Here is a 57671-nt window from a genome sequence, read left to right on the forward strand (position 1 = left end):
TGCAGCGCTAAATCCCCGTCACAAAACTTAATTACGAACGCGAGTGCGTGCCGGAGGCTCTATTACGAATTACGAATTACGAATTATTTAATTCCCATCACTCTCAGCATGAATCCTGATGCGAATACGCCTACTTGTAGCTTTAGGACTTACGCAGTGTACAAATGCATCATGATATGCGCTAGCTAAAATAGGAAGTTTTCAGGCTTTTATTAATTATCCTGTGATCGTAAATAGACCATGCTGTAGGGGCACAGCAATGCTCATTGGTGTCAACTTAAGCCAAAATCCTTTTCAAACCTCGTTTCCAGCCTCTTGCTGGAAATGCAGATCAAAAGCGGCTCTGCCGCTAGTCTTGAGGCGGAGCCTCTAATAGGCATTCCCAGTCTCCGACTGGGAACGAGACAACGAACGAGACAACGAGACAATCTCTAAAAGCTGCTTATAGACTGGCTTTCAGCTTAAGTTGACACCTATGAGCAATGCTGTACCCCTACGAAAGATGTGGTTTTTAACCTTATGCATATTTGGTATTTCTTGTCAATGCGTAAGTCCTAAACTTCTCTAAATCAACGTGAGCTGGACAAGCCTTATTTGACCTCTCAAGAGCAGCCCCTCTCCGACACCCAGAGGGGAGCAAAAAGCTGAACTTTCGTTGCTCCTCCCTTTCCGCTTGCCTAACGGCAGGCTGATGCCAAGGTCGAGGGAGGCTGTCCGGGAGAGGTTCATCGAACTCACGTTAAATCATCTTTCAGATACAAGATCCCCGATTTCTCAAAAAAATCGGGGATCTAAGTTTTTACGAATGATTTAGGACTGCTGTATAGGTGTGGATAACACCTAATAGATTAGCGGACAGTAATCAAAATAACTTGACTTGTAATATATTTTTAGGGATTTAGCCTGATACAGGTAGGGAAAACACGTATATATAAGCAGTATGAGCAGGTTTATTTCATCCTCCCCTAGTCCGCCAGGGAATAAATTCCCCATCTCATGGCTAAAGTCGGTTTTAACCGACTATCAATAAGCTTTTGAGTCCGTTAAAACGGACTTGGACTATAAGAAAAGGAAATAAATTTCCGGGCGGGTTATGCCAAGAATGAAATAGCCCTGACAGTATGAGTACTACTGAACTCAAGCAATTGAGCATGAGTACTTGCTAAAAGAGGAAATTGGCAAGGAGTTAAGACCATTGCAGCACATTTTGAAACTAGGAGATCAAAAATGTTTAGAGTAACCCGTTTTTTCAGCGTGGGAGACTATTGTAGCTACATGAATATATGCAGCGATCGCCCGTGAAACAGCTAATACCTTCATCCTACTAAAACCCCTGCTAGTAACACGAAATTCCAAATTCCTCATTTCCATGCTTTTGTGTTTGGTGAGATGGTATGTTTATTTCTGTCTGTAAAACGTCAACTTGGTCTGCGATCGCGCAAACGCCCAGAGAAAGAAGCTTATATCGTAGCCTGCTGCGGATTTTCCTTCTTTTCTAGCAACAAACTATCTACGCAATTCAAGTCTCTAAAATATATAAAACAGCGAGGTGAAAACATACTTGAAAGTAGCCAAAGAATTAGTTAAATCATGAAATATTAAAATTATTTCATGAAAAAAATATAAACTCATTGAGAAAAAATCTCTCACTAATCATCAGATTAAATCCAATCTCTTTTATCATATCTATGGCTAGTAACTAATCTTGAGGTTATTTATTGGCACGATTAACAAAGCCTGATAGCTATGCGATTAATTCAGACTAAATCCTAGCTTTCTGTGTCAAATCATCAACACAAAAAATAAATAAGACTTGGTTTTAGGAGGAAAGATAAAAATATCATCAAACCTTGATTTAACCAGAATATAGATTATTTGAATACGCCTTGTTTGGAAAATTTAAAATACATAAAGTTTTCCCAAATTCTAAAAACAATGATATGATACAAAATAATATTTGAAGAAACAACAGGTATTTTGAAATTGGAATTATTTGCTCTACTTGATGTCTCCTATCTTTCCTTAAGCCAACGGCTGATACTGCCGAGACAGCACTGGAGGTTGTCAACGGGATGATAGTTCACAAAGACAACCTCTAAATGTGGCTACACCTGGCAAGCGATTTATTTTTAGACCACTCCCAATTATTTCTACTCACCTGTGTGCTACAAATAATTTGCCAAAGCTGAGAAAAACCATCTTTTTCGAGTAACAGATATCCTAGATAAACCGCGCAAACTAGTTATTACTCCGAGTCGGTATAATGCCACAAATAGGTGTAAGCAGCTTGGCGTTGTTGCTCTTGAAAGATGAGAAAAACCTCAGATATCTAAAATACTTTGTAGATTAATTGCAACATAGTTGACTTTTGAAACCTAAAGCGCCTTCAAACTAGAATTGGTGATGTCTGTAATTTTCTGGTTAGATGTAGAGACAGTTATAGTCACAATACTAAATCTGCTCATGTACCAGAAAAGATGCGAAAATGGTAGTTTGTGCTACCGCCGATCTCATAGTTATCGCATACTAATATAGTTTGGAGTGAAAACATTGCCTTAGTCCAGGTGTATACTACCAATTCTCACTTGATTAAAAACTCTGTAAACGTGCTATTCAATTGTCTGTAATATGAGTAACGACATAGATCTGATCAAACGTCTTGACCCCAGTGCGATGGATCAGATCATGCTTTATCTGGCTTTTAGTGCCATGCGGACGAGTGGGCACAGGCATGGGGCATTTTTAGACGCAGCCGCAACAGCAGCAAAGTGTGCAATTTACATGACGTATTTGGAGCAGGGACAAAACCTGCGGATGACAGGGCATTTGCACCACCTGGAACCGAAACGCGTAAAAATTATTGTAGAAGAAGTCAGACAGGCGCTAACAGAAGGCAAACTGTTAAAAATGCTGGGTTCTCAGGAACCGCGCTATCTGATTCAATTGCCTTATGTGTGGTTAGAAAAGTATCCTTGGCAACCGGGGCGATCGCGCGTTCCTGGTAGCAATCTGACTAGTGAAGAAAAAAGACAAATTGAGCAGAAACTGCCAAGTAATCTACCTGATGCCCAGTTAGTTAGCTCTTTTGAGTTTCTGGATTTGATCGAGTTTTTGCACAAGCGATCGCAAGAAGACTTGCCACCCGAACACCAAATGCCTTTGAGTGAAGCCTTGGGTGAGCATATCAAGCGCCGTCTACTCTACTCAGGCACGGTAACACGTATTGATTCTCCTTGGGGAATGCCCTTCTACGCTCTTACCCGTCCTTTTTATGCCCCAGCAGACGATCAAGAACGCACTTACATCATGGTGGAAGATACCGCTCGGTATTTCCGCATGATGAAAAATTGGGCAGAACGGCGACGAAATGCCATGCGCTTGCTGGAAGAACTTGATATCCTCCCAGAAAAAATGGAGCAGGCTATGGAAGAACTGGATGAAGTTATCCGTGCCTGGGCAGATAAATATCACAAAGACGGTGGTATTCCAGTGATTTTACAGACGGTTTTTGGCCAAAGAGAAGACTAGCGCCATTACGCTAAATTCAAAATTAAAAAAGCTGATAAAGTAAGCTTTTTACGAGTTGTGATGCGTAAAGCCCCCGTCATTCATGCGGGGGATATAAGCCGCTAGCTGAATAAATTTCAGCCGTTGAATTGTAATAGTCTACTAGTAGTACAAAAGTCACAAAATTGCTTGTGACTTTTGTATTGTGAAGTATTTAGTTTGCATAATTTGCAAGCAGAGGGGAATTATAGCGGATTTTATATAAATATTGTCGCTCTTCAGAATGCTTGCATTGAGCGCAGTCGAAATGCTGTCCTCCTCTGGGACGGGGGAGGCTAACGCCAGTGGAGAGGATGTAAGACCAGTTCGCGGAGGCAAATCCAAGATGCGGCAATCCTCCGTGAAACTGGAAGCCCACACTGACCTGACGGTACAGTGTGGGTAGTTCACCCTGTATTTTCAGTCAATTACAAAGCACTGTACTTTAATTAGTGCCGGGTTGCGTTGGAACAAGGGGTTGCGTTGGAACAACCGGCTGCGCGGGAATAAGCGGTTGCGGCGTTGGAATTGGGGTAATCTCGAGACTTGGACTTGATCCAGTAGGAATTATATTCTGCGGTGTAGACGAAGATGAAGCCCCGATAACACTGTCACTAGCATCGATACAAGTTTCCAATACCTGGGCAGGAGGAAGGTCGATTTTACTACGTAAGCCAACCACACACTGACCAAAGCGCACGGGCAGCAAACTGCGACCACAGTAATCTAAAGCTTCTGGATTAACTGCTTCCTGAGTACTAGAACTGACACCGACTACACAGGTAGATAACTCCTCAGGACGCCTAGCTCTCCCACAAGAAGAAAGCGCATCTGTCGCGGCAATTTGGGTCTGCTTCTCAATTTTAGCGACGCAAGCAGCCAAATCCTTTGGACGCAGTGCTTTTGCACAACCTTGTGATGCTGCTTCTGCCGTAACACCGACCCTCAGAAGGCGAGCCGCACAGACACTATAATCATTGCTGTAAGAGGCAGCAACAGCCACATTAGGCAAGATCGTTGTCAACCATCCAGCTATAGCCAAAACTGGTACTATTAAAATCCTGGAGGTCGAACTGCCTTGTTTGTTCTTACCTCTGCTAACCACTTTTTTGCTCATTGATATTGCCATTCTCCAAACACCCAAGGCTATGCTAACTCAAATATTATTTGAAAAATCCTCTGCAATCAAAGAATTTCGGCGGGACTAAAGTATATACATAATTAATTATCTCGAAAATTGTGCTAATATAACTGTTTGAAAGATAAGTAGGCAACGTAAAAAGTATTTCAAAGTAAGAATACTGCGTAAACCAATCTGATGATTGAGTAGCCTACGAAACTAAATAAACACAAAAAACTTATTGGCAGGAGTACGGCGGGACACGCCGGAATTCAGGCTTGCAAGTCAGGGGTCGGCTCTACCGACTTAAAACAACTGGCGCGCATTGGATGCCTCTACATTGGTAGGATACGTCATACCAAGGCAAGCAGCCTCAAAAAATCAAGAATCCCCTGATTTCTGATCGGGGGAATGTCAAAATAGAATGTTTGGGTAAAGTTTAAACAGGATTAGATTAAGGAAACTCATGTCCCGATATAGAGGACCACGCCTCAGAATTGTCCGTCGCTTAGGCGACTTACCAGGATTGACTCGTAAAAGCGCCAGACGCGCTTACCCACCTGGTATGCATGGTCAGAACCGCAAGAAGCGCTCTGAGTATGCTATCCGTCTAGAAGAAAAGCAAAAGCTCCGCTTCAACTACGGTTTGACTGAAAAGCAATTGCTCCGCTATGTGCGGAAAGCCAGACGTGTTACTGGTTCAACCGGACAAGTGCTGCTGCAATTGCTAGAAATGCGCTTGGATAATACCGTTTTCCGCTTGGGTATTGCCCCAACTATTCCAGCAGCTCGTCAACTGGTTAATCACAGTCACATCACTGTTAACGGTCGTGTGGTAAATATTGCCAGCTACCAATGCCGTCCTGGTGAAGTGATTGCGGTCAGGGATCGGGTACAATCACGCAAAATGGTGGAAACTAACTTACAATATCCCGGTTTGGCTAACCTCCCCAGTCATTTGGAGTTTGATAAAACTAAGTTGGTTGGTAAAGTTAACAGCGTTATTGAGCGCGAATGGGTGGCATTACAAGTTAATGAACTACTTGTGGTGGAATACTACTCACGACAAGCGTAATAGTCATTTGTCTTTGAAGTTCTGAGCGGAGGAAACCTTCGCTCAGACTTCTTTGTTAGTCATTTGTCCCTAGTCATTTGCAAATGACCAATGACTAATTACTAACCGCCAATTTGAGACATGGTGCGGGTATATGTACCTAAAATGCCAGAATCACGCTCTTTAAAGTTAATTTCTGGCTTGATTCCTAATAAATGCCTGACTTGCTCTTGTAATTGAGTGGTGCTGATACCAGAACGCAGAGCGGTTTTTAAATCTATTTGACCAGTTTCATTCAATAAACAGGGACGCAGCCAGCCATCGGCACTCAGGCGCATCCGGTTACAACGATCGCAAAAACATTCTGACATCTGACTAATAAATCCTAGTGTCCCCTTCGCACCGGGAATTTGAAAGACATCAGCAGGGCCAGCACCACGAACTTGGGATTCTGTCAAGCCCCAGCGATCGCAAATGCGTTGTCGTAACTCGGCTGAAGATACCCAACCGCGATCGCCAAACAAATGCACATTACCAATAGGCATAAACTCAATAAATCGAACGTGCCACTGTTTGTCAATTGTCAGGGCGGCTAAATCGAGAACTTCGTGGTCATTGACACCAGGAATCACCACCACATTTAACTTTAGCGGGTCGAATCCAACACTATGGGCAGCTTGAATCCCCTGCCAAACTTGTTGCCAACGAGAACGACCCTGATTACCGATAATTTGGTCAAAAATGTCGGGATCAAGAGAGTCCAGACTAATATTAATTCGTCGCAGACCAGCATTGTAGAGGTTTTGCGCCATCGGAGCCAGCAAAAAACCGTTGGTGGTCATTGAGATATCTTGAGTTTGGGGGAGAGTTGCGATCGCACTGACTAAATCCACTACACGGGGACGTAATAAGGGTTCACCCCCAGTCAAGCGAAACCGATTAAAACCGACTGGAATAAATACCTCTTGAATTAAGGTAAGTAATTCCTCATCAGTCAAAAGCTGTTGCTTGAGAATATAGTCCAGTTCTACTCCCTCTGGCATACAGTATTGACAACGAAAATTACAGCGATCAATTAAGCTAATGCGGAGGTAATCTACCGGGTTCATCGTTTTATTTTTATTCTCTCTGATCAATTAAAGACTTCGCTAGGTGGTTTACCCCTTCCTACCATTTTGCTGTAATTCAAGATACCGCACCACCTCTTAGGTTAGAATCTACAGATTGTGGCATAATAAGCCGATCGCATCCACTAGTTAGTGATCAATCGTGCAAGATACCGACTCCATCAACGACCTTGCTGCTGCTTTACTACAGCCAGAAGATATCAGCTTTGAACTGCCCGATCCAGAAGATGAACAGATTCTAGAGTCAGATTTTCAACAGCAGCTAGAAATAGCTTGGCAGGTATGCGATCGCTTTGATTTGCAAACTGAAATCTGGCGGGGGCGAATTTTACGGGCGATCCGCGACAGAGAGAAAATTGGTGGTGATGGACGCGGTACTGGCTTTCTGCGATGGCTAAAAGAGCGGGAAATCAGCAAAAGTCAAGCTTATGCCTGGATTCAACTGGCCAATAGTGCTGATACTCTCATCGAAGACGGGAAACTTGACCCCGGATCTGTGAACAACTTTAGCAAACGGGCATTTATCGAAACCTCCAAAGCATCCCCCCAAGTGCAACAGATGGTGAGTGAAGCTGCCCAAAAAGGCGATCGCATTACCAGGCGCGAAGTGCGTCAACTTAGCGATGAATGGACAGCCATGTCCTCAGATTTATTACCCGAAGCAGTCAAGGAAAAAGCCGCAGATAACACCCTTCCTCCGCGCTACATCGCCCCACTGGTGAAGGAAATGGAAAAACTGCCAGAATCGCACCAAAAGTTTATTCAAAAGGAAATTGCTGCTAATCCCGATGTGGATACTCTCAAACAAGTAACTACCGAAGCGCGTAACTTGGCGAAATATCTCAAAGGGGCGGCTCAAGTTCAGGCGCTAACCCAAGAAGATATTGATATTGAAACAGCCTTAGAAGAAGCGCAAAGAGTCGGCTGTTTAAGCATTGCTGCTGATTTAGTAAATCAAGCATCGCAGATGGAACAAACGATCGCTAAACTTTACATGACTTGGAAACGGATCAGTAATTTAGCAGATAGATTGTATGTAGATACTGGCGCAAGTACACCCAATTTGCGATCACTCCTTACTTGCTTGGAACCTCTGGGTGGTGAAATCATGGAATTGCAACTTAGTGGTGCGACTGAACACACTATTCGTTTGCAAATTCAGGAGACGAATTAGGGAGTGGGGAGTGGGGAGTGGGGAATCAATTATTCTCCACCTGTTACCGTCGCTGTTGTAGCTTCTGTTGCAGTTGGTGGAAAGCTGTTTCACCATCAACAACCTCACCTCCTTCGGAAGCTTTAACACCAATTAATTTCTTTAATTTCAGTGCGTTTCAACGTACTTTAGCTATTAGCCCGCAATTTATTGCAGGGCGGGAAAGCAACGCTCTCACTGAGGTTTTAGGGATGGGGAGTTTAACACCAGCCATGTTAAAATCACCATGTCTCAAATTCTAATTACCAGCGCAAGATGTAGCGACAAGTGAGGAGTTATGGGGCGACGCAGTGGGTACTTGAGCAACCAGAACTACGTTCCCATTGGCATCCATTACCCATCCTTGGGCTTCCACAATTTCAGTAGGTTCATTGACAGAATTAACTTTGTGTGAGTTTTCTTCTGTGTTTCTCTGCTTCGGAACAACCAGTCTTTTGTGAATACCGCCAGCACGATTCTTACTTTCTGGCTCCAGTGTAATCCAATCTGCCAGCACCGCATTATCAGCTATCAATGGCTCTGTGGGATCGGGTGCTAGTCCTCCACGCCCAGTAGCAATAAATGAACTCCTGGCTATTTTTCCACCAGAATTACAACCAGCAACAATTTGCTGCGAGGCATCAACAAGATTTGCAGGTAATTGCACTAATCCTTTACTGGGGTCTGCATCTGGTGAGTTGATTTGGACTGTCCCACTTAATGAGGGGTTTTGTTGAGAAAACGCGGTGATGTCACTTGTTGGCACGTTATTCGGGTTGATTTCCTTTAAATCAAGCCTCTCTACCTCTGCACGAGTGCGGGGCACAAATCCAAAGATGTTCTTAGCAGTGATTCCGATTTTACCACCAGAGCCAGAGAAGGCGTTGGCGGTGATATCGCTATTTTCTAAGGGGGTAGCGACGATGAAGCCATTAGGTGCTTTGATGGTGATATTACCGCCATCTCCACTAAGTCCTGTTGTACCTGCATTAGTGGTTATTTTACTGTCGCGGCGCATCAGTAATAAGTCCCGCACCTGTAGCGTAATATTCCCGCCTCCACCGGACTCACTATTAGATGTGAGTGTTCCTTTGTCCAGGAGTATGGAGCGAGTGGTTATATTTAAATCGCCTGCCTTCCCTAAGTTATTTGGATCTCCTTCATAGATGACATTTTTTCGAGCTTGGCTGCTCACAGATATTGCAGCCCCATCCTCGATCATCAATCGCCCTGTCGTTAGCGTCAAATTGCCGCCATCTCCAGGCCCTTCAGTTCCAGAAAACAAGCCACTGATCCTAGAACCATTTGGTGAGGTTCCTATTAGTTCTACAGACTCAGAGGCGTTCACCATCAAATTTCCTGCTTTTCCTGTAGCTGGTATAATTTCGTTAGAAAAATAACCATATATGCTCTCAGAGGTTGTTGATATTTTTGCCCCTCCTTGGATACGCAAGTTTCTAGTGTTAATTGTGATGTTGCCAGCGTTTTTATCGCCATAAGTTGCACTAAATAATCCACTGGATATTAAATCACTACCATCTTGCTGAAAAACGGAGGTGCCGCCGATTAGTTCCACGGAATCTGAGGCGTTTATGGTCAATTGCCCTTGCAATTGTCCTCCATCTCTAACCACCAACTTTTTAGTAGTGATATTTATGTTTCCAGAGCCTCCGGTGGAGAAACTCTGAGTAAACAGTTGTGCATCTTGCTCAACTACTACAGAGTCTGAGGCGTTCAGTGTCACATTCCCCCCTGACTGATCTTGCAAGGGATAAACTAGAATTAGGTAACTGCCAGCTATCCGTATATTCCTGCCTTGCATCTGGATCTTGCCGCCACTGTCTCCATGAGTATCGATGGTGGATGAGATTTGGCTCGATTTGATTAATTCGATGTTTTGGAAATTTGGAACACCTTCATATCCAAATGCCCAACCTTGGTTCGTTGGACTCAAACTGACCAGACTATTATCAGCGACACTTCCTAACTCAACGCTTCCGTCCTTTGCTGTGATATTTCCCCCATCTAGCGTGATATCACCGCCTATAAGTGCCAAGGTTTTGCCTTGCGGTATCTGTAGACCAACGCCTTGTCCAAAGATATTAACTGCGCCATCTGGTTGTGCTTGGGATTGATTGCGGATGGGAGCCGCAGTTGTTCCGAATTGTAAACCAATGGGAACACTTACTGTCAGCAGGGGTGTAGTTTGAGGAGATGTAGCACTAAATTTTGTCCCATCAGCAAAGTTCAAGCTACTCGCCGTACTGCCCACAAATGAACCGCCGATATTTAAAGAAGCATTTGACCCAAAAACAATGCCGTTAGGATTAATCAGAAACAGGTTGGCTGCGCTGTTAGCCCTCAGAATGCCATCTATATTAGAAATAGAATTGCCTGTTACCCGACTGATGATGTTTTGAATATCTCTTGCATTATTAAAGTAGGCTGTCCTTCCCGCAGAGACAGAAAACTGTTCAAAGCTGTGGAATAAGTTTGTACCACGAACTGCCCCACCATCAATCTGGTCTGTAGGCTGACCATCGATTAGCTTTGGTGTAATGACTGAACTTTCAGATCCAAGTGTGCTATCTTTTTGTATTTGGGCTAAGGCAAAACTCTCAAAGAAAGTCAGCACTCCAGCGATCGCTAAGGTACTCACGATCCCTAACTCCCAGCACCAACTGCTTCGGTATTGAGACATGACTAACTTGCACCCAAAAAATAAGAGTATATTTAAATACTGCTCCTTGCTAATTAGGTATAGTGATACTTGAGATTATCTCTGTAGCCTAACTAGTAAATGCAAAGTTCAGCATTTTTATACTCACTAGAATAAACTCTTTAGAGGTCATTTATAAAGTAAAAATAAAATTACTCTTGGGGAGCCAGTGCGTTGCTGTAGTCAAAAGAGTTGTAGCAACTGGTGAACCAGCCCACCCAAGTTGGTTTCCTTAGATTTACTTTATCAAAGAGTTGGGTTTAAAACCCCGTCCTTCTAGGACGGCTTTATATTTGGTTTTGGTAGTTTAGCAATGTATTTTCTAACTAGATCAGACATTGAACAACCTTGTTTTTCAGATTCTTGCTGCAACTGGGCAAACTCATACTCAGACACCCGAATATCTAACTTTTTAGTTCTTGACATATACCGCCATTTGTCTGCACAATATTGACTATAGAGTACAGGCAGAAAAACCGCTAGCACGCGACAATGAAAACTCTGGGGAGACCCCAAGCGACTGGCTAGAAAGTAGTAATGCTCGGTGGGTAGGGAAAGTCCACCTTAAAAACCTAGTCGCTATTTAATCAATGGTGCGTGAACCTAGAAAAAAACAACAATTGATTTCAATGTACGGCGGGGCACGCCGGAACATAGGGAAAAGAGAGGAACAGATTTTAAGGCACTCTTGATACAGTACCTAAAAGCTTGGGGACAGATGCCCTCTAGGTCTTTCATGAATTGGCTCGGCATTTTGTACAGTAGTAGTGGATGTTTGGTCAAGTATTGCTCGTGTGCTAGTCGGCGACTAGTGTGTGGGACTTGAAGGTTTACGGCTTGCTGGATGAACCAAGAATCTCCGACCTCAAAGGTCGGAGAGTGTCAATTAGCAGTTACAGCCAAGAGGGTTGTGATTTGAAGGGCAAGGGATACACCAGGAATTTTTCATTAGCACAATTCCCTGTTCTGTGTCTTTTGGGGTTGCTGACAATAATTCATTAGGTTGCTGTTTATTAACTGCATCACCAGATTTGATTTTATTTAGGTCAAGATTACACTGCCACTGAACTATCAAAGCTCGATCTTCTAATACTCCGTACTTCTCAAGCACTGTGTATAAGTTAGCGTTATTAACGCTTTCAAGCAGTTTCTGTTGAATCTCGTCTTGTAACTGTTGTAATGTTTCAGGGTTCATAACTGTTTCCATTTCCTACAGAATGTGTACAATTATGGATTCAGCTTGGCTAGGAAGAATTTCGCATAGTTTCACAAAATTCAATGCTGAGATTTCAATCTCAGGCTGGCTTTGACTCACCGCCAGCCTCCCGGCTAATTCTTAATCCCCGTGGTGGCAATACCCTGAATAAACTGACGCTGACCGATGAGAAATAATACCATCACTGGAACTGTCGCGATCGCCACTGCTGCCATCATCAACGGCCAATTATTCGTAAATTGCTCTTGAAACTCTGCCAACGCCAGCTGCACCGTCCTTAATTCTGGTCGTGTCGTAAATACCAGAGGCTTAAACAAATCATTCCATTCGCCGATGAAGGTGAACAAAAACAACGTCACCAAGGCCGGACGGGCTAAAGGTAACATCACCCGCCATAAAATTTGCAGTCGGTTTGCCCCGTCTATAGCTGCGGCTTCCTCTAACTCGACGGGAATTGTCTGGAAATACTGACGTAATAAGAAAATTCCAAAGCCGTTGACAGCAGTAGGTAAAATCAGTGCCCAGTATGTATTTATCAGGTGTCCCCACTTCAAAACCAAAAAGATGGGAATCACCAATAACTGAAAGGGAATCACCAAAGTTGCTAAAACGACTAATAGCAGTGCTTGGCGTCCCCGAAACTTCAGCCGTGCGAGGGCGTAACCCGCTAAAGCAGAAGTGACAATCTGAAACGCCGTCACAGCGATCGCTACCAAGGTAGAATTAGCAAACGCCAGCAAAAATTTTCCCTGTTGCCATGCAACGCGGTAATTAGCTAAAGACCAGTTATTTTTGGACAAATTTTCTGGGCTGGCGGCGGTTGGTGCAAAGGAGGTGAGAAAGACCACAAACAGTGGTAATAGAACGATCAATGCCCCTAGCAGTAACACTACTAGGCTGAAAAAATCGCCAGATTTCAGATTCGGGTTTGGTTTGGACATAACTTTAGGTGCAAAGCATTTGTTTCGCTAGTACTAGAGCATCGCCCTCAGCAACAGTTAATCTATAAACATAGTTACTTGTTAAGTTAAATTAAACCGCAGTGATTATTACCCTCAGTTCATAGGGTAAATTAAATTTTGGTGTCAAATAATTCAGGTTTACAGGAATCAACATACCATGCAGCAGCTTGCAGACCAATTTAAAGAATTAGATTTCAAGAGCGAAACATACAAAGATGCTTATAGCCGGATTAATGCGATCGTGATTGAAGGGGAACAAGAAGCCCATGAGAATTACATCACACTAGCCCAACTGCTGCCGGAATCTCATGATGACTTGATTCGCCTATCCAAGATGGAAAGCCGCCACAAAAAAGGATTTGAAGCTTGTGGGCGGAATTTGCATGTTACCCCAGATTTGCAATTTGCCAAGGAGTTTTTCTCTGGACTACACCAAAATTTTCAAACGGCGGCCTCGGAAGGGAAGGTCGTTACCTGCTTGTTGATTCAGTCTTTAATTATTGAATGTTTTGCGATCGCAGCATATAACATTTACATCCCCGTCGCCGATGATTTTGCCCGTAAAATCACCGAGGGAGTAGTAAAAGAAGAATATAGCCACCTCAACTTTGGAGAAGTTTGGTTGAAAGAACATTTTACAGAATCCAAAGCGGAACTTGAACTTGCAAATCGGCATAACCTGCCCATTGTCTGGAAAATGCTCAACCAAGTAGAGGGTGATGCCCACACAATGGCAATGGAAAAAGATGCTTTAGTAGAAGACTTTATGATTCAATACGGTGAAGCATTAAGTAACATAGGTTTTACGACCCGCGATATTATGCGCTTGTCAGCCTACGGACTCACAGCCGCTTAAAAAAGCTAGGAGTGAGGAATGATCAGTGAGAAATTATCAGTCGTACTCCTAACTCCCAACTCCTCACTCTACTAAATTCCACGCGCTCAAGACAGCATAAGCTTAATAATCACTACATGTTTGGTCTAATTGGACATCTCGCTAGTTTAGAACACGCTCAAGCGGTAGCTCAAGAATTGGGATACCCAGAATATGCCGATCAAGGGCTAGACTTTTGGTGCAGCGCCCCGCCGCAAATTGTCGATAGCATTATTGTCACCAGTATAACTGGGCAAAAAATTGAAGGACGGTATGTAGAATCTTGCTTTTTGCCGGAGATGCTAGCGAGTCGTCGCATCAAAGCCGCAACACGAAAAGTCCTCAACGCTATGGCCCATGCACAGAAGCATGGTATTAACATCACAGCTTTAGGCGGATTTTCCTCAATTATTTTTGAAAATTTTAAGTTAGAGCAGTTTAGCCAAGTCCGCAACATTAAACTAGATTTTGAACGCTTCACCACAGGAAACACGCATACTGCCTACATTCTTTGTAAGCAGGTGGAAGAAGCGTCAAAACAACTGGGAATTGATCTATCAAACGCAACTGTTGCGATATGTGGGGCAACTGGGGATATTGGTAGTGCAGTTACACGCTGGCTAGATGCGAAAACAGATGTCAAAGAACTTTTGTTGATAGCCCGTGACCAAGAACGTCTCAAAGAGTTGCAAGGCGAACTGGGGCGAGGAAAAATTATGAGTTTGACAGAAGCACTGCCCCTAGCTGATGTTGTCGTTTGGGTTGCCAGTATGCCCAAAGGTGTGGAAATTGACGCTACCACTTTGAAACAACCCTGTTTGTTGATTGATGGTGGCTATCCTAAAAACTTAGCGACGAAAATTCAGCATCCTGGTGTATACGTGTTAAATGGTGGAATTGTAGAGCATTCCCTGGATATTGACTGGAAGATTATGAAAATCGTCAATATGGACGTGCCAGCCCGCCAGTTGTTTGCTTGTTTTGCCGAATCAATGCTGCTGGAATTTGAGAAGTTATACACGAACTTTTCGTGGGGACGGAATCAGATTACCGTAGACAAAATGGAGCAGATTGGTCGGGTATCAGTAAAACATGGATTTAGACCATTGCTGGTTTAGTCATTGGTCATTAGTCATTGGTCATTAGTCATTAGTCATTTGCAAATAACAAATGACTAAGGACAACTGACAAAGGACAAAGGACAAAGGATAGATAACTTATAACTCGTAATTGATAACCCCTACGATGGCAACTACCGAGCGTAAACCGCTACTGTTAGATTTTGAAAAACCCCTAGCAGAACTCGCAACCCGAATTGATCAAATTCGGCAACTTGCAGAAGAAAATGGCGTCGATGTTTCTGGTCAAATTCGTCAACTAGAAGCACGCGCCATGCAGCTACGTGAGGAAATTTTCACTAGTCTATCCCCGTCCCAGCGATTGCAAGTCGCTCGTCATCCGCGTCGCCCCAGTACTCTCGATTACATTCAGGCTATCAGTGATGAATGGATGGAATTGCATGGCGATCGCACTGGTGGTGACGATCCGGCTTTAGTTGGTGGTGTCGGTCGTCTGAGTGGGCAACCTGTGGTGATGTTGGGTCATCAAAAAGGTCGTGATACTAAAGACAATATTGCCCGTAACTTTGGAATGCCTTACCCTGGCGGCTACCGCAAGGCGATGCGGTTGATGGAACACGCCAACAAGTTTAGTATGCCGATATTAACTTTTATCGACACGCCAGGAGCTTGGTCTGGGGTAGAAGCAGAACACCAAGGTCAAGGAGAAGCGATCGCTTACAACTTGCGAGAAATGTTCTGCTTAGATGTGCCAATTATCTGCACAGTCATTGGTGAAGGTGGTTCCGGTGGCGCACTCGGTATTGGCGTAGGCGATCGCCTACTCATGTTTGAACACTCCGTTTATACTGTCGCTACTCCCGAAGCCTGCGCCGCCATTTTGTGGAAAGATGCTGCTAAGGCTCCCCAAGCCGCCGTTGCTCTGAAAATTATTTCCCACGACCTGAAAAAGTTGGGAATTATCGACCAAATACTACCTGAACCCACTGGTGGCGCTCATTCTGACCCATTAAAAGCCGCCACCACTCTCAAGCAAGTGCTGCTAGAAAATTTGGACGAACTCAATCGTTTAACCGCTCCAGAACGCCGCCAACTGCGCTATGAAAAATTCCGCAAAATTGGTGTTTTTACAGAAGTTGCCCACTAACAGCACTTCATTGAAATCGGCGGTAAACTCAATTCCCTTGAGTGGGTGGTCGAGGTTGCTCCCCCCAACCCTTGGGGCATTGGGAAGAAAGCAACTTCTTTGCCATGCCCCATACCCGATTCGCCATACCCAAAAACTCCACCCACAAGGGGATGGAGTTTTTTATAATGATTGATTAGCAAAGCAGCAATGCTATAATTGCCTATGTGCTTAAAGATTTTTAACAATCTAGCCATAGGCATTTGCATGTTCGGCAAATCTACTCAATTTGATTGAGTGGGTTTTGTATTTTTAAGTAATTTAATTTGAGTGTGCGGCGTGGTTTTCCAGGCGATAATTTGTTGTCTTTACTGGATAAAACCCACAATACGCCAACTGTTGCACTGAATTATAGCAGTTGCTTAATGCAAATCATCAGATTTTTAGATTCCTTTAATCTATCCAAACCGATAAGTGTGAATAATTGGATGGTAATAGGCTTTGGGAACATGCCAAAAAATTGGGAGACACCATGAGTGTTGAGCAAAAACGACGCGCCCTGATTACTGGGGCAAGTAGTGGAATCGGGAAAGCAACGGCTTTAGCCTTTGCGAAAGCGGGAATAGATGTCGCCTTAGTCAGCCGTTCTGGGGATAAGTTGGAGGCGGTAAAACAAGCAGTCGAGCATACTGGGGTGGAAGCGAAAGCTTACGCTGTAGATTTAGCACGGATATCCGAAGTAAAAGAAAAGATCCAAGCGATCGCCCTTGACTTTGGTGATATAGATATTCTGGTAAACAATGCTGGCATAGCCTATACAGCTACTTTGAGCGAAACTCCCCTAGAGGACTGGCAGCAGGTAATTGACTTGAATCTTACCAGTGTGTTTCAGTGCATTGGGGGGATTTTACCTTCAATGCGCGATCGGGGCACAGGCACAATTATCAACGTCGCCTCAATTGCCGCCAAGCAACCCTTTCCCGGTTGGGGAGCATACAGCGTCAGCAAAGCTGGTTTGATTGCCCTCTCTCAAACCCTGGCACAAGAAGAACGCACACACGGCATTCGTGTCACAGCTATCTGCCCGGGCGCAGTCAATACCGAACTTTGGGACACAGAAACAGTACATGCCGACTTAGACCGTTCCAAAATGTTAACCCCGGAAATTGTGGCTCAGTCAATTCTCTACACAGTTCTGTTACCACAACAGGCAGTTATTGATGAATTGACCATAATGCCCAGTGCTGGCGCACTCTAATCGCAAAGTTAGGAGTTAGGAATTAAAAGTTATGAGTTAGAATTTTTAACTCATAACTCATAACTCATAACTAAATTCAAACCATAACCAAGACTGAATCATGACTATCGCTAGTTCAAACGGTTCCAATTGCTCTCAATCGCCTCTGATTCCCGACTTGGCAGAAGCCATAACTCCTAGACCCGATCGCAATACTCATAACGGGCGACAAGTGGATGTGTTCCCGCCAACAGAGGAACAGATGGAGGAAATGAAGGATGCCGTGCGGACACTAATATTGGGAGTTGGCGAAGACCCCGAACGCGAAGGACTCCTCAAAACACCCAAGCGAGTGGCCGAGGCAATGCGGTTTCTTACCAGTGGCTACAACCAATCCCTTGAAGAACTCGTTAACGATGCCATCTTTGATGAAGGGCATAACGAGATGGTACTAGTTAGAGATATTAATTTCTTTAGTCTGTGCGAACACCATATGCTGCCATTTATGGGTAGAGCGCACGTTGCTTATATCCCCAACCAAAAAGTTGTGGGACTGAGTAAGTTAGCCCGCATTGTTGAGATGTATTCCCGTCGTTTGCAAGTGCAGGAGAGGTTAACCCGTCAAATTGCCGAAGCAATTCAGACCATTCTGGAACCTCAAGGTGTTGCAGTAGTGATGGAAGCTAGCCATATGTGCATGGTGATGCGAGGTGTGCAGAAACCAGGTTCTTGGACTGTCACTAGCGCAATGGTTGGTGTGTTCCAAGAGGATCATAAAACCCGCGAAGAATTTTTTAACTTGATTCGCCACCAACCAGCATTTTTTTAAGAAATGGGGGGATGGGGGGATGAGGGGGATGAGGGGGAATAATAATTAATTATTTGTTTGCTGTCCCTTCCTCATCTTCCCCTACTCCCCACTCCCCACTCCCTACTCCCCAATTTCTTAAACAACTTGGCTACTTTATCTAAATCCTTATCTCCAGGTGAATGTTCCACACCACTAGATAAATCAACGCCGCTAGGATTAACCTGACTTAAAGCTTCTAGAATATTATCTGCTGTTAATCCCCCAGCTAAAAACCAAGAGCAATTGGGGTTAAATTGCTCTAGCATTCTCCAATCTAAGGTTTTGCCTGTACCACCAAGTTGTTGGGGATGGTAGGCATCAAGTAGTAAAGTATCTATGTATTTAATATAATCGATCGCTGTGTCAAGATGCTCAAGACTACGAATTCTCAGTGCTTTAATAATTTCGACATTAGGTAAAACTTGACGTAACTGGTAGCAAAAATCTGGTGATTCTTCTCCGTGTAACTGGACGCCAGTCAATCCAGAATCAACAACTATCTGACTGATTTCGGGAATACTCGCGTTGGCAAAAACACCAATTGTGTCAATATTTGCCGGGAGTTCTGCCACTGCTGCCCGAATTTGGGATGTAGTTACGTAGCGAGGTGAGGTTGGCACACAAATAAATCCTAGTGCCGTTGCGCCCAGAGAGGCGATCGCTATAGACTGCTGTGGTTGAGTGATGCCGCAAATCTTAACGCGCATGAAAATCTCACAAATTTAAAATAATCATCACAAAAGTCTAAACTATCTAAAAAACTTTTGCGGCCTTGTAATTTTATAATTTTGTAGGTCTAGATTAACTTTTCCATTTAGGAGACAAAAGCTTGATTTCCTCTATTTTACTAGCAGCTGCTGCATCTGTTCCCGCAACACCTGCGTGGAATCCCACAGTGGCGATCATCATCAGCGTCAGCAGCTTAGTAGTGGTTTTGCTAAGTACTAAGATTGAAAAACCCCTAGTTGGCCCCAAGTTCCCGATTCTGCCGATTAGTATTCCAACATTCGTGGCTGCGATGGCTTTTGGTCATATTATTGGCATTGGCATCGTTTTAGGACTGACTAACATCGGTCGTCTGTAGTTTTGCGATGAGAGAGGCGTTGGTTGTAACGCCACGATCAAGACAAAACTCCTAAAAACGATTTTGGGCATTGGGAATAAATAACTTATGCCCAATGCCCAATGCCCAATGCCCAATGCCCCACTCCAGAGTTTTGCTTACAGGCATTAATTGTCTATCTTAGAAATAAGAGCATTTCCTAACTTGTCACTACCGAATTGATGCTCAGAAATATATGCTTAAGTATATACGCAATTATTCCAGTATAAAAACTACTGATGATATCTAGTTTTAGGACAATGCAATGCAAACAAATTGGAAAATTGGGTCTTTATTTGGAATTCCCCTGTTTTTAGACCCGTTGTGGTTTGTAATTTTAGGGTTGGCAACTCTCAACTTTGGGGTAGCTTATCAAGAATGGGGGACTGTTATAGCTTGGAGTGCTGGAATAGTTATGGCACTGCTGCTATTTGGTTCGGTATTGTTACATGAGTTGGGTCATAGCTTGGTAGCCCGATCGCAAGGCATTAAAGTTAATTCAATAACCCTATTTCTGTTTGGCGGGATTGCTGCTATTGAAGAAGAATCTAAAACTCCTTTCAAAGCCTTTCAAGTAGCGATCGCTGGGCCTTTGGTCAGTATCATACTATTTTTCCTGCTCCGGCTAGTAGCTATTGTGATACCTGAGACTAATCCTCTCAGTGTAATGGTTGGAGATTTGGCGAGAATTAACCTAGTTGTGGCTCTATTTAACCTGATTCCCGGCTTACCTCTAGATGGAGGTCAAGTGTTAAAAGCAGCACTATGGCAAATAACAGGTAATCGCTTTAAAGCTGTACACTGGGCTGCAAAGGCGGGACAAATTTTGGGTTATGGTGCGATCGCTTCAGGATTTGTTGTAGATTTCTTGACCAGAGAGTTAGTAGTTGGTTTGTGGATGGCGCTGTTAGGTTGGTTTGCTGTCCGCAACGCCAACAGCTATGACAGCATGACTACATTGCAAGAAAGTCTACTCAAGGTAACGGCGGCTGATGCAATGACGCGTGACTTTCGGGTAATTGATGCTGACCAGACATTACGCTCTTTTGCCGATTTATACCTGTTGGAAACCGCTCCCTCGCAGGTTTATTTTGCTGCTTCTGATGGACGTTATCGGGGTCTAGTTTCCATTGACGATTTTCGTTTAACCCAAAGGAATCAATGGGAAACCGAAACTTTACACAGCATTGTGCATCCCCTGACAGAAATACCTACCGTTGCGGAATCAACATTGATAGCTGAGGTAATTAACAAGCTAGAAAATGAGCAGTTACCTCGAATTACCGTACTTTCTCCGGCTGGCGCTGTAGCTGGTGTAATTGATCGGGGAGATATTGTGCGATCGCTAGCACAAAAGTTAAATTTGCGAATAACGGATGCCGAAATTAAGCGGATCAAAGAAGAAGGTAGCTATCCGCCTGGGTTGCAACTGGCAGGAATAGCGAAATCAATTACAAATTAAACTAGAATTCAGGAGTCAGGATTCAGAAGTCAGAATCAATGAGTGGGGGATTTAGACCCACACTTCGACTCAACTCTTAGAAACGCTGAGCGTAGCTTGCTTCCCCGTAGGGGTACGACAAGCTGAGGGCAGGTGTTGCGCCATTCGTGAGAAGTTAAGATAAAGTGCCTTTTGTCAATCAGCTAAAATACTCAAAATAACCTGAATAAAAATTTTGACAGATCCCTTGCTGGTTCTAAAATGAAATTGGACTCCATCGCTGACACGTCCTAGCTTATGCAAGACTTTAGACAAGAAATAAATGCCAGAGCTTCTATAGATTTGGAACAGCGAAAGACTTGGTATTCTCCCGTTGCTGATGTTTATTACAACGCAAGAGCGAACTATCCAAAGGAACTAATTGATCGGTCTGTCGCTTTAGCCCAACTTGACTCAGATGCATCGATTCTTGAAGTTGGTTGTGGTCCAGGAAATGCGACGGTGGCTTTTGCTCAATTTGGTTTTTCAATGACGTGTATTGAGCCAAACCAGGATTTTTGTCGTTTGGCACAACACAACTGCGATCGATATCCAAAAGTTACAATTTGCAATACTTCATTTGAGGAGTGGGAACTAGAAGCAAAACAGTTCAATGCCGTTCTATCTGCTAATGCCTTTCACTGGATACCGCCAGAGATTAGATATACCAAGGCAGCATCGGCAATGTGCGATAACGGTTTTCTTATCCTGCTATGGAATCTGACCCCAGAACCGAAATACGAAGTTTACCAAGTTCTAGAGGAAGTGTATCAAGCTTATGCGCCCTCCTTTGCCCGATATGACGGTGCGGAAGTTCAAGCGGAGATTTTGAGGGGTTTTGAACAAGAGATTTTAGACTCCAATTGTTTTAAAGAGTTGGTTGTTGAGCAAACTGCGTGCGAAGTCACCTATAGCATTGATAACTACCTCAAGCTTTTGAGTACCTTTCGGAGACTAGAGCCACCAGCGAAAGAGTTACTATTTGCAGGATTGCGCCAGAAGCTAGAAAAATTTGGAGATAGCGTACAACTTGAGTTTCTTTCTGCTGTTCATGTTGCCCGCAAAGCACCCGTGAGAGGTTAAGAGAATTGCACAAATGTCTGCGAGGGTGCGAACCACACCTGCTACGATTATCATTTTTATTTAAAAATTTTTGAGTATTTTAGTTGATTGACAAAATGTACTTTTTCTTAACCTCTCACAGATGATGTTCCCCTGAGCCTGCCGTACCCTTCGGGAAGCAAGCTACGCGTAGCGTCTCGTAGAGAAGGACAAGCTCTGTTACCACCACTCGATTGTTGCGCCACCAAATTTTGAATTTGGTGCTCTTGTCTTAAACCTGTTTATTCAGACGCTCACGGACAAGGCTGACTGCGCTATCCGCTTTTTCGGTCAGAATACCTTTCCTGTATTCTGAGGACTGACGCCTTTATTCTGTTTTCTTGAACGTCATACACTCGTCATAGTTTTGCAATAGACACGTCAAAAGCTTGTGCGATATTTAATTTGGTATTTGGTTACAAAATGCTTTTTTTGGGTAAAAGGTAGGAAATCCTACCTTTTTTATTTTTAAAAGTATAGCGATCGCCGAACAGACCTTGGTAGACATCGCCTCAGATGATTGGGAAAATATTAAAACTTCAAGTTTAAAGTGAGTAAAATGTAAGTACATGATATACTACGTCTCTCACTTACCCTGGTTTTATGGCACTGCCAATTGTTGCAATTATCGGACGCCCAAATGTGGGCAAATCCACCCTGGTTAATCGACTCGCCGGGGAACAAACGGCGATTGTCCATGATGAACCGGGAGTGACACGCGATCGCACTTATCTACCAGCTTTCTGGAATGGTCGTGAATTTTTAGTGGTAGACACTGGTGGTTTAGTCTTTAATGATGATACCGAATTTTTACCACTGATTCGCCAACAGGCAATGACAGCGCTTACAGAAGCATGTGCCGCTCTTTTTGTAGTCGATGGTCAAACAGGCCCCACATCGGCTGACCAAGAAATTGCCGAATGGTTGCGCCAACAACCCGTACCTGTGCTACTAACTGTAAATAAATGTGAATCCCCAGAACAAGGCTTAATGCAAGCTGCCGAATTTTGGGGATTGGGATTGGGTGAACCTTACGCCATCTCCGCGATTCATGGCAGTGGGACAGGAGAGTTACTCGACGAGTTAATTAATCACATCCCCAATGTTGAAGACATCCCAGAAACTAATGAAATCAAAGTAGCGATCGTGGGACGCCCAAATGTGGGCAAATCGAGCTTACTCAATTCTTTTGTCGGGGAAGAGAGGGCAATTGTCAGCCCAATTTCCGGCACAACCCGCGATGCTATTGATACCATCATTGAGCGAGACGGACAAACCTATCGCTTGATTGACACCGCCGGTATTCGCAAAAAGAAACACATAGAATACGGCACGGAATTCTTTAGTATTAACCGTGCTTTCAAAGCGATTCGCCGCGCTGATGTGGTTTTATTAGTAATAGATGCCGTAGATGGAGTCACTGAGCAAGACCAAAAATTAGCTGGGCGGATTATCGAAGAAGGTCGAGCTTGCATTATCGTCGTTAATAAGTGGGATGCCGTCGAAAAAGACTCTTATACAATCTACGACTACGAAAAAACTCTGCAATCACGGTTACATTTTACCGAATGGGCAGAAACAATTTTTGTGAGTGCCTTGTCAGGACAACGGGTAGAAAAAATTCTAGAATTGGTGAAAACGGCGGCTGAATCACACAAACGCCGTGTCAGCACATCAGTTATTAACGAAGTCTTAACAGATGCTGTGAGTTGGCATTCACCGCCAGCATCTCGTGGTGGGCGTCAGGGCAAGATTTATTATGGTACACAAGTAAGTAGCCAACCACCAACCATCGCCCTATTTGTGAATGATTCCAAACGCTTCAACGACAACTACCGCCGCTACATTGAACGGCAATTCCGGCAACAGCTAGGATTTAAAGGCACGCCGATTATTTTACTGTGGCGGAGTAAAAAAGTCCGTGATGCCGAAAGTGGTAATGTTAATAGAGCAACTCGCGTCAAATTAAGTTAGGAGACGCGATGAATCGCGTCTGTACAAGAGAGATGCGATTAATTGCGTCTGTACAAGAGTTATGAGTTAAAGTCAAAACTCCTAACTCCTCATTACTCACTCCTAACTCTAAAATGGATTTATTGCGATCGCTGCCACTTGGTCTTTATTTAGAACAACCCCAAACTTGGCTACATAAAATCGATCCGCGAGTCAAGTTCGCTTGGTTGATGAGCTTTTTAACAAGCTATATTTTAGCTAACAACTTTTGGCGGGTGCTGCTGGTGGTATTGTTGATTATTGCCACCTTGATTGCGAGAATTCCCCGACGAGTATGGCGGCAGCAAATGGGTTGGCTATTAATGCTATCATTTTTTGTCTTAGCGATCGCAGCCATTAGTCCTGATGGAATGGGTATAGATTATCAGTCACGCCTGCCAACTAATGAACAAATATTAACCCAGCCATCAAACTCCAATAATCTTGTTCAAGAGCAAGTAGTTGAGAAAAAAAAATACAGCTACGTGTTATTTCACAAAGGGCCAGTCAAAGTGACTCGCTACTCCTTGAGTTTAGCAGTACGCTTGAGTACACTTATATTTACCGTGATTTACAGTACCAACCTGTATCTGCTGACAACCGCACCAGAAGAAATTACATCTGGCATAGAAAGCTTAATGCAACCCCTGCGACGCTTCAAGTTGCCTGTCACAGAAATTAGTTTAACTTTAACCTTGTCCTTGCGCTTTATTCCCCTGGTTTTAGAAGAAGTGCAAAATTTATTTCGTTCCGTGATGACAAGGGCAATTAATTGGAAAAAGCTGGGATTAAAAGGAGGATTCAAAGTTTGGATGACAGTTGCAGAGAGACTGTTAGAAAATCTGCTCTTACGAGCTGATCAAATGGCGAATGCAATGATGGTGCGGGGTTTTACGAGTCCCAATGAGCATCGAGTGCAATGGCATGACTTACGATTAAAAGGGCGTGACTGGCTTGCGATCGCAACTTTAATCTTATTCTGGGGAATACGGCTAGCTATAGGAACTCAGGTCTAATTTTGCACCAATCAAAGTAATACCATTTCTTTGTGAGGCTACGCCAAACCCTTTTAACTTCTTTAGCCTGTTTCCTTATAAGTCCCAATAGATTTATTCAGAGCATAATTCCACCACCATCTAGCACACCCAAAAGTTTAAGCTAATTGAATTTGCTGCTCAAGTGACGGATATAAACGGACTTGTACAACTTTGTGTAACACTCAACTCTACCTACGCAGTGTTTCTTTATCTGATCACAAACATATATTCTGATAAAACAAATAAAGAAAATGATTGGGGACTCGTCATGCATCCAGAATTTGTTTTTACTTATGTTTTAAATCAATTCCAGATGCAATCCTCATCCCCCGCTATTCATGCCCAAGAGTATGAGTACATTGAGGGTGGGGATGAATAGCGTACCGTTAAAAACTAACAACTATCTAAACTAATTATCCAAACCTATAGCCAAAACCTCGTACAGTCACAATATATTCGGGATGACTAGGGTCTTGCTCTAATTTTTCGCGCAACCACCGAATGTGAACATCCACAGTTTTACTATCGCCGACGAAATCTGGACCCCAAACCTGATCGAGCAATTGTTCCCGTGACCATACCCTACGAGGGTAACTCATAAACAGTTCCAGCAAGCGAAACTCTTTAGGGGAAAGACTCACCTCTTGACCACGAACCAGCACCCGACATTCTTGGGGATTCAAGGTGACATCCTTGAATTTTAATACTGGTACTTGTGGTAAATTACTTAGGCGTTGGCGGCGGAGTAAAGCGCGACAACGAGCCACTAATTCGCGCATACTAAAGGGTTTAGTTAGGTAGTCATCTGCTCCCACCTCTAACCCCAGAACGCGGTCAGTTTCACTACCCTTAGCACTGAGCATTAAAATAGGTACTGGGTTTCCTTGATGACGCAACAAACGGCAAATATCTAGCCCATTGATTTGAGGCAGCATCAAATCAAGAATGACCAGATCAAAAGGAAGTTCCCCTGAATTGGTTTCAAAACTTTTGAGATACTCTAGAGCAGACCGCCCATCGGGTGCAGTTATCACCCCATAACCTTCTTCTTCCAAAGCTACAGCTAGCATTTCCTGGATTAATTCTTCATCTTCTACTACTAGAATACGGCTGGTTTGTCCAATGTCCGTTCTGGCAGAATATTTCGTCGATTCACTGGTATACATTGATATCACAAAAGTCGGTGACTGTTCTTGTATCAATTAGGATGATTGAGTCTATTATCTAGCCTTACTGCAACCGCGCTTCTACAAGGGTTAATTCTTTGAGATTTTCTTTACAAAAAGTAATATATGCCACAGCACCCGCCTAAATCATAAATCACTATGGCTGTAATGGCACGCTTGTAAAGCCCAAAGGCTTGTGTAGCCTCGTTCCCAGCCTCCCGGCTGGGAATGTATTCAAAAGAGGCTCTTAACCAGTCAGGGCAGTGGCTATATCTTTTCTTAGTGCCATTCCACTGTGGCTGCAAGGTTTTAACAATAAAGAGCAGGTGATAGGTGATAGGGAAAGATATTTTCATGTGACGCAATTACATCAACGATTGTCTTGACAAGAGCAGATAAAGTTGGGTATATTTACTCTAGTACAAAAATACTAAAATATCTCAAAGGGTAAACTATAACTGAAAAACAGAAAGACACTTGTGTGGAAAAATCCTACCCCAACTAAGTGTCAGACTGGAATATTTCGGTATTTCCACTGAGCTAAAAATGTTGATTTCAAGGCTACCCTGATGTCTGCATAGGGTAGTCCTTGGTATGGCTTGCTACCCAATAAATCATTGCCTATTGAAGGGGGTTGGAAGATGAGTATAGTTGGAGTCAAGGACAGCAAACAACAACTAATGCAAGCATTTCAACAAATTATTATCCAAAGAAAAAAGCTGGAATCTAAAATAGCAACCAAACAAGAGGAAGCAGAAAAGGCAAAAAGTCAAGAAATTCTGCAAGCAGCTTCTGCATATACAGTTGATAGTATTGTCAAAGGTTTAGCTGATTTACAATTGGAGTTTGGCAGTATTCTCAACGCATTATCTGAAAAACTAGCTGAGGAAAATTGCAAGTTAGATGAATTGAACCGAGCTATAGAAATTGAAACTCAACGCCTAGAAGAGTTTCAACAAATCAGAGTTGTAGCGGATACTCTAGACATTTTAAGTCAAGAACACCAAGAAAAATTAAAAACCCTAGAACAAGATACTATCAGCAAAAGGGAAGCACTAGAGAAAGAAATTACAATCAGGCGGAAAGAATGGCAAAAAGAGCAAGCAGAGTATGAGGAAGAACTCCAAGCATATAACAATTTATTAGCCAAAGATCGCCAACAAGAACAAGAAGAATCTCAGTATAAGTTAGAAACTACTCGTAAACTCAATACAGACAGCTACGAAGCGATAAAACGCCAACAACAAAGGGAGATACAAGAAAATTCTCAAAATAAAGAGAAAGATTGGACAGAACGAGAAAAGATATTCACTGAACGTCAACCACTCTTTGCGGACTATCAACAAAAAGTAGCTACATTTCCTAACGAACTGGAAGAAGCCGTTAAGAAAGCTAGGGAAGAGGCAATTAAAGAAACAAGCCAAAAAGCTAAAATTGAGGCTGATTTATTTGATAAGGAGTGGGAAGCTAATAAACAGAGTTATGAACTAAAAATTCAATCTCTGGAAGAAACAATTAAGAAACAATCTGAGCAAATAGAAGGTATTTCTGCTCAATTGCAAACTGCATTAAAACAATCACAAGACTTAGCGATGAGAGCTTTTGGTAGTTCTAATCCTAAATAGTTATGAGTTTGTAGCATCTTAATCATTTTTAATTCCTGAAGAGGAGGTTTGTTGTGGTGGTAAAAAAACCGACTGATAAGAATACTAAAGTAGAAATTCTTCAGGCGTATGAGGAGTTAGCTAAAGAAAAAGCAACGCTGAAATTGCAACTCGATGAAGTTGGCAAAGAAAACCAGTCTGGAACTAAAGAACAGCCTAAATTAGAACAAAAAACAGTTATGAATCAGCTTTCTAGTGTCCAAGAAAAGATGAACAATACAATTGAAAGCTTGGCGAAGATTCAATTAGGTTTTGGTAGTTCTGCTAATGAATTATCGGAACAGCTAACCACAAAAGCTTCTAAATTAGAAGGAATTAGGCGAACTTTAGAAGAAGAAATCCAACAATTGACACAGTTGCACAATTTGGAAATTTCTGATAATGTCCTGGATACTCTTATCCAAGTTTATGAAGATAATACCAAAGCTTATCAGGAAGAATATAGCCAGCGTTCTGAAGTGTTATTCCAAGAAATATTAGAGCAAAGGAATACTTGGGGAAAAGAACAGGAGGAACAGCAACAGGCGATAAAAGAACGGAATGAAAACTTGAATAAAACTCGGCAACGGGATGCTTCAGAGTATAAGTATAATTTAGAACTCCAGCGACAACTGGCAAGTGGCGAATACGAACAAGAGCAGAAAGCACTATATAAGCAACTAGAAGAATTACTACAAGAAACAGAAAAACAGTGGGCTGAACGAGAGAAAGCAATTTCTGAGAGAGAGAAACAATTTGAAGAATTAAAAGCCAAGGTAGAGGCTTTTCCGAAAGACAAGGAAGCAGCGATAAAGAAAGCTACAGAAGAAGGCAAAGGCATCGCCCACTACCAAGCTAAAGTCAAATCAGATTTATATTCTAAGGAAGTGGAAGGGCAAAAGCGTTTCTATGAACAAAGACTGCAATCTCTAGAACAAACTATTACTAATCAAGAGACGCGGATTCAAAATCTTTCTAAACAACTTGAATCTGCTCTCAAACAAGTTCAGGATTTAGCAGTTAAAGCTATTGAAGGTAATTCAAATGTTAATTCGTATCAAGCAATCAAAGAAATAGCTTTAGAACAGGCAAAGACTCAAGTGAAAAATAAATAAGCTGATTTTGGAAGAATTCAGGAGTCAGAATAGTTCAAAGAATCAGGAGAACATTTGATGAATCAATATACCAATTCTACTGGATTCCTTCTAAATTCTGACTTTTGATTCCTGGGTGCTGAATTATTAGCTGATTTCTTTTTGATCAGAATTATAGAGACTTAATTTAATTGAAGTCTCTACAATGAACTATAAAGCTTTTTATTCAGTTTTGTTTGGTTTTCTGATGTCTGTAGGAGGTTGTAGCTTCTTCTTCTTTGTTCCGCTAGCCTGTGTTTGCTTCAATGCTTTGTTGGAATTTTCTTCTTGACTGGACATAATACTAAATTTTAAAGTCTAATACAATTTAATCTACATTACGGGTATTGTCGATTACTGAAATATCTCAGAGAAAATTTAAGTAAATAGACCAGGCTGTAGGGGCACAGCATTGCTGTGTCCCTACGAAAGATGTGGTTCAAATACATGGAAACTGCTGTAATTGCATGGAATACAGACCTAACAAGAACAGCCCCTTAAGAGCTAGCGTTGGGGAGTAAGTCTCAAATCCGTACTTCTTGAAATCGGAGTATTAGCCATTAAGATACTGGAATCTCAATGACAAATTCTGTTCCTTCACCAAGCACAGAATTACAACTCAACCGCCCATCGTGGGTTTCCTCGACAATTTGACGAGCGATCGCTAATCCTAATCCCGTTCCTTTCCCCACCTCTTTAGTTGTAAACAGGTGGTTAAAGATCCGCGATCTAATCTCCTCTGGCATTCCCTGACCGTTATCTCTGATGCGAATTGCTACCGTGTTTTGGTCACTGGATACTTCGGTGTGAATCAGTATTTGTTGATGATCGGCTTGCACTTTGGCAAAAGAACGCTCCTGAGTGGATGTATCCAAGGCATCAATTGCATTAGCGAGGATGTTCATAAATACTTGATTTAGCTGTCCCAAAAAGCACTTGACAGGTGGTAAATTTCCATATTTGGTAATCACTTCGATCGCTGGACGTCTTTCGTTAGCTTTGAGGCGATACTTCAAAATCAACAGGGTACTCTCAATCCCTTCATGGAGATTACAAGCAACTTTTTCGGCTGTATCGGCTCTGGAGAAGGTGCGGAGGCTGGTACTAATGTCTTCAATCCGATTGCTTGCCATCTTCATCGAACTTAATAGCTTTGGTAAGTCGTCAGTTAAGAATTCTAGATCAATTTTTTCGCCATGCTCGATGACTGCGATCGCAGGAGTGGGATAATGTTGTTGGTAGCATTGGATATGGGCGAGTAAGTCTTGAGTATACTCTTCGGCATTGTTGATGCTGCCTTTCAAAAATCCGATGGGATTATTAATTTCATGTGCCACACCTGCAACCAAACTGCCCAAGGTTGCCATTTTTTCATTTTGCACCATTTGTAGTTGGGTGTCCTCAAGTTCTTGCAGCGATCCCTCTAACTGTTGCCCATAATTTTGAGATTCTTGATAAAGACGAGCATTTTCTAGAGAGATGGCGGCTTGGGTGCATAGCAGTTGGATAACTTCAATGCGATCGCGAGTAAATGCACCAATTGTTAGTGGATTTTCTAGATATAACAGCCCGATGAGTTTACCCTGATTTAACATCGGCATACACAACACACTCTTAGGTTCTTGCTGCATGAAATATGGGTCGGCGATAAAATCAGTTTGTACTCTTGCATCATCCAGCACAACAGTTTTTAAGCTGCGTTTGACAGAGTTTACTAGTGTAATCGGAATGCCTTCGCTGGTTGACAATGGTACAGATACCAGAGTGACTCCTTCATTAATAGTAGCTACAGCTTTAACCACTAAGTTGTCCTGTTGGAGTACAAGCAGCGCAGCTTTTTGTGCGCCAGCATTTTCCATCACCACTTGCAAAAGAATAGTGAGTAATTGCTCTAATTGAATCTCACTGGAGAGAGCTTGTGAGGCTTTAAAGATCGTGGCCAAATCAAGAGCTTCATAAATATTGGTGCTAGAAAGGTTTGTGTGGATGGTTTGATTTGGTAATGATAATGTATCGACGGTTGAACTCAGTTGAAAGCGATTAATTTGCCCTTCTAAGATGGGAGCTAGGAGTTGAGGATAGCGTTTTTCTAAGTCCTCGGTTTTGGCTTTAGCGCCCCAACGGGCATAGCAATAATAAGCTTCTTGCATGTAAGCTTGAGCAATTTTTTCTTTGCCCCACTCAAGGTAGAACTTGGCAGCTAGTTCATTGCTCAAGGCTTCTTCTTGGATATATTTGTTTTCTTTAGCAAGGGAAATGGCGCGATCGTAGAATTCCATTGCTTTGTTTTTTTGTAGCAAAATCCGATGACGTTCTGCTTCGACTAAGTAAAATTTGTGTTGATGATTCGTTGGGGCATGATGCGCCCATTTTTTCAGCCTTTTCTGATGAGACGTTACTTTTTTAAGAATCTGTTTTTGCTCCGTAGCCGTTGCTGTTGGATAGAGAATCAGTTGAGTTAGCGCCTCATAAAAATAAACTATTGGTACAACTGCCGCCGATGTTACGCCATCTAAATAGGTTATTGCATTAATTGCTGCTTCAGATGCTGCGGTATAATTTTCAAACAGGTAGCAAAGTATCAGTTCATTGGCATAGCTAAAGCTCAATCCAGTGCGATCGCCTGCTTGCTTTTGTAATGGGCGAATAGTTTGGGCATCATAAACAGCACCTGATAAGTAACTGGGATTAGTAGACGGTTCCAACAAATTCAAGACGGCTTGACGAAATGAATTAGTATACGTCAGAGGTTTTTCTTGTCTAAAATGGCTGTAGACTTCAGCATAGTCACCCATCTGTTTTTCTAACTCCACCAATTCCTGCCCGATAAAGTATCCATGAAAACTAAGGACATAGCTAGCCCAAGCAGCATATTCAATATCTCCTGTTTCTAACCCTACTTGATAGGCTTCGATTAAGGGTGCAATTGTGTCTTGAAGGGGTTCATGCCAGTGATTAATAAATGTTTGAACAATGAAGAAGGTTCTAGCTTTGAATTCTTTGCTATTGAATTTTTCCAGAACTTGTAATGCTAATTGACCAAATTCATAACCTGTCTGAATATTTCCCAGCATCCCACACTCAATCAATCCATACCAGGCATAGCCAAATGCAGATGCTGCCGCATTCCCGTAATGCATGGATAAATTGACTTCGCTCAAGATTATTTGTGGCAGTAAATCTGGACGACCAATATAAGCCGTTGAATTCGTACTAGCTAGAATTCGGATTGCTGCCAGTTGTTTGTTCCCCGTCATGTCAGGTAAATCAATCAAATTTAAAGGAGATTTACCTAAAAGTCGTAATTTTGTTTTGGCTAAAGTAAGAAATGTTTGGGTTTTATTTTCTTGATGAGATAGTTTGATACCTAAGAGATTTAGCAGTGCGATCGCAGTTTGAATCGAATCATCAAAACGACTCTGAGCTAAATAAGATTGAATTTGGATCTCAATCGATTTCACCCGATCTAGTAAGAGGTTAGCATGGTCTTGCACTTGCTTAACAAACTCTTCTACCTGGTCAAATTGACCCATGAGATAGGCTGCCGAAGCAGCTTCTTCATACAGGGCTAATGTGAGTGAATATTGTTGTTGCCAGCTATCTATTCTCAATAGCTGAATCCCGCAACTGATATATTCTATTGTATTAGCATAAGCAGTAGATAGTTTGGCTTTTTGCCCAGCCAGCAAATTTAATTGTGCTAATTGATCTCGGTCAGACTGTTGAGTGATGAGCTTTACACCAATATTCAACTGATTAACAATCTCAAAAATTCTCTCTTCCTGCTTTTTAATTGGTATTTTGCTTAATAATAGTTGTCCAATTTGCAGATGGATGGATTGCTTTTTGGACTCTGGGATTAACGCATAAGCCGCTTGTTGAACACGATCGTGTAAAAATTTATAGTTTACAGTTAGCGAACTTTCTACTAAATCCTGTGTTTCCCGCCCGACATAGAATTTGTAAACTTCATTTTGCGGTATGATTAATCCCTCTTGTAATACTTTCCAGAGGTATGTTGCTGTTTCGGTTTCGGAATTTTCCGAAACAATTGCCAATGTTGCCAAATCAAATTGATTACCAATACAAGCCGCTAATTTCAAAACATTCTGCGTTGATTCTGGCAATTTTTGCAACTGTAACACCATAAAATCAACCACATCATCTGTCAGGGCTAACGCCTTCAAATCGGCAATATTACACTGCCAGCTTCCGCTATCTAAATCAAATTTAATTAGCTGCTCTTGATGCAGTGCTTTGAAAAATTGCGTACTAAAAAATGGATTACCCTTGGTTTTCTGATAAACCAATTGCGTGAGTATTTCTGTAGTTTCTAGTGAACAATTTAGGGTATCAGCAACCAGTTGATTTAAACTTGCTTCACTCAGCGGAGATAATGTAATTCTGTTAATGCTAGAATTGGCTTTGGCAATTTCATCTAATGTCAACATCAATGGATGAGCAGCAGAAACTTCATTATCTCGATAGGCTCCAATTAAAAGTAAGGCTCCACTTCCAGACTCACTCATCAGCAACTGCATCAATTTGAGTGATGTAGAATCAGCCCACTGCAAATCATCGAGGAAAATTACTAATGGATGTTCTTTTGTGGTGAATACCTGAATGAACTTTTGGAAGAGTAAATTAAAGCGATTCTGTGCTGCATTGGGTGAAAGTTCCGTTGCAGGTGGTTGTTGACCAATAATTTGTTCTAGTTCGGGAATTACCTCAAGAATGACTTGCCCCTGATCGCCCAGCACTTGTAAAATTTTATTTTTCCAAGTTGACAATTGCTCATCTGATTCACTCAGTAATTGCCCCATTAAGTCCCGAAATGCTTGCACAAAAGCAAAGAAGGGAATATTACGATTAAATTGGTCAAATTTGCCTTTGATGAAGTAGCCCCTCTGTCGGACAATGGGTTTGTGAACCTCGTTGACCAAAGCAGTTTTACCAATACCAGAAAAACCAGCCACCAGCATTAGTTCCGTCTGATTGTTAGCAACGCGGTCAAAGGCTTTGAGCAGAGTTTCAACTTCATGCTCACGACCATAGAGTTTTTCTGGGATAATAAAGCGATCGCACACATCCCGTTGGGCAATTGAGAAACTCTCAATTTTCCCCACTTCTTTTAGCTGATGTAAACAATTTTCTAAATCATATTTCAGCCCGAATGCACTCTGATAGCGGTCTTCGGCATTTTTCGCCATCAATTTACTGACAAGAGATGAGAGTACAGGCGCAATTTGCGGATTAATCTCATCTACTAAAGGCGGGAGTTTGGCAATATGACAATGTACCAATTCCATCGGATCGTGCGATTGAAATGGTAATTCCCCTGTTAGTAACTCGTAAAAAGTTACACCCAGAGAATAAAAATCAGTCCGGTAATCAATTCCCCGATTCATGCGTCCAGTTTGCTCTGGAGACAAATAGGCGAGTGTCCCTTCTAGGACATTAGGACTCATCAAGATTTGAGTTTCCCGTGGCAGCAGAGATGCAATACTAAAGTCAATTAACTTAACTTCTTTAGTTTCTGGATTAATTAAAATATTGGCGGGTTTAATATCTTTGTGAATGATCCGATTACGAATTAGAATATCTAAGGCATTACACAGAGCGATCGCAATTCGTAAAAACTCAATCAGAGCTTGTGGTGTTCCCCCCATCCCCCCATTCTCTCCTCTCCCTTCCCACTGGTTGAGGGAAATTCCCCCAAAGTCTTCCATCACTAACGCATAGCCATTCTGATAGGGTTCCAGGCTGTAGGTTTGGATGATTCCAGGTAGATTTAGATTTTTGGCGATCGTGAACTGGTTGCGAAACTGTACTAATTCGCTGAAACTGGGATAAGCAGTTTTCATCAGCTTAATCACCACAGATTTTTGGTCAGTCTCTCGATTAGCGCGATAAACTAAAGTTCGAGAACCGTTGTATAGTTCTTCGCTAACGTGATATCCGGGAATGCTGACCATAGGGCTTAATTTTTGATACCTTATTATCTAGGGTTCCCAAAAACAGGGCAATATTTACAGCGAAGCTGGGGGCAATACGGTTCGGTTAAGCGGAAAACCAGGTAAGAAATACTAGATGCTAGTGCTTACTATCTATTCCTGGCGCTGATTGGTAGAGAACTAAGGCATTTTCACGTAAAATTGCGACAGCGATCGCCTCTGCTTCAGTCACAGTAATGTCAGAATCTGCAATTGCTTGCTCTAGCACTTCCCCTAAAAGCTGGCGACCCCATTTTGCACCCAAATAGTACAATTCTGGAATTGAGTGTGCATCAGAAGAATACATTAATTTAGTAGTGGGAGTTAATTCTAACAGCTGCCTAATTACTTCCCGCATCCCAGACACGCTTAAAAAAGGTATTGCCAAACCGAAATCTAAATAAACTTGGGGATATACAGAAGCCAAATAACCAGCCTGCTGCATATAAGGATAGGAAGCGTGTAGTAATACTAATGGTACATGGCGATACTGGGGTAACTCTAGTAAATATCGCAGATTTAGGGGATTAGCCAATCGTAAATCCAAGTCTGGATCACCATAGCCAGTATGGAATTGCACTGGTAGGCAATATTTAGCTGCTACTAATAACGCCTGCTGTAACAGAAAATCAATCAGGGATTTATCAGTCAGTCGCAGAGGTTGATTTTGCAGTTGTTGTTTGAGTAGGTCAAAGTGAGCCGCCGCCACCTCGTTGGCTACAGGTTGAATATCCAAGCCACTCCGGTAACAGGCAATACTTTTAAAAGCCACCACTCCAAACGGTGGTGGATCAAGTTCGCTGATGAATCTTGTTAGAAAAGTTGCAAAATCTTCTGATTGCGGAATTAGCTGTTCTGCTAATATTTCTAACCTCAGAATTCGTCGCACAGGAATAAACCTTTCATGCCACGATATCGGTAGAATAGTTTCTGGCTGCAAACCATCATCTAAGTAAATCGCCTCCAGGTTAGCGGCCCGAAAATAAATCTGCGTCAGTTCTTCTAACCCTAGACTTTCCCGCCGTGCCAAAATTGCGGCTTCTTCAGCTTCGCAGTTTAATAAAGCTGCAATCTCGCGCAAGCTACGCCGATAAAAGAACGTATGAAGGGCATGGTAGTTGATGATTTCTGGATCGTAGCTCTCAGTGAAGGCACTCGCGTAAGGATATTGGGCAAAAACTTCTGGTCTTAAGATGTTGTGGGCGTGTTGGTCAATTAAAGGAATGTCAGCTAGATTCATTGGTAGGTAATCAAATCGCTAGTATTTCTCTAATAAAGTTTTCACTTCTGCCGTTAATTCCCAATCTTTCATCGCTTGCCACTCCGCTTGACGCACTGCTAAGAAAGCTTTCGCTAACTGGGGATTTAAAGCTGTTAATAGGATATCGTCTTGCTGAAGGTGAGCGATCGCTTGCCCCAGATTATCTGGTAATCGGTCTATTTGATTAGCATTGCGTTCTGCAATTGATAAATATCCAGGGTCTTGATTCACCGGGTTTCCAGGTGTTAAACCACGCTGCACACCATCAAGTCCGGCGGCAATCACTGCACCTAAACCTAAGTAAGGATTAGCTGAGGCATCCACAGTTTTCAATTCCAAGTTGCTTGGACAGCCCAAACCAGGGTGACTGGGGACTCTCACGGCTGCCTCTCGATTATCTAATCCCCAACAGCGAAAAGCACCACTCCAACTATGAGGAAGAAGGCGGCGGTAAGAATTAGTACTTGGGGTAGTTAGTGCCATCAGTGCCGGAAGATGGTGTAAAATGCCAGCAATAAATTGTAATGCTACCTCAGAAAGACCACAGATTCCTTGTGGGTCAGGTAACAGGTTTTTCTCGCCATGCCAAAGGCTGAGATGGATATGACAACCACTACCAGCCGCATCCGGGAAGATTTTGGGTAAGAAGGAAGCGATCAGGTTGTGCTTGTAGGCGATCGCTCTGACGGTTTCTCGAAAAGCAATTTGCCAATCAGCTGCTTGCAAAGCATCGGTATAGCGTATGGAAATTTCCTGCTGACCTGGGCCAGCTTCAGGATAATACTGTTCTACAGGTATGTCTTGAGCGATCAGTGCATCAGCGATCGCATCAATTACTTCTCGGTTAATATCCATTGCCTGAGTTGAGGCAAAAACTGTGGAGTCGGCAGGAATGATTCCTTCAGGTGTTTGCCGAAGTAAGTAAAACTCATTTTCAAATGCTGCCCGCACTTGGCAGCCATTAGATTCGGCTGCCGCAATCATCCGCTTCAAGAAATTTCGCGGGCATAATGGCCAAGCAGAACCATCTAATACCATATTGCCCATAACACGAGCATGACCAGGAGCATAAGGTAAAGGCTTGAGGCTAGACCAATCTGGTACTAAGCGAATTTCACCTACTGGCCCTAAACCAGTTTCTGGCACAACTGCATCATACATCACAGGAATTCCCTGCTGCCCTACAGAAATACCCACCCCATGCTCAAAGTAGTGATCTAGCATCCCCAGATGTACGGCTTTGCCACGGATAATGTTGGCATTATCGCACCAAAGAACTCGCACAAATTTGACACCAGTTTCTTCAAAAGATTTACGTGTTTTTTCCGAGTTATTTTTTTCAACCATTGCTAGTTATTTTCTCAGCATTTAGGTCTAAAGTTGAGGTATCAGGGACCAATACGGTTTAGTTAAGGCTTAACTCTTTGTCAAAGTAAATTTTTTTAACGAACCGCGTTCGCGTTAGCGTCTCCCCTTGGGAGAAGGACGCGTTCGCGTAGCGTCTCGTAGAGAAGGACGCAAAGGAAGAGAAGAAAGAGAAGGAAGAAATGCTTAACTGAACTGTATTGTATTAGGGACTTCCAAATAAAAAATATCCCAAAATTGACGCAAAAATCCTCTCTATTTCTCTTGTCTCTGTGTTCTCTGTGTCTCTGTGGTTCGTTTCTTTGGATTTATTTCTTGGAAGTCCCTTAAAATAATTCGTAATTCGTAATTCGTAATTAAGTTTTGTGACGGGGATTTTAAATTAGGCATCAAAACTTGCTGCCATTCTTAGGCAGGGGAATTACAGCTATTTTCAGGTAAATACACCACGCGGTAAGGGCACAGCACTGCTGTGCCCCTACGACAGATGTGGTACAAATACATGAAAACTGCTGTAAACTGAACATACTTTGTTAATCTCAAGCAAAAGTAGAAAAACCTAGATTTGGTGGAATATCCTGAATCCGCCCAGGCCCGATCGCTCGTAATGCTTCTTTGAGTAAAATATCCCCAGTATACAAAGCACGTCCGACAATCACACCAGTCACGCCTTGAGGTTCTAACGCCAACAAACTTAACAAATCGGTAACAGAACTCACCCCACCGGAAGCAATTATCGGGATGGAAATTGCCGCCGCAAGTTCTCGCAAAGCTTCCAAATTGGGGCCTGTAAGTGTCCCATCACGGTGGATATCGGTGTAAATTATCGCGGCTGCACCCAATTCTTGCATTTGTACAGCCAATTGAGTTGCTAAAACTTCCGAGGTTTCTAACCAACCGCGAGTTGCTACGAGTCCATCACGGGCATCAATACCGATAATAATCTGTTCGGGAAATTCTGCACACAATTCTTGCACTAGCTGGGGTTGTTCTACGGCGATGGTGCCGAGAATTGCCCACTGTACGCCTAAATTAAATACTTGTTGTACGCTGGTGCGATCGCGCAATCCTCCACCAATTTCAATCGGCACTGACACTGCATGAGCGATCGCTTCAATTGCCCCCAGATTTACTACATTACCTGCTTTAGCACCATCTAAATCAACTATATGCAATCTCGTAGCACCTTGATCTACCCACTGTTTGGCAACATCAGCCGGATTTTCGCTAAAAACTTGTGAGCGATCGTAGTCTCCTTGATACAGTCGTACACAGTGACCTTCTAGTAAATCAATCGCTGGAATTACATCCATTTACCTTTTCCTCATAACTCAATGCAATCAAACGCTAGCTATAGCAGAATTTACCAAAATAGAATTCAGGCGCCAGTCGTCAGAATTCAGCATCAATTCTGTACGAGTGGCGGATAGCCACGGAGAGCGAGTCCGCCCAAGCAAGCTACGCCTTGGTCTCGTAGAGAGCATATGAATAAACGGCGTTTTTGCACCTCGACTAAATCTTTGATTTAGTGGTCTTCAATCAATGGGTCTGAATCTCCCACGCTCTTGATTCTGACTCCTGAATTCTGACTTCTGAATTCTTCTTCAATATTTTTCATTTTTAATTGCCTGACAGCTTGCCCAAAACCCAGCACAAGCAAAATATTAGAAAGGGTCAAAAATAGTTCTGCACCGCCGTGCAACCAATCTACATTTGCTAAAGACTTGCCATAATGCAATACAGCATAAATCCCCGCCGGGATGGTGATGCCAACAAACACGAGAGTGCCGTAAAATCCATATAGCGCTAAACGCGGCATTTGCGGACTGCGGCTAATAAACCACAAGAAACCCAAATAGGGAAACAGTGAAAGTGCAAACAGGGTTTCTTTAGAAATCATTGCTCTAATTTGATAGGTTTTGGTTCAACAGTGTCAGGAGATTTGGTAGAACGCCAAATCAAAAACGCTGCTGCCCAAAGCGTAAAATTACCAACTAAGGTCATGGTAGCTTGAAGCGTTACCAGCCATTCCAGAGATTCGGCGTTGTCGAAATAATGCCAGGTACAGGCACACATGGCGCTGACCAAAGCTGGTAACATGGCCAGGGATAATCCCCACCAATTGCGGTTATTAGTGAGTTCGCCGTAAGTCCAGATTAACCAAATGGCGACAATCCACTCAATAACGCTAGAAATATGAATAATCCAGGTGGGAATCGAAAGCGTGTGCATAGAGTGGGGAGTGGGGAGTGGGGAGTGGGGAGTGGGGAGTAGGGGTTTAGCAATGCTAAACCCCTACAGTGAGTTAGGAGTTAGGAGTTAGGAGTAGCAGTGTCAAGGTGATATCTAGCTTAAATTTTATATTTGTTTAAACAAAATCTTCACTTGTTATTTTAAAATTTTAAAGATTTCACCTTCAGAGGCTCAACGTTTACCTTCAGAGGCTCAACGTTCACCTTCAGAGGCTCAACGTTCACCTTCAGAGGCTCAACGTTCACCTTCAGAAGCTCAACTTTCACCTTCAGAAGCTCAACGTTCACCTTCAGAGGCTCAACTTTTACCTTCAGAGGCTCAACTTTCACCTTCAGAAGCTCAACTTTTACCTTCAGAGGCTCAACTTTCACCTTCAGAGGCTCAACTTTCATTTTCAGAGGTTCAACGTTCACTTTCAGAGGCTTAACTTTCTTAACATAGCTTCAAATATTAGCGCCAATTTACTTATTCAAAGTAAAACTTGGCAATAAGTTTACCTTCTGTATTGGGAACAGAGATTGATTTAACAATAGCTATTAATCTAAAATCGTTCGACTGAGCGTTCGCGTAGCGTCTCGGAGAGAAGTCGAAATCCAAAATCCAAAATCTAAAATGGTCAAGATGCGGGCATTATTATCTGGGTATTACGGTAAAGGTAATGGTGGTGACGAAGCTTTGTTGGCAACGCTTTTGCAAATGTTACCATCTCACGTAACGCCTGTGGTGCTTTCTAGCAATCCACAGGAAACGCGCGATCGCTACAATGTAGAAACCTACGATCGCATGGCTCCCTTACATATATTTGAAGCTTTACGCTCTTGCGATGCCTTGATTTGGGGCGGCGGCAGTCTCATTCAAGATGTTACCAGTACTATCAGCCCATTTTATTATGGGGTAGTGATGGCATTGGCGCAAAAACTGGATTTGAAAACCATTGCTTGGGCACAGGGTATTGGCCCCTTATTGCGTCCGCAAACTCGCTGGCTGGCACGGCAAACTTTTGGTAATTGTACCAAAGTTAGTGTCCGCGATCGCGCCAGTGCTGCTTTATTATCTGATTGGCAAATTCCTTGTATCATAGCTCCTGACCCGGTTTGGGCGTTGGAATCGAAACCAGTACCAGGACTTTGGGATTTACCTGCGCCGAGAGTTGCGGTAACGTTGCGATCGCATCCCCAACTTACAGAAACACGCCTAGCAAACTTAACTCGTGCTTTGGTTGACTTTCAAAAAGCCACACAAGCATTTATTTTACTACTGCCGTTTCAAAAAAGTGAAGATTTAAGTATTGCCGAAGCTATTCGACCACACCTTAAAGATGTCAGCAAGATTTTATGTCTAGAAAATCCGCAACTTTTAAAAGGTGTGTTTCGCGGCGTCGAGATGGCAATTGGGATGCGTCTGCACAGCTTGATTATGGCTGCATCTGTTGGTTGTCGCTGCTTTGCTCTCAGCTATGACCCGAAAATAAATCGGCTCATGGAAGATTTGGAAATGCCTGGGTGGGATTTGGCGAGTTTACCAGATGACCCCAATTTGATTAGTCTGACTTGGATGGAGCATTACGCCAATGGTGAGCCGTTATCATCAGAGAAAATCCAATCTTTGGTGGATGGTGCTTTACTGCACTGCGAGTTATTGAGTCAAGCTTTTTGTAATAATTAAGACCAAAACCCCAATAACTGGGCGTATTGCACGCAAGCAAGAACCGCTACAGGTAATCTTTTGGCGGTAAGAGACTAATTGTCAAAATTTTTTAAATTGATTATAAAAATACTTAAGTATCGTTTATAACGACTGACTTCCGCGATATTATTTACCATATCCAGAAATAATTCTTGAGATAATTACGATGATCAGCTTTGGCTTTTGGAACCTACTTATAGTAATTTTAGTTGCTTTAGTTCTCAAAAATAATTGGCGATTAGATGATGAAAAAGCCGCCTGGAAAAATTCTTTATTCTTAAAATCTTCTGTAATCCAACAGTTGATACAATTTTTTCGTCAACCAATTGTTAACTTTCTCGTCCAAGCAGGTGTTGTCTTAGTCGTTACAAGATTCCTCTGTTATACAGGTTGGCTAGTTTATTTCCTAAATCAACCAAATCCACCCTTATGGGATTTTAAGTGGTATTATGTGGCGAGTAAATTGGCTCATCAGCATTTGAGTCCCTTTAATGTCGAGATATTTAATCAAAGTTTCTGTACCCTAACTAAGATATGTGGCTTTATTCCACCGTTTGTCTATCCACCTAATATTATTCCTCTCATCTGGTTTCTCGGTTATTTTTCGATCAATACTGCATTTACAATCTGGGTTGTAATGCACATATTAGCAATTGGTTTGGCCTTATGGGGAGCGAATATCCTGCTAAAGTCGAAGTCGCCAGCTTTCAGAACTATTTGCACCATCTCCGTTGCCTTAATTTATGGCTTAGTTCGCGATCTTCAAGTTGGTAATGTTGCCATTTTCGTTGCAGTTCTGCTCTTATGGATGTTTATCTTCGCTAGAAAACATCAGGATATTCTAGCAGGAGTTTGCTTGGGGCTTGCCCTTTGTAAACCAACATTAGCTGCATTATTCGTTCTGTATTTTCTACTTAAAAGACGATTTTCTCTAGTTTTTATATCTATTGTTACAGTCACTTCTCTAGCATTTTTAGGTCTAGCTTTGACGGGCAATTCTTTGACACAATTCCTGTCAGATGCATCTCGGGGATTTTCACTCTGGCTAAATGATCCATCAGTTAGCCCCTATATTTCGATTAGTCGCCTCGATTTGATGGTAGTCGGTCCAAGATTACTCCCCAATAACCCATTTTTTGCCAAGCTTTTATCAGACATAATTGTTCTGATACTTGTTGGTTTGGTGGGTTGGTATGGGTATCTACAACAATCTCTCACAGGCTGGTCAAAAAAAATCTACTTAGCAGAAATGGTGCTAGTTTCTTGCTTGAGTATTGCCATCAACTATTCACAAGAAACTAGTTCTGTGATGTTAATACCTGCTGTTGTTTTTTTGCTAAATGATTTGCTGTATCAGATTAGGCATTGTACATTCTCTATGAAAAGAATGGCTGTTTGGTTAGCAGGAGTTTGCTCTCTTGCAGTGCAAACAGCAGTTATTCATGGCTGGCTCATCCACTCTCTAGCAAATCACTGGAATGTGAAAGCGGGGGAATTGCCATACATCATGAAAGTAACTATCTTCGCCCTACCGAGTTATGCCATTTTAGCAATCACCGTAAGCATTTTAGTCTTAGCAATTAGTTCTCTGCGTCAAAAACAGGTTATGAAATTTGAATCATTGAATCAGGTGTCAAATTAGAACATCAAGAATCATAAGTAAACATTTGGGAAACACAGGATACTCTAGAAGGAGATTAAAGAATTTTCCAAAAGAACGTGGATTAAATAAAAGGCAAAACTTTATCCTGTATCTCGACTTATTCGGAATCCTGAGCATCCTAACTATCCGGTGATGAGAATATAGGCTAGTGATTTGTTTTGCCACTGACAATCCCTGACCATTGAACTTTTTTCTCTTTCTCCCGGCGGTAAGAAAAGAAATGCTCTGGAGTTTGGAAAGTACAATAAGGTGCGATCGCAATTTGTTCTGCACTAATTCCCATATTTTCCAGTTGTAAAATATTCACTCGCCGGACATCCAGCCTTACCTTTCCAGCATTGGGATCTTCTAGCAAAGGTGAATTTGGTAGTTCATGTAATGCAATTATAATTTTTTGTTCGTCTTCATGTGGTATAATGCTAGCCCCGATTTCAGCCGCCACATCGATAGAGACTTGGTAAACCTCACCAGCGATCGCCGGACCCATTGCAATGCGTAAATCATCGAGTTTACTGCCTTGAGATTGTAACCGAGCGATCGCTAAAGGCACAATCTTTTTAGCAGTCCCTCGCCAACCTGCGTGTAATGCTGCCACCTGTCCAGTTTTGATATCCCCAATCAGCACAGGTGTACAATCTGCACTAGCTACCCAGAGTGCTTGTAGAGGCTGTTCGCTAACTAAACCATCCGCCGATGCTAAATCCTCTTCATGAGTGCTTAAGAGGCTGTCAATTTCTTGAGGGGTGAGAACAGTATTGCCATGAACCTGCTTTAAGCGATAGACTGATGCCTCTGGTTGCAATAATTCTGTAATAACTTGTGGCGATCGCGGCCAAAACTGCTGGGTAAAGAAGCCGTGATGCCAACCTTCCAGAATACTACAAGTTAGATAGGGCAGTCCTTGCCAATTGCGCCAGTACCAAGTGTGCATCTTCAACCAAACCTAAACGGAACATCACTCATCAGCCAATCAATGCTAACTTGAACAACGGAATTTGGGTTAACTGCTGTGGGATTTAATCTGCAAAACTTGGAAGCAGCCCTGAAAGCAGGGCGTAAGTATACACATATACCATTTTCCCTCCACTTTTTTGAAAGCGTCTCCTCAACTAACCAAACTCTTTGGAACTTACTCAACCAAGGAGCTATTTCAGGAACAGTAGTAATCGCAACTGAGCAATCTGCTGGGCGGGGACAATGGGGACGCCAGTGGATTTCTCCTGTTGGGGGATTATATCTTTCCGTGGCGATTTCTTTCGACCACAAAATAGAGGCTACTGACAGCTACCAGCTAACTTTTGCTACTGCTTGGGGAATTGCGTCTCAATTGCGCCAGCGCGGTATAGATGTTGGGATAAAATGGCCCAATGATTTAGTTTTAAATGGTCGCAAACTAGGCGGCATTTTGACAGAAACCAAAGTAAACAAAGGACAAATTACGCAAGCAGTAATTGGTATTGGTATTAACTGGACAAACTCAGTACCCGAAACTGGAATCAATCTGGAATCGTGGCAAGCTTCCCAAGATTTCAGACCAATTTCTTGTCTGGAAATGCTAACCTCTATAGTCTTATTGGGAATAGAATCCGGTATGGAGTGCCTTTGCCAAGAAGGAGTAAACATACTCTTGTCTCGCTATCTAGACTTGCTTACAAACATGGGCGATCGGGTGTACGTCAATAATCTTTCAGGTATTGTAGTTGGGGTAACATCTCAAGGAAATTTACGAGTTGATTTGGAAATAGATGATACAAAGGAACTAATTACACCGGAAATTTATATTGAACCCGGTACAATCAGTTTGGGGTACCATAAATCTTCCATTTAAATTTGAGGTTTGTTCAAAATTTAGCTCTTTGGGCAAGACAAACCACTAGCATCATCTCTTTAGACTAATTACACACAACTGAGAGAACAAATGACGCAGCGCAATAATTCTGCCCATGATGGTTTGCATTACTTATGGCGGCAAGGTCTGACGAAAAAACGCTTTGCCTCGACGCTACCAGCACAGAGCCTCTGTTGGCTGAGTAGCGTTAGCCTCCTCAGTGGCGGCTTCGTGTTTGCTCAAACGGAAACACAAATAGATAACATCGTTCCCACTGTTGAAAGTTCCCAGCCCACAGCAGTTACAAATCCAGTTAAAGCCTCTCTGCGAGACGCTACGCGTAGCTTGCTTCCACGAAGTGGTACGACTCCGCTCGGCTTAAAAAAACAGGCTGTTGCGCCAGAAGAAGTGTCAGCGCAACCGGAATTTTCCCAACGGCGAGCCAAACTCAGACAGAGATTAGGTAAGCCAGAGGTTGCTCAATCAAAAGAGCCAGTTAGGCAGTCTACACCCAAAATCGAAGTTGCTGAACCTGTTGTAATTATCAGGCAGTCAAAGCCGAAAGTAGAAGCCTCCCAGGTTACTCCTGCAAGGGTGAGACAGGAAAAACCTAATACCCCTGCCCGCTCTTTACCTGAAAAACTTCCAGAAGTTGCTCAACCATCAAATAACTCGAACAGTACTGTCAGTGCAACGGCGGGGAAAACCAAGGATTATAATAACGCCTATATTGATCCTAATAGTTATGACAGTGGTGCTACAGCTACTTATCAAGCACCAAATTCCGTAATTCTCACAGACCGTTCCAGTGGTTGCCGAGCCATTTTGCCGTCAGGACAAAGCGTATTAGGTGGCGTTTGCGCCAAAGTACCCCAAAAGAATGTCGCTGATTCTAATGGTAAACCAGCACCCACTTGGCTCAGAAGAAGTCAAAACGCACAATTAGCAAACGTTCCACCCGTGCGGCAGATTGCAACTACTGGCAACACCAGCAGATGGCGTCCTACTCAAAGTGATTCTAGCGGTAACACTAAGAGCGGATTTCGCCCGAATCGGTTTATCCCGAATCCCGGCGAGTTCAGCCCCACAACAGTGAGTGCAACTCCCATCACGCCGAGCGGTGGGACTTTACCTCCACCAATGGCAGATGGCAACATTGCACCTCGCCCCAGCACCGTAGCTTACGACTTCTCACTGGCATCAGTATTGCCGCAAATCCCCTACACGGGGAGAGTCGCCTATAGTGGTACGGGACTGATGTATCCATTGTCTATTCCTGCTCCCATTACCTCCTTGTTTGGTTGGCGAATTCATCCAATCACAGGTAATCAACGCTTCCATGCTGGTACAGACTTGGGTGCGCCTACGGGAACACCAGTTTTGGCAGCTGCTGCTGGTCAAGTGGAAACTGCTAACTGGATGGGTGGTTATGGTTTAACCGTTATCCTAAATCACAAATCTGCTGAACAAACTCTTTACGGTCACATGTCAGAAATCCTTGTTCAACCCGGTCAGTGGGTACAACCTGGAACTGTCATCGGGCGAGTTGGCAGCACCGGGGCTTCCACAGGCCCTCACCTGCACTTTGAAGTCCGTCACCTAACACAAGATGGGTGGGTTGCGACAGACCCAGGTGTGGAATTACAGTCCGCCCTCAGCCAGTTAGTGCGCGGCTTGCAAACCGCCCAGGTAAGCCAACAACCAGGCGGCTAGAAGGGGAGGGGGATGAGGGGGATGAGGGGGATGAGGGAGATGAGGGAGAAACCAATGCCCCATGCCCCATGCCCCATGCCCCATGCCCCATGCCCCATGCCCCATTCTCAATACCCTACTCCCTACTCCCTATTCCCCAATTAGAGATACCCATGTTCTGCTAAGAATGTGGGCGTAATGCCATCTATACTAGTATCATCAGGGGCTGTGGTGTGTGGGTTGCCAGAGTAAAGGAATTTTTCTACGTATTTGCCAAGAATATCCCCTTCTAGATTCACCAAACTCCCAGGAACTAAATAGCGAAGATTTGTCTCGGTGTAGGTGAGGGGAATTACCGCCACTTTGAATTGGGAGAGTTCTGGCTCATATGCGGCGACTGTGAGGCTGATGCCATTGACCGCTATACTACCTTTAGGGACAATGTACCGTGCGATCGCCTCGGATGCAATAAAGGACATTTCCCAAGAACTAGCCGTTTGTTCTGCCACTAGCAATCGACCGATGCCGTCTACATGACCCATCACAAAATGACCGCCAACTTTGCTGCCCACCCTGAGCGACGCTTCTAAATTGACGTATCTCTGTTGGGTTTGCTCACCTCCCAACGTCGTGCGGCGTAGAGTTTCCGGTGAAGCAGTGGCAATAAACCCGTCTTTTAAAACTTTTTCCACTGTCAGGCAAACACCATCTACAGCAACACTGTCACCATAAGCCAAATCCTGCATAATTACTTCACCCGACTGGCTTACACAAGTAATTTGCCAAGAATCGCCCCCTAAGGGTTCCATCGTTCCTAATGCCTGGATTAATCCTGTAAACACGGCTTTTTTGTCAAACTAACTCTATTTATTGCCTAATTTTGGCTGAAATCAATTGGTAATTGTCACAGAAATCTCGAATATCTAAGTATATTTTTTGACTTTTTTTCGTATAGGGATATTAACACATTAGCATCCTTCACAAGGCATACTTGGGTAAGAAGGTTATTGTCTAAGAAGACCAATTTGACTTACTCTGGTTTTCACCACAAGTTCGGAGTTTAATAGAAGCAATTATAGAGAACGAATGCTTATGTTTATTCCTGTCGTCAAACCGCCCAATAAAGGGTGCTATTTATTACACAGCATCCAAGGCTCTCAAAGGATTGTAGAGGCTTAGCCAATGATTGAAATGAAAGTCGCTGGCATAGCATTAGATGCCATAACCCGCAGCCCGATCGTACTTTTGAAAGATTCTTCAGATCGGCGGGCTTTGCCAATTTACATCGGTCAGGAACAGGCTAGGGCAATTATGGGCGCACTGGAGAATCAGAAGCCTCCTAGACCCTTAACCCACGACCTGATTGTGAATCTTCTGGAGACTTGGAACATGACTCTAGAAAAGGTGATTATTCATTCCCTACAAAAGGATACATTTTATGCAGCTTTAATTGTCCAGCAAGGCGAAGTCAAAAAAGAAATTGACGCACGTCCTAGCGATGCGATCGCCATTGCCCTCCGTACAAATACCCCCATCTGGGTCATGGAAGAAGTGATTGCCGATGCTTCTATCCCTGTTGATCGCGATGCAGATGAAGCCGAACAGCAAGCCTTCCGTGAATTTATTTCCAATCTCCGTCCTGAAGATTTGATTAAGCGCTTTGATAATGGTGATAGCTAGGCAATTTTAGATTTTGAATTTTGGATTTTAGATTGAAGGAAAAATCTAAAATCTAAAATCTAAAATCTAAAATTGAATGATTCCTAACTCTTTGTTAAAGATGCAATACCGACGCTTTGGGAAAACGAATCTGCGCCTCTCGGTTTTTTCTCTGGGAACAATGCGCTACTTGGCTTCTTTTGAAAATGCTCACCAGACCATCGAACAAGCCTTAGCGCTAGGAATTAATCATCTAGAAACCGCCAGAGGTTATGGCAAAAGTGAGGAGTATCTTGGTAAGGCGCTAAAAGCTGGGTTGTCAGTACCCCGAACGAGGCTTCACGTCACTACCAAAATCTCAGCCACAGTAGATGCTGACACCATGCGTCGGTGCATCGACGAATCCCTAGAACGATTACAGCTAGATTATTTAGATTGCTTAGGTATTCATGGGTTGAACACTTGGGAACATTTGGAGTGGGTACAAGCCAAAAATAGCTGTATGCAAGCTGTGGAGGAAGCTGTTGCTGATGGTCGAGTGCGACACGTTGGTTTTTCTACCCACGGATCATTAGAGGTAATTCAGGCTGCAATAAATACAGATTTTTTTGAATTTGTCAATCTGCATTATTACTATTTTTTCCAAAGAAACGCACCAGCGATTCAGCTAGCAGCTGAGAAAGATATGGGCGTTTTCATAATTTCCCCTGCTGATAAGGGAGGACGCCTCTACACGCCACCCCAAATCCTAAAAGACCTATGTCAGCCGTATTCACCCTTAGAATTAAGTTATCGATTTTTACTTGCTGACAACCGTATTACTACTTTGAGTATAGGGCCAGCAAACCCAGATGAATTAAGGGAACCTTTGCTAGTCGCTAACCATGATGGAGAGTTAACATCACCAGAAATTTCTGCTTTCCAGCAATTAGAAAATCACCAAAAAGTTGCTTTGGGAACTGATAAGTGTAGCCAGTGTTATGCTTGTTTGCCCTGTCCAGAAAATATCAATATTCCAGAGGTATTGCGGTTACGTAATCTCGCAGTTGCATACGACATGAAAGACTATGGACAATATCGTTATGGAATGTTTGAAAATGCTGGTCACTGGTTCCCTGGAATGAAAGGCAACCGTTGTACAGAATGCGGTGACTGTTTGCCTCGGTGTCCAGAAAAGTTAGATATTCCAGCTTTATTGCAAGATACTCACGAAAGATTAAATGGGAAAGCAGGTAGGAGATTGTGGGGATAAAAATCTAAACAGGAGTCAGAATTCAGAATTCAGAATATCCGTTAAGGACTTCCAGAAAATAAAATAAATAAGTGGAACCATTGAGTATCGCAACAATGGCAAAAACCAAAAAAGAAAAGTCCTTGAACGGCATTCAGTAGAACTTAATACATTGCAATGCTGACATACAGCAGATTTCAAGGAAAGTGAAGTACACAAGCTAAGTCTCAAACCCAGGTATAAAGGCTGTTTTACTTCTGAATTCTAACTCCTTAATTCTGAATTCTGCTGTAAAAGCTATCCTGACTTTTCTATGCGAACAGTCGAATAGTTTGCATAACTGGGGAGTTAGTCAATACTTTTCAAACATCATCTCACAGTTAGCTATACAGGAGCCGCAGTCAGGCTGTAGTTGATCGGGTCGCCGGAAGATTGATAGACCTGGACAAAGTAGTTATCACCAGGATTCAAAAATTTGGTAATTACATCATTTGAGCCGGAACCAAGATCTGAAGTGGTAATGACCTCGCCAGGATCAACCACAAAATTGCTATTAATATCCTGAATAAGTCGGAGATCAGGATCCTCAGACTTGATCGGATGGAGGGTAAACGTGAAACTGCCAGCCGTGTTCACAACGAAATTATAGATATCAGAGGTATCATTGTTGCTCAAGGAGTCTTTAAAGCTTCTGGAACTCGTTAGAGGACCAATTAGGACATCGCTGGGCAGGAGGTTACTGGCTGATCCAAAGGCAGTGGTTGATAGGCTCAAATCATAATTACTATTGTTAGTAGAATACCGATTAACTTGAGCTATGTAAGCTCCTGCTGCCTGCTTTGCAATGTTAATTGAATCATCCGAGGTGCCATCACCAGATGAACTACCAACCTGCGTGTCACCAGCATCAACAATTCCATTACCGTTCAAGTCCTGGAAAACTTTGACATCAACATCAGCGCTCAAGCCCGTGAGAGCCACGTTGATGTTACCGTTACTATCTAGGTTGAAACTAAAGGTGTCTTGCGGGTCGCTGTCGCCAACAAAGTTATTAACAATGGTTGCGTTATCACTGAGTGTACCAAGGCTAAATTCTGCTGCCATTTTCTTACTTCCTTAGATGTTAAAAGTAATTTTTGATACAGAATGCGAGGCAGATAGAAAAACCAAGGGAGCAATGCTCCCACTAACTAAAATGTTAGGAACATAATCATAGCATGATATGTGCCGTAAGTAATTCTCAAATGATAATTATCTTAATTATCTGTATATTTTATTTCCTCGAAGTCCCTAACCTAAGCATGGGAGTTAGTACCCAGTCGCATACTCGTCATTCTGACTTCTGGCTCCTGAGTTCTTTATTGGTAAAATTTATAAAGATTAAAAGAGTTAGGAATATCTGCCCAAGCTGGGGTATCTCGCCCCAAAAAAAAAGATGAAAATTAAAAAAAAAGAAATATCCTACGCCAATCACTGACGGTTTTCCGCTACAGTGGAGGGGCTGTAAGCTTAGTATGGACTACTAGCCGATCGCTTACTATTCTTATGGCTAGTTTAACAATAGTTGCTGGTCTTTTACCGGCGGCGATATCTTACATTGGTAAGTTAATTGTTGATGCGGTGGTATTTGCCTCTGAAGTTAATTCAGATAGCAATGGTTTTGTGAATATTTATCCCTCTCTGTGGTATGTAGGATTAGAAGCGATCGCTGCCAACTGACGCTCCTGTCTTCATTTTATCCAACTTGTTTGGGACGAACTTCAAATTCAGAACGCGCACGGAAGAAACAAACATCAAACTCAAAGAAGAAATTAGCTTGCCCTAAGATTAAAGGCACATTGGGTGCTTGTGTCCAAGCAAATGCAAGATTAATGGTGGGGAATGAACTGACTTGAGCATCAACAACGACTGCACGAGCTTCAAATCGAGCCAAGTTCCCTGCCAATAGAACTGAGAGAGTTTCATCCTCCCAAATTAAGCCCAGTTGTAAACCCAACTCATAGGGCAAAACATTAACGCTTGGACCTGTATCCAATATACCTTCAGTGTTCAGAGATTGACCATCAAGACTGAGCGTCAAAGGTAGGTATGGCATTCGATCAACCATGCCAAGGGTGCTATCAATGATTTTGTAGGGAAATTTTTGAGTGTCAACCATTCTTCTCTTGCTGCTTTGTCGCCAGAAGATTCATCAAGACATTGGCAGCCTCAGAACAATTGTACGGCGACCAGACTGGATACTCCCGGTTCGCAACAAAGAAGTTTGCATCTTCTTCCTTGACCAGTTCTGTGGCAAGGAACTGCATTAGCCGAAGCTTGTCAATTTTTGGAAGTTCCTGGATTTGTGACATGAGTTCAGCTAATGGCATTTGAGAATCTCCTCGTCTGAGGGCTGGTGAAAGGAAGCGATCGCCCTCTCATTTTAGCCTCGCGATCGCATCCACGGTTGCAACTTAAAGTGCAATCTGGCTTCTGGTTAGTACTGCTAGAGAAAAGTGATGCTGGGTTTCCTGTTGTCAACCCCGCCTACGGCGATAGGCGATCGCCCTACTTTGAGCTGTGCAATTGCACCCTCTGGAGCTATATGTATAACGACGTATAACGTTGCCCATCACCCGCCGCAGATATCATCTTAATTCCAACAGATAGCTTCTCGACGGTCGGTGTGCATGGGCGTTGTTAGACCGCGATAAATAACCATTATGTTTTCTCCATTTCAAAAAACCTGGAAGAGATCCAAAATCATCGGCGCATTATGATAAAGCAAGCAGCGATAAGTTCTCATCTTCATAAAATAATTTGATCGCGCCAAAATTCTGACGCAGCAAATTCTCAACCTGTGATGTCGAACAGTTGCCAAGGCGAAGCCAAATAACTTTCGGTGGATTCCCAAATACTAAGCTTAGGTCGTGCATATCTGCATCTTTCGAGACAATCATCAAATTATTGTCCTTTGCATAATCCCAAACGATTGGGTCGATCGTTGCCTTCATACCCACATCTCGAACGTGAAATGAATTTGGGAAAAGATCGCTCAAACAGTTTGGCAACTTGGGCGACAAGTTTTCGTCAAAGAGTAACTTCATGCGGATAATGGAGCGGTCATAAACCGACGCTCACGGTCGGCAGCGTAAGCAATACAAGCTTTTAAATCTTCTCGCGTTAGATCAGGAAAATCGTCGAGAATTTCTGCTTCGGTCATCTCGGAAGCCAGGTACTCAAGCACTTCATAAACCGTAATTCGCAAGCCACGGACACAAGGCTTACCACCACGTTTATTGGGTTCGATCGTGATGTGATTTCGGTAGTTCATACGTTGAAAGTATCTGAATATTAATCAAATTATAGCTTTGCAGCGGCGATTGATTCACCCTTCACTTTAGATGATTCAGTTTCCACTCTACCCACTGCATATAAGTTTGAACCTCTGCGGGCGCATCCAAAACCTCAAATTGTGACTCTGGATCGGTCAGCAAGTCCAAAACCAATTCCTCATCGCCCTACTTTGACCTGTGCAATTGCACCCTCTGGAGCTATATGTATAACGACGTATAACGGTGAAACTCAACGGCGGCAGACAACCTTTGGGACATAACCGAGATATTTGTTCCGTCCGTTGCAGCGCAGTGTTAGGTTGCCGACTGCTAGTAATTGCATGAACTCTAGATTTGTACTCTCAGGCTGCAAGACGTAAGGAATTGGCAATAGACAAATAATTCCTATGGGGGCGATCTGATGTGGATGGAGGAAGAAGAATTAAAGCTCTTAGAGCTTCAGTAAATTCTTCTAACCCTTCATCGCGTGATATTGCGCGGAGTTTGTTGATCTTCCTTTCATTTAGCTCAATTGAGTATTCCTCATCCACGAATACAAGACCACGATCATAAGCGTAATGATGCAATGCACATAACGCCATCCCGTTAGAAGTTTCATCAGTTCCATCATCGTGGCTTACTGGTACAATATGGGCTGCCTGTACTAAATCAAGCTGCACACCGCACATGGCGCATCGGTAGTTATAGGCAGTTAAAACCCGATCTTGGAAACTGGAATCTCTTAATCTTTTCTTGACAGTCCGAATTACTGTTTGGCGAGTCCAGCTAGTTGATTCAATTTCTGCATCATTTACTGTGTTAGGTTTCTCAGCTACAGTTTCAAGAACACCGAGGTCATGCTCAGATTCTCCAAAACCGTGTAGAGATTCTAAATCTCTGACATATTCAATAAAGAAGCTAGGCTTAAATGCAATTGCTATTTCTTCATTTCCTTTGTCACAAGCAGAAAAACCATTAATGTGGGCATTGCGAAGGTATTGTTCACGGATCTGGATTGAGGGTGAAGATCCTAGTATTCCAGAATGCTTGTTGTAATCAAAACCTGCAAAAACTCCAACTTCATCCCACCAACCAAGAATTAGAGTTTTCCCCCCAATTTCAGGCTCAAAAGAGCTAGTAGGCAAGCCTGTAATTTGGATACGGTATTCGCTTCTAGGTCTTGCCGATCCCCCTCCATGAGTCAAATTCCAAATATAGATACGAAGTCGATAGCTTTCATCATTCCTGTAAATTTGTAGCCTCAAAGGGTGAGTAACCCGGCTTTCTAAATAAAGAACATTCCAACCACACTCCGAAACAGAGCGTGTGACAATACTGAGAAGATCATCCTTGGTAAGTTTACGCACAATTCACCCCCAGCCAAATCACTCGTCAAAACGATATTGGCTTCCGATCAAGTATTCCTCGTTCAATTCAAAAGCCATCCATCGCCTTTGTAAATTTTCTGCAACAAATCCTGTTGTGTTTGAACCTGCAAAGGGATCTAGTACAAGATCATTTTTATCAGTCAAGAAATTAATGAAGAAATCGGCAAAAGATGCAGGGAAACGTGCTGGATGAGGTTTCATTCCTGATTCTTTGCATTTCCGTAGATACGAGCTATTCGATTCCGTGTTTGCTGCTTCAATAAGATTAGGTGGAATTGCTCCTGAGTTATCTTTTTGAAACTTAGTAGAAATATCGTGACCGCTAGGGCGTAATTTAGCCTTATAGCCATTCTTCAAAAGCTGTTTCATGCTTTCACTGTAAGGCTTTAAAACCTTTCTGTTGTCAGCTTTTGGATGTTCGATTTTTGATAGCCACCAAACAGTATTAACAGAATCTTTTACTCGAATACGCCTAACAGTAACCCATTCCGCAGGTGTGGGGAGTCTAGCAGGATTGTAGTGATAAAACTCTTGAGCCAAGAAAAAACCGACTTCCTTACAGAGCCTAACTAGCAATTCATATTGATAGATACTACGAACTGGATTACCAGGAAGATAAGCACCTCCCAGATCAATTACAAATGATCCATCTTCAGCAAGTACTCTCTTAAATTCATATGCAAATGGAAGAAACCAATCGACGTAAGTTTCCGCACTCTCATTTCCATATTCCTTTTTGCGGGTAAGGGCAAATGGGGGTGATGTCAAAATTAGATTAACACTAGAATCTTTGAGATTTTTTATAAGCTCAAGGCTATCTCCTAAGTATGCTGCCCCATAGGTCTGAGTGCAATAAGGCTCACTACTGATTTCTGATTGCCTAGTTATTTTTTGCTTCTGAAATAACCCTAATTGCTTGGAGCCTGCTTGAGCCATGCCTTTAAATAGTAAATACGTACTCTTATACCACCTCGACAGTAACCATAGCACGGATCGAATTTTTTTTCTCATCCAACACTATCAAAAGCAGCTTTCTCGACTCCTAAGCAAGAAAATCAAGCCTTTGTTGCCATAAATCCCTGTACTCATAAAGCAAGAGGGCTGTTTGTGTAAAGGTTTCCAATGTTGCCCAACTTCTTCCCAGCAGATAACCTTCAGCTACCACCCCGACCGGAGGCTAAGGCAACCTAACTATACTAGTTTTTAGGTTTCAACTTCGGGGTTTTCAGCCAACATTCTGATAAAAATGTAAAATTTATAAAGATTAATATAGAGTTAGGTAGATCCGCCCAAGCTGGGGTATCTCGCAGCAAAAAAGATGAAAATTAAAAAAAAAGAAATATCCTACGCCAACCACTGACGGTTTTCCGCTACAGTGGACGGGCTGTAAACTTAGTATGGACTACTAGCCGATCGCTTACTATTCTTCTGGCTAGTTTAACAATAGTTGGTGGTCTTTTACCGGCGGCGATATCTTACATCGGTAAGTTAATTGTTGATGCGGTGGTATTTGCCTCTAAAGTTAATTCAGAGAGCAATGGTTTTGTGAATATTTATCCCTCTCTGTGGTATGTAGGATTAGAAGCGATCGCTGTAATTTTACTAGCAGGCAGTCAACGGGGACTGATTATTTGTCAATCGCTATTGCGGGCGCTAATGGGTCAACGAGTGAATGTACTCATCTTAGAAAAGGCGCTGACACTGGATCTCAGGCAGTTTGAAGACTCAGAATTCTATGACAAATTGACTAATGCACGACGAGAAGCATCGGTTCGTCCTCTTTCCTTAGTAAACCGCACCTTTGGGTTAGTGCAAAATGCTCTTTCCCTTGTCACCTACGGTATTTTGCTAATAAATTTCTCAGTTTGGGCGGTGGTAATGCTGATTGTGGCAGCTATGCCCGTATTTATTGCGGAAACTAAGTTTGCTGGAGAAGCCTTTCGCTTGTTTAGTTGGCGTGCGCCCGAAACTCGTCAACAGCACTACTTAGAAAATCTGCTAGCAAGAGAAGATTTTGTCACAGAAGTCAAACTCTACCAGCTGGGAGAGATGTTGCTAGGACGTTACCACGACCTGTTCGATCAACTCTATGGCGAAGACCGCGATTTGACTCTGCGGCGAGGATTGTGGGGGTATCTCCTAAGTTTAGTCAGTACTGGTGCTTTTTACGTAGCTTACGCTTGGATTGTGCTGGAAACAGTGCTAGGTAAGATTTCCTTGGGAGATATGACGCTGTATATCACAGTGTTTCGCCAAGGACAATCTACTTTTTCCAATGCCCTGACTTCTATTGGAGGGATGTATGAAGACAACCTATATCTATCAAATCTCTACGATTTCCTGGAAGAGGAAGTACCAAAATCTTGGGGTAAGGCAACCATTGGTTTAAATTCCCAAGATGGTATCCGTTTCGAGAATGTCTCATTTACTTATCCAGGAAGTTCTAAGCCAGCGTTGAGAAACATTTCGCTACATTTGAAACCCAGAGAGAAACTGGCAATTGTGGGTGAAAACGGTTCTGGTAAGACTACCTTAATCAAACTACTTACCCGACTCTATACCCCGGACTCTGGGCGAATTTTCTTAGATGGCTTGGACTTACAGGAGTGGGATGTGGATGTGTTGCGGCGTCGCATTGGTGTGATTTTTCAGAACTTTGTTCGCTACCAGTTTACTGTAGGTGAGAATATTGGCGTGGGCGATGTCGAATATCTCGAAAACAAAACCCGTTGGCAAACTGCTGCCCAAAAAGGTATGGCGCAATCTTTTATTGACCAATTACCCGAAAGTTTTCAGACTCAGCTTGGTCGTTGGTTTAAGGGAGGACAGGAACTTTCGGGGGGACAGTGGCAGAAAATTGCTTTATCTCGTGCTTTTATGCGATCGCAAGCAGATATCTTAGTATTGGATGAACCAACATCAGCAATAGATGCCCAAGCTGAGTTTGAGATTTTCAATCATTTTCGCGCTACTACTCAAAATCAGACGGTACTTTTGATTTCCCATCGCTTCTCGACGGTACGAATGGCTGACAAAATCGTAGTTATAGAAGACGGGGAAGTTATAGAACAGGGAACTCACGAAGAATTGTTACAGCTAGGAGGACGTTATGCCAAGTTGTTTTTGTTACAAGCAGCCGGTTATCAATAAGATGTGAGCTATTTTGTGAATTTAGATAGCGATGCCTACGGCGGGCGTAGATGCAGCACACTTTGTAGAAAGCACATAGCAGCTCTATCAAACCATGTTAACCTGTTCGGTAAACATGGGTAAAGTCTCTTTAGTGCCTAGACGCTCCGTATCGTTAAACATTGCTACCCGATAAAACTATGCAAATAACACAACAGCGATACTATACCCCAGAGGAATATTTAGAGCTAGAAGAAGCTGCTGACTACAAAAGTGAATACATTGACGGGCAAATAATTTCTATGGCGGGTGGAACCGCAAATCACAATCTTATAGGTGGTAATTTCTATGCTGTATTAAACATCGCATTCAGACAACAAGAATACGAAGTGTTTAATAGCGATATGCGTCTATGGATACACCAAAAGCGTATCTACACGTATCCAGATGTGA

50 protein-coding genes and 3 pseudogenes (1 of these 53 only partly in view) are annotated in these 57671 nt (G+C 42.8%); 27 read left to right on the forward strand and 26 right to left on the reverse strand.

The annotated features are described in order from the left end of the window. The first annotated feature begins 2628 nt into the window (after nt 1–2628). On the forward strand, nt 2629–3528 hold the full coding sequence (hetR, locus tag V7L05_RS02790) for a heterocyst differentiation master regulator HetR (protein WP_335161597.1): 900 nt from the start codon (nt 2629–2631) through the stop codon (nt 3526–3528). A gap of 463 nt (nt 3529–3991) precedes the next feature. On the opposite strand, the gene V7L05_RS02795 is transcribed toward hetR, so the two are convergent. Next, nucleotides 3992–4663 (reverse strand): hypothetical protein, encoded by a 672-nt coding sequence (locus V7L05_RS02795; RefSeq protein ID WP_335161599.1) that lies wholly within the window; start codon nt 4661–4663, stop codon nt 3992–3994. A gap of 469 nt (nt 4664–5132) precedes the next feature. Between V7L05_RS02795 and rpsD the strand changes: the two genes are divergently transcribed. After that, the gene (rpsD, locus tag V7L05_RS02800; protein ID WP_196515572.1) at nt 5133–5741 is read left to right on the forward strand and encodes a 30S ribosomal protein S4; all 609 of its coding nucleotides are present in this window, start codon (nt 5133–5135) and stop codon (nt 5739–5741) included. Nucleotides 5742–5842: 101 nt separating this feature from the next. On the opposite strand, the gene moaA is transcribed toward rpsD, so the two are convergent. After that, on the reverse strand, nt 5843–6829 hold the full coding sequence (gene moaA, locus V7L05_RS02805; RefSeq protein ID WP_335161601.1) for a GTP 3',8-cyclase MoaA: 987 nt from the start codon (nt 6827–6829) through the stop codon (nt 5843–5845). 160 nt (nt 6830–6989) lie between these two features. Here moaA and V7L05_RS02810 point away from each other — a divergent pair, with 160 nt between their 5' ends. Both V7L05_RS02810 and V7L05_RS02815 read left to right on the forward strand, forming a co-directional pair. Further along, nucleotides 6990–8021 (forward strand): hypothetical protein, encoded by a 1032-nt coding sequence (locus tag V7L05_RS02810; RefSeq protein WP_335161604.1) that lies wholly within the window; start codon nt 6990–6992, stop codon nt 8019–8021. Nucleotides 8022–8024: 3 nt separating this feature from the next. Further along, the gene (locus V7L05_RS02815) at nt 8025–8147 is read left to right on the forward strand and encodes a hypothetical protein (RefSeq protein ID WP_335161606.1); all 123 of its coding nucleotides are present in this window, start codon (nt 8025–8027) and stop codon (nt 8145–8147) included. Between the two features lie 151 nt (nt 8148–8298). Here V7L05_RS02815 and V7L05_RS02820 read toward each other — a convergent pair whose 3' ends face one another. The 4 genes from V7L05_RS02820 to V7L05_RS02835 form a co-directional block, all read right to left on the reverse strand. Continuing rightward, the gene (locus tag V7L05_RS02820; protein WP_335161607.1) at nt 8299–10740 is read right to left on the reverse strand and encodes an S-layer family protein; all 2442 of its coding nucleotides are present in this window, start codon (nt 10738–10740) and stop codon (nt 8299–8301) included. A gap of 294 nt (nt 10741–11034) precedes the next feature. Further along, nucleotides 11035–11184: a plasmid mobilization protein gene (locus V7L05_RS02825; RefSeq protein WP_335161608.1), complete on the reverse strand. Its 150-nt coding sequence runs from the start codon at nt 11182–11184 to the stop codon at nt 11035–11037. A 460-nt stretch (nt 11185–11644) separates the two neighbouring features. Then, nucleotides 11645–11953 (reverse strand): hypothetical protein, encoded by a 309-nt coding sequence (locus V7L05_RS02830; RefSeq protein WP_335161610.1) that lies wholly within the window; start codon nt 11951–11953, stop codon nt 11645–11647. A 134-nt stretch (nt 11954–12087) separates the two neighbouring features. After that, complete coding sequence (locus V7L05_RS02835) at nt 12088–12915, reverse strand: carbohydrate ABC transporter permease (protein ID WP_335161612.1); 828 nt, start codon at nt 12913–12915, stop codon at nt 12088–12090. Nucleotides 12916–13093: 178 nt separating this feature from the next. Between V7L05_RS02835 and V7L05_RS02840 the strand changes: the two genes are divergently transcribed. The 3 genes from V7L05_RS02840 (at nt 13094) to V7L05_RS02850 (ending at nt 16036) form a co-directional block, all read left to right on the forward strand. Next, nucleotides 13094–13792, forward strand: a complete 699-nt coding sequence (locus V7L05_RS02840) for an aldehyde oxygenase (deformylating) (protein ID WP_335161614.1) — start codon at nt 13094–13096, stop codon at nt 13790–13792. Between the two features lie 116 nt (nt 13793–13908). Continuing rightward, nucleotides 13909–14928 carry a long-chain acyl-[acyl-carrier-protein] reductase gene (locus V7L05_RS02845; RefSeq protein WP_335161616.1) on the forward strand — a complete coding sequence of 340 codons (1020 nt, stop codon included), beginning with the start codon at nt 13909–13911 and terminating at the stop codon, nt 14926–14928. A gap of 127 nt (nt 14929–15055) precedes the next feature. After that, the gene (locus V7L05_RS02850; RefSeq protein WP_334786046.1) at nt 15056–16036 is read left to right on the forward strand and encodes an acetyl-CoA carboxylase carboxyltransferase subunit alpha; all 981 of its coding nucleotides are present in this window, start codon (nt 15056–15058) and stop codon (nt 16034–16036) included. Here the strand turns inward: V7L05_RS02850 and V7L05_RS02855 are convergent. Beyond that, complete coding sequence (locus V7L05_RS02855) at nt 16033–16272, reverse strand: hypothetical protein (RefSeq protein WP_335161618.1); 240 nt, start codon at nt 16270–16272, stop codon at nt 16033–16035. The genes V7L05_RS02850 and V7L05_RS02855 overlap by 4 nt on opposite strands. Before the next feature lie 275 nt (nt 16273–16547). Here V7L05_RS02855 and V7L05_RS02860 point away from each other — a divergent pair, with 275 nt between their 5' ends. Further along, a complete protein-coding gene (locus V7L05_RS02860) occupies nt 16548–17273 on the forward strand; it encodes an SDR family oxidoreductase (RefSeq protein ID WP_335161620.1) in 726 nt (241 codons plus the stop codon). Nucleotides 17274–17373: 100 nt separating this feature from the next. Continuing rightward, nucleotides 17374–18081 (forward strand): GTP cyclohydrolase I FolE, encoded by a 708-nt coding sequence (gene folE / locus V7L05_RS02865; RefSeq protein ID WP_335161622.1) that lies wholly within the window; start codon nt 17374–17376, stop codon nt 18079–18081. Between the two features lie 71 nt (nt 18082–18152). Here the strand turns inward: folE and V7L05_RS02870 are convergent, their stop codons facing one another. Beyond that, nucleotides 18153–18809 (reverse strand): phosphoribosylanthranilate isomerase, encoded by a 657-nt coding sequence (locus V7L05_RS02870; RefSeq protein WP_335161623.1) that lies wholly within the window; start codon nt 18807–18809, stop codon nt 18153–18155. A 122-nt stretch (nt 18810–18931) separates the two neighbouring features. Between V7L05_RS02870 and psaK the strand changes: the two genes are divergently transcribed. From psaK to V7L05_RS02895, 5 genes are all read left to right on the forward strand, one after another. Further along, on the forward strand, nt 18932–19186 hold the full coding sequence (psaK, locus tag V7L05_RS02875; protein ID WP_335161625.1) for a photosystem I reaction center subunit PsaK: 255 nt from the start codon (nt 18932–18934) through the stop codon (nt 19184–19186). A 283-nt stretch (nt 19187–19469) separates the two neighbouring features. Further along, a complete protein-coding gene (locus V7L05_RS02880; RefSeq protein WP_335161627.1) occupies nt 19470–20666 on the forward strand; it encodes a site-2 protease family protein in 1197 nt (398 codons plus the stop codon). A gap of 276 nt (nt 20667–20942) precedes the next feature. After that, nucleotides 20943–21767 (forward strand): class I SAM-dependent methyltransferase, encoded by an 825-nt coding sequence (locus V7L05_RS02885; protein ID WP_335161629.1) that lies wholly within the window; start codon nt 20943–20945, stop codon nt 21765–21767. A 621-nt stretch (nt 21768–22388) separates the two neighbouring features. After that, entirely contained in the window at nt 22389–23759 is a 1371-nt protein-coding gene (gene der / locus V7L05_RS02890) for a ribosome biogenesis GTPase Der (RefSeq protein ID WP_335161631.1), read from the forward strand. 113 nt (nt 23760–23872) lie between these two features. Further along, the gene (locus V7L05_RS02895; RefSeq protein ID WP_335161633.1) at nt 23873–24793 is read left to right on the forward strand and encodes an energy-coupling factor transporter transmembrane component T family protein; all 921 of its coding nucleotides are present in this window, start codon (nt 23873–23875) and stop codon (nt 24791–24793) included. A gap of 65 nt (nt 24794–24858) precedes the next feature. Here the strand turns inward: V7L05_RS02895 and V7L05_RS02900 are convergent. Beyond that, a pseudogene (locus V7L05_RS02900) lies at nt 24859–24996 on the reverse strand (helix-turn-helix domain-containing protein); the annotation flags it as partial. Here V7L05_RS02900 and V7L05_RS02905 point away from each other — a divergent pair. Further along, on the forward strand, nt 24957–25193 hold the full coding sequence (locus tag V7L05_RS02905; protein ID WP_335161852.1) for a hypothetical protein: 237 nt from the start codon (nt 24957–24959) through the stop codon (nt 25191–25193). The pseudogene V7L05_RS02900 and the gene V7L05_RS02905 sit on opposite strands and share 40 nt — an antisense overlap. Nucleotides 25194–25227: 34 nt before the next feature. Here V7L05_RS02905 and V7L05_RS02910 read toward each other — a convergent pair whose 3' ends face one another. Beyond that, the gene (locus tag V7L05_RS02910; RefSeq protein WP_335161635.1) at nt 25228–25980 is read right to left on the reverse strand and encodes a response regulator transcription factor; all 753 of its coding nucleotides are present in this window, start codon (nt 25978–25980) and stop codon (nt 25228–25230) included. 641 nt (nt 25981–26621) lie between these two features. Between V7L05_RS02910 and V7L05_RS02915 the strand changes: the two genes are divergently transcribed. Together V7L05_RS02915 and V7L05_RS02920 are read left to right on the forward strand one after the other, a co-directional pair. Further along, the gene (locus V7L05_RS02915; protein ID WP_335161637.1) at nt 26622–27605 is read left to right on the forward strand and encodes a hypothetical protein; all 984 of its coding nucleotides are present in this window, start codon (nt 26622–26624) and stop codon (nt 27603–27605) included. A gap of 53 nt (nt 27606–27658) precedes the next feature. Next, nucleotides 27659–28738, forward strand: coding sequence for a hypothetical protein (locus tag V7L05_RS02920; protein ID WP_335161639.1), 1080 nt, complete (start codon nt 27659–27661; stop codon nt 28736–28738). A gap of 578 nt (nt 28739–29316) precedes the next feature. On the opposite strand, the gene V7L05_RS02925 is transcribed toward V7L05_RS02920, so the two are convergent. From V7L05_RS02925 to V7L05_RS02955, 7 genes are all read right to left on the reverse strand, one after another. Further along, on the reverse strand, nt 29317–34731 hold the full coding sequence (locus tag V7L05_RS02925) for a trifunctional serine/threonine-protein kinase/ATP-binding protein/sensor histidine kinase (protein WP_335161641.1): 5415 nt from the start codon (nt 34729–34731) through the stop codon (nt 29317–29319). Between the two features lie 118 nt (nt 34732–34849). After that, nucleotides 34850–35989, reverse strand: coding sequence for an amidohydrolase family protein (locus tag V7L05_RS02930; RefSeq protein WP_335161643.1), 1140 nt, complete (start codon nt 35987–35989; stop codon nt 34850–34852). Between the two features lie 18 nt (nt 35990–36007). Beyond that, nucleotides 36008–37357 carry a glutamine synthetase family protein gene (locus V7L05_RS02935; RefSeq protein WP_335161645.1) on the reverse strand — a complete coding sequence of 450 codons (1350 nt, stop codon included), beginning with the start codon at nt 37355–37357 and terminating at the stop codon, nt 36008–36010. A 557-nt stretch (nt 37358–37914) separates the two neighbouring features. Further along, nucleotides 37915–38688: a 1-(5-phosphoribosyl)-5-[(5-phosphoribosylamino)methylideneamino]imidazole-4-carboxamide isomerase gene (hisA, locus tag V7L05_RS02940; protein ID WP_335161647.1), complete on the reverse strand. Its 774-nt coding sequence runs from the start codon at nt 38686–38688 to the stop codon at nt 37915–37917. 212 nt (nt 38689–38900) lie between these two features. Next, nucleotides 38901–39275: a DUF3593 domain-containing protein gene (locus V7L05_RS02945; RefSeq protein WP_335161649.1), complete on the reverse strand. Its 375-nt coding sequence runs from the start codon at nt 39273–39275 to the stop codon at nt 38901–38903. After that, a complete protein-coding gene (locus V7L05_RS02950; protein WP_335161651.1) occupies nt 39272–39607 on the reverse strand; it encodes a DUF2499 domain-containing protein in 336 nt (111 codons plus the stop codon). Before V7L05_RS02950 ends, V7L05_RS02945 begins: the two co-directional genes overlap by 4 nt. Before the next feature lie 161 nt (nt 39608–39768). Beyond that, on the reverse strand, nt 39769–40020 hold the full coding sequence (locus V7L05_RS02955) for a hypothetical protein (RefSeq protein ID WP_335161653.1): 252 nt from the start codon (nt 40018–40020) through the stop codon (nt 39769–39771). Between the two features lie 229 nt (nt 40021–40249). Between V7L05_RS02955 and csaB the strand changes: the two genes are divergently transcribed. Together csaB and V7L05_RS02965 are read left to right on the forward strand one after the other, a co-directional pair. Then, complete coding sequence (csaB, locus tag V7L05_RS02960; RefSeq protein ID WP_335161654.1) at nt 40250–41293, forward strand: polysaccharide pyruvyl transferase CsaB; 1044 nt, start codon at nt 40250–40252, stop codon at nt 41291–41293. Between the two features lie 187 nt (nt 41294–41480). Then, complete coding sequence (locus V7L05_RS02965) at nt 41481–42956, forward strand: glycosyltransferase family 87 protein (RefSeq protein WP_335161656.1); 1476 nt, start codon at nt 41481–41483, stop codon at nt 42954–42956. Nucleotides 42957–43122: 166 nt separating this feature from the next. Here the strand turns inward: V7L05_RS02965 and pgeF are convergent, their stop codons facing one another. Further along, entirely contained in the window at nt 43123–43908 is a 786-nt protein-coding gene (pgeF, locus tag V7L05_RS02970) for a peptidoglycan editing factor PgeF (RefSeq protein ID WP_335161658.1), read from the reverse strand. 78 nt (nt 43909–43986) lie between these two features. On the opposite strand from pgeF, the gene V7L05_RS02975 reads away from it, so the two are divergent. Further along, entirely contained in the window at nt 43987–44805 is an 819-nt protein-coding gene (locus V7L05_RS02975) for a biotin--[acetyl-CoA-carboxylase] ligase (RefSeq protein ID WP_335161660.1), read from the forward strand. Nucleotides 44806–44895: 90 nt separating this feature from the next. After that, a complete protein-coding gene (locus V7L05_RS02980) occupies nt 44896–46518 on the forward strand; it encodes a M23 family metallopeptidase (RefSeq protein WP_335161662.1) in 1623 nt (540 codons plus the stop codon). Between the two features lie 140 nt (nt 46519–46658). Here the strand turns inward: V7L05_RS02980 and V7L05_RS02985 are convergent, their stop codons facing one another. Further along, a complete protein-coding gene (locus V7L05_RS02985; RefSeq protein ID WP_335161665.1) occupies nt 46659–47339 on the reverse strand; it encodes a riboflavin synthase in 681 nt (226 codons plus the stop codon). 340 nt (nt 47340–47679) lie between these two features. Between V7L05_RS02985 and V7L05_RS02990 the strand changes: the two genes are divergently transcribed. Both V7L05_RS02990 and V7L05_RS02995 read left to right on the forward strand, forming a co-directional pair. Then, complete coding sequence (locus tag V7L05_RS02990; RefSeq protein WP_335161667.1) at nt 47680–48177, forward strand: bifunctional nuclease family protein; 498 nt, start codon at nt 47680–47682, stop codon at nt 48175–48177. A gap of 100 nt (nt 48178–48277) precedes the next feature. Then, the gene (locus V7L05_RS02995; protein WP_335161840.1) at nt 48278–49408 is read left to right on the forward strand and encodes an aldo/keto reductase; all 1131 of its coding nucleotides are present in this window, start codon (nt 48278–48280) and stop codon (nt 49406–49408) included. Between the two features lie 363 nt (nt 49409–49771). Here the strand turns inward: V7L05_RS02995 and V7L05_RS03000 are convergent, their stop codons facing one another. Continuing rightward, nucleotides 49772–50491: a PPC domain-containing protein gene (locus V7L05_RS03000; RefSeq protein ID WP_335161669.1), complete on the reverse strand. Its 720-nt coding sequence runs from the start codon at nt 50489–50491 to the stop codon at nt 49772–49774. 354 nt (nt 50492–50845) lie between these two features. Here V7L05_RS03000 and V7L05_RS03005 point away from each other — a divergent pair. Then, nucleotides 50846–51097 (forward strand): annotated as a pseudogene (locus tag V7L05_RS03005) (ABC transporter ATP-binding protein); the annotation flags it as partial. A gap of 25 nt (nt 51098–51122) precedes the next feature. On the opposite strand, the gene V7L05_RS03010 reads toward V7L05_RS03005, so the two are convergent. Then, nucleotides 51123–51545, reverse strand: coding sequence for a hypothetical protein (locus V7L05_RS03010; protein ID WP_335161671.1), 423 nt, complete (start codon nt 51543–51545; stop codon nt 51123–51125). Continuing rightward, nucleotides 51538–51756, reverse strand: coding sequence for a hypothetical protein (locus V7L05_RS03015; RefSeq protein WP_094342777.1), 219 nt, complete (start codon nt 51754–51756; stop codon nt 51538–51540). The genes V7L05_RS03010 and V7L05_RS03015 overlap by 8 nt, the downstream gene beginning before the upstream one ends. A 26-nt stretch (nt 51757–51782) precedes the next feature. Between V7L05_RS03015 and V7L05_RS03020 the strand changes: the two genes are divergently transcribed. Continuing rightward, entirely contained in the window at nt 51783–51989 is a 207-nt protein-coding gene (locus V7L05_RS03020; RefSeq protein WP_335161673.1) for a hypothetical protein, read from the forward strand. 151 nt (nt 51990–52140) lie between these two features. On the opposite strand, the gene V7L05_RS03025 is transcribed toward V7L05_RS03020, so the two are convergent. From V7L05_RS03025 to V7L05_RS03040, 4 genes are all read right to left on the reverse strand, one after another. Continuing rightward, nucleotides 52141–52473, reverse strand: coding sequence for a DUF5615 family PIN-like protein (locus tag V7L05_RS03025; RefSeq protein ID WP_335161675.1), 333 nt, complete (start codon nt 52471–52473; stop codon nt 52141–52143). Continuing rightward, nucleotides 52470–52700, reverse strand: a complete 231-nt coding sequence (locus V7L05_RS03030) for a DUF433 domain-containing protein (protein ID WP_190742120.1) — start codon at nt 52698–52700, stop codon at nt 52470–52472. Before V7L05_RS03030 ends, V7L05_RS03025 begins: the two co-directional genes overlap by 4 nt. Nucleotides 52701–53063: 363 nt before the next feature. Further along, on the reverse strand, nt 53064–54068 hold the full coding sequence (locus tag V7L05_RS03035; RefSeq protein ID WP_335161678.1) for an HNH endonuclease: 1005 nt from the start codon (nt 54066–54068) through the stop codon (nt 53064–53066). Between the two features lie 18 nt (nt 54069–54086). Then, a complete protein-coding gene (locus V7L05_RS03040) occupies nt 54087–55025 on the reverse strand; it encodes a DNA-methyltransferase (protein WP_292760286.1) in 939 nt (312 codons plus the stop codon). A 405-nt stretch (nt 55026–55430) separates the two neighbouring features. On the opposite strand from V7L05_RS03040, the gene V7L05_RS03045 reads away from it, so the two are divergent. Together V7L05_RS03045 and V7L05_RS03050 are read left to right on the forward strand one after the other, a co-directional pair. Next, the gene (locus V7L05_RS03045) at nt 55431–57239 is read left to right on the forward strand and encodes an ABC transporter ATP-binding protein (protein ID WP_335161842.1); all 1809 of its coding nucleotides are present in this window, start codon (nt 55431–55433) and stop codon (nt 57237–57239) included. Between the two features lie 179 nt (nt 57240–57418). After that, nucleotides 57419–57671 (forward strand): annotated as a pseudogene (locus tag V7L05_RS03050) (Uma2 family endonuclease); it runs 364 nt beyond the window's last position.

It is taken from the genome of Nostoc sp. (assembly GCF_036917755.1).
Lineage (GTDB): Bacteria > Cyanobacteriota > Cyanobacteriia > Cyanobacteriales > Nostocaceae > Nostoc.

What these genes read in the sequence shown, in the direction of transcription:
- hetR (WP_335161597.1), top strand. Translation starts at nt 2,629, where the DNA reads ATGAGTAACGACATAGATCTGATCAAACGTCTTGACCCCAGTGCGATG.
- V7L05_RS02795 (WP_335161599.1), bottom strand. Translation starts at nt 4,663, where the DNA reads ATGAGCAAAAAAGTGGTTAGCAGAGGTAAGAACAAACAAGGCAGTTCG.
- rpsD (WP_196515572.1), top strand. Translation starts at nt 5,133, where the DNA reads ATGTCCCGATATAGAGGACCACGCCTCAGAATTGTCCGTCGCTTAGGC.
- moaA (WP_335161601.1), bottom strand. Translation starts at nt 6,829, where the DNA reads ATGAACCCGGTAGATTACCTCCGCATTAGCTTAATTGATCGCTGTAAT.
- V7L05_RS02820 (WP_335161607.1), bottom strand. Translation starts at nt 10,740, where the DNA reads ATGTCTCAATACCGAAGCAGTTGGTGCTGGGAGTTAGGGATCGTGAGT.
- V7L05_RS02825 (WP_335161608.1), bottom strand. Translation starts at nt 11,184, where the DNA reads ATGTCAAGAACTAAAAAGTTAGATATTCGGGTGTCTGAGTATGAGTTT.
- V7L05_RS02830 (WP_335161610.1), bottom strand. Translation starts at nt 11,953, where the DNA reads ATGAACCCTGAAACATTACAACAGTTACAAGACGAGATTCAACAGAAA.
- V7L05_RS02835 (WP_335161612.1), bottom strand. Translation starts at nt 12,915, where the DNA reads ATGTCCAAACCAAACCCGAATCTGAAATCTGGCGATTTTTTCAGCCTA.
- V7L05_RS02840 (WP_335161614.1), top strand. Translation starts at nt 13,094, where the DNA reads ATGCAGCAGCTTGCAGACCAATTTAAAGAATTAGATTTCAAGAGCGAA.
- V7L05_RS02845 (WP_335161616.1), top strand. Translation starts at nt 13,909, where the DNA reads ATGTTTGGTCTAATTGGACATCTCGCTAGTTTAGAACACGCTCAAGCG.
- V7L05_RS02850 (WP_334786046.1), top strand. Translation starts at nt 15,056, where the DNA reads ATGGCAACTACCGAGCGTAAACCGCTACTGTTAGATTTTGAAAAACCC.
- V7L05_RS02855 (WP_335161618.1), bottom strand. Translation starts at nt 16,272, where the DNA reads ATGGCTAGATTGTTAAAAATCTTTAAGCACATAGGCAATTATAGCATT.
- V7L05_RS02860 (WP_335161620.1), top strand. Translation starts at nt 16,548, where the DNA reads ATGAGTGTTGAGCAAAAACGACGCGCCCTGATTACTGGGGCAAGTAGT.
- folE (WP_335161622.1), top strand. Translation starts at nt 17,374, where the DNA reads ATGACTATCGCTAGTTCAAACGGTTCCAATTGCTCTCAATCGCCTCTG.
- V7L05_RS02870 (WP_335161623.1), bottom strand. Translation starts at nt 18,809, where the DNA reads ATGCGCGTTAAGATTTGCGGCATCACTCAACCACAGCAGTCTATAGCG.
- V7L05_RS02880 (WP_335161627.1), top strand. Translation starts at nt 19,470, where the DNA reads ATGCAAACAAATTGGAAAATTGGGTCTTTATTTGGAATTCCCCTGTTT.
- V7L05_RS02885 (WP_335161629.1), top strand. Translation starts at nt 20,943, where the DNA reads ATGCAAGACTTTAGACAAGAAATAAATGCCAGAGCTTCTATAGATTTG.
- der (WP_335161631.1), top strand. Translation starts at nt 22,389, where the DNA reads ATGGCACTGCCAATTGTTGCAATTATCGGACGCCCAAATGTGGGCAAA.
- V7L05_RS02895 (WP_335161633.1), top strand. Translation starts at nt 23,873, where the DNA reads ATGGATTTATTGCGATCGCTGCCACTTGGTCTTTATTTAGAACAACCC.
- V7L05_RS02910 (WP_335161635.1), bottom strand. Translation starts at nt 25,980, where the DNA reads ATGTATACCAGTGAATCGACGAAATATTCTGCCAGAACGGACATTGGA.
- V7L05_RS02915 (WP_335161637.1), top strand. Translation starts at nt 26,622, where the DNA reads ATGAGTATAGTTGGAGTCAAGGACAGCAAACAACAACTAATGCAAGCA.
- V7L05_RS02925 (WP_335161641.1), bottom strand. Translation starts at nt 34,731, where the DNA reads ATGGTCAGCATTCCCGGATATCACGTTAGCGAAGAACTATACAACGGT.
- V7L05_RS02930 (WP_335161643.1), bottom strand. Translation starts at nt 35,989, where the DNA reads ATGAATCTAGCTGACATTCCTTTAATTGACCAACACGCCCACAACATC.
- V7L05_RS02935 (WP_335161645.1), bottom strand. Translation starts at nt 37,357, where the DNA reads ATGGTTGAAAAAAATAACTCGGAAAAAACACGTAAATCTTTTGAAGAA.
- hisA (WP_335161647.1), bottom strand. Translation starts at nt 38,688, where the DNA reads ATGGATGTAATTCCAGCGATTGATTTACTAGAAGGTCACTGTGTACGA.
- V7L05_RS02945 (WP_335161649.1), bottom strand. Translation starts at nt 39,275, where the DNA reads ATGATTTCTAAAGAAACCCTGTTTGCACTTTCACTGTTTCCCTATTTG.
- V7L05_RS02950 (WP_335161651.1), bottom strand. Translation starts at nt 39,607, where the DNA reads ATGCACACGCTTTCGATTCCCACCTGGATTATTCATATTTCTAGCGTT.
- V7L05_RS02955 (WP_335161653.1), bottom strand. Translation starts at nt 40,020, where the DNA reads ATGAAAGTTGAGCCTCTGAAGGTGAAAGTTGAGCCTCTGAAGGTAAAA.
- csaB (WP_335161654.1), top strand. Translation starts at nt 40,250, where the DNA reads ATGCGGGCATTATTATCTGGGTATTACGGTAAAGGTAATGGTGGTGAC.
- V7L05_RS02965 (WP_335161656.1), top strand. Translation starts at nt 41,481, where the DNA reads ATGATCAGCTTTGGCTTTTGGAACCTACTTATAGTAATTTTAGTTGCT.
- pgeF (WP_335161658.1), bottom strand. Translation starts at nt 43,908, where the DNA reads ATGCACACTTGGTACTGGCGCAATTGGCAAGGACTGCCCTATCTAACT.
- V7L05_RS02980 (WP_335161662.1), top strand. Translation starts at nt 44,896, where the DNA reads ATGACGCAGCGCAATAATTCTGCCCATGATGGTTTGCATTACTTATGG.
- V7L05_RS02990 (WP_335161667.1), top strand. Translation starts at nt 47,680, where the DNA reads ATGATTGAAATGAAAGTCGCTGGCATAGCATTAGATGCCATAACCCGC.
- V7L05_RS02995 (WP_335161840.1), top strand. Translation starts at nt 48,278, where the DNA reads ATGCAATACCGACGCTTTGGGAAAACGAATCTGCGCCTCTCGGTTTTT.
- V7L05_RS03000 (WP_335161669.1), bottom strand. Translation starts at nt 50,491, where the DNA reads ATGGCAGCAGAATTTAGCCTTGGTACACTCAGTGATAACGCAACCATT.
- V7L05_RS03010 (WP_335161671.1), bottom strand. Translation starts at nt 51,545, where the DNA reads ATGGTTGACACTCAAAAATTTCCCTACAAAATCATTGATAGCACCCTT.
- V7L05_RS03015 (WP_094342777.1), bottom strand. Translation starts at nt 51,756, where the DNA reads ATGCCATTAGCTGAACTCATGTCACAAATCCAGGAACTTCCAAAAATT.
- V7L05_RS03025 (WP_335161675.1), bottom strand. Translation starts at nt 52,473, where the DNA reads ATGAAGTTACTCTTTGACGAAAACTTGTCGCCCAAGTTGCCAAACTGT.
- V7L05_RS03030 (WP_190742120.1), bottom strand. Translation starts at nt 52,700, where the DNA reads ATGAACTACCGAAATCACATCACGATCGAACCCAATAAACGTGGTGGT.
- V7L05_RS03040 (WP_292760286.1), bottom strand. Translation starts at nt 55,025, where the DNA reads ATGGCTCAAGCAGGCTCCAAGCAATTAGGGTTATTTCAGAAGCAAAAA.